This is a genomic window from Rhodocytophaga aerolata (assembly GCF_030503435.1).
GTDB lineage: Bacteria > Bacteroidota > Bacteroidia > Cytophagales > 172606-1 > Rhodocytophaga > Rhodocytophaga aerolata.
The window spans coordinates 57,672-115,342 of record NZ_JAUKPO010000010.1 but is presented as its reverse complement, the minus strand read 5'-3'; the positions used below and the strand labels follow the sequence as shown (position 1 = coordinate 115,342).

Here is a 57,671-nt window from a genome sequence, read left to right as displayed (position 1 = left end):
CGGCAAGGCTACCCAGGTCTGAATCATTTCAAGCTCTCCGCCAGCCAGGGCAGCCGGGTCTTCAAAACGTTCTGAGTGGGCAATGCCCCGCCCGGCCGTCATCCAGTTAACCTCTCCGGGGCGAATAATCTGCTCTACCCCCAGGCTGTCGCGGTGGGTCACTTGCCCGCCAAACAGGTAACTAACCGTAGAAAGCCCAATATGCGGATGCGGGAGCACATCCATCGCAGACATCTGCTGGGGCTGAACTGATACCGGCCCGGCATGATCCATGAAAATAAAAGGGCCCACCATTCGCCGTAACCGGAACGGCAAAATTCGCCGCACTTCCAATCCATTACCCAATGAAGCCTGCCTTGCTTCTATAACTATATCCAGCATACCAATAAGTCTAAAGTATTTGCCTGTTAAAAGATAGCATTTCCTGCAAAAATACCCAATGCGAATCCTGAATTTTTATTGGCTTGCCTTCTTTTTGGAGATCATAACAGAAGTGTAGCTACCCGTCTTCAGCTATTCCGGAAAGTGCAGGTATTTTGTGTAAAACACTCATTCAGCAAATAAATTAGCAACTATACCGAAAATGAAAGTAGGTATATGCTGTAAACTAAGCACTTTTCCTTATTTTTAATGTTCAATCAACCTTCAGTCAGCAGATGATTACTTTCTTTGCCGCTATAGCCTTATTATGTGCCGGGTATTTTGTGTATGCCAAATGGATAGAACGTATTTTTGGTGCCGATGCTTCCAAGCCTACACCTGCCGTTACCATGACCGATGGAGTAGATTATGTACCTATGCCCTGGTGGCGCATTTTTCTGATTCAGTTCTTAAATATTGCCGGCCTGGGGCCGATTTTTGGTGCTGTAGCTGGCGCAATGTGGGGACCGGTAGCTTTTCTATGGATTGTATTAGGCTCTCTGTTTGCCGGCGGTGTACATGATTATTTTTCAGGCATGCTCTCTGTTAAACACAACGGGCAGAGCATTACCGAAATTTCAGGCCACTATCTGGGAAACAGTATTAAACAGTTTATGCGGGGCTTCTCTGTGGTGCTAATGATTATGGTGGGAGCCGTGTTTATTATGGGGCCGGCCAAAATTCTCGATGATCTTACGGGGCAGGCGATGGGCATTACGGTGTGGGTGTGGGCTATTTTTATTTATTATATTTTATCTACGGTTCTGCCGATAGATAAAGTAATTGGCAAAATTTATCCGGTATTTGGCATTGCCTTATTATTTATGGCCTTTGGGATTTCGGTAGCTATGGTCTGGCAGGGCTTACCGGTTCCGGAGTTAACCATAGCATCCTTTCAAAACCTGCACTCCAGTCCGGAGTCGTTTCCGGTGTTTCCGATGTTATTTGTAACCATTGCCTGCGGGGCTATTTCCGGTTTTCATGCCACACAATCTCCGTTGATGGCCAGGTGCCTCACCAATGAGAAACAAGGAAGAAGTATATTTTATGGAGCTATGGTAACCGAAGGCGTGGTGGCCTTGATCTGGGCGGCCATCGGAATGAGTTTTTATAATGGGGTAGATGGCTTAAACGAAGTGATGAATGCCAACCGGGGCAATGCCGCATTTGTTGTCAACGAAATAGCTAACTCGCTACTTGGAAAAATTGGTGGCTTACTGGCCTTGCTGGGGGTGGTAGCTGCACCCATTACCTCTGGTGATACTGCTTTCCGGAGTGCCCGCCTTATTGTGGCCGATTTTCTCAAGGTAAAACAAGGTCCGCTGGTCAACCGCTTGCTGATCTGTGCGCCACTGTTTGTTATCGGGTTTATGCTAACATTGATTGATTTTGCGGTGATCTGGAGGTATTTCGCCTGGACCAATCAGACGCTGGCGACAGTAGTGCTCTGGACCATTACCGCTTATCTGTTGAAAGAGGGTAAACAGTACTGGGTTTCTCTCGTGCCTGCTGTTTTTATGACAGCCGTAGTGACCAGCTACTTATTGGTAGCGCCCGAAGGCTTTAGCCTGCCCAAAGGTATCTCTTATGCAGCAGGCATTATTATGGCGCTGTTGCTGCTGGCGGCTACCCTAGTTACAGCTGCCAGACGGAAAAATGCCGTGATGGAAGTTGTAAATTAACTTATAAACCCGCTCCGCCTGCACCAAATACCTGAATCAACTCTGCTTGGAAACCAGCCGTTTTCAGCAGGTTAATAACTACTTGAGGGTCTGGGTCGTTGGTAGAGATGTTTAAGATATTTTCAGGTGTGCTGGTATCGAGTTTCCATTGATGAAAACTTTCTTCCTTATTTAATAGCGGGGTTATCTTCTGCAGGTCCGCATCCGATTGAATAGTAGTTTTGAATTTGAGTATTTCCATAGTTTTTTGTTTTAATATCAAAGGAGAAGAACCGCTTTTAGCGTTGGCAGCTATGCAATTCATTTAAATCAGTTTATTAGTGTTTACTACCGTTGGACAATAAAGTTGCAAACAGCAGCAGATAATCGGAATGGCAGGCACCTGTATGGCGTACTGAATACTAGATGCAAATGCAGTATGGGTGTGTTTCAGCACAGTTTCAGGCTATATTAGTGCAAGGAGTAAAATACTTACCCCTGCTATAACCTAAACTATTTGATGGCATGTTTTTCATTGGTAGTTTTGCCGGATGCAGCCTCGGTGTTTTGCAGGAGCTGCCTATCAGCAAATCCGTTTAGTAATCCATGTTGGCTATACTTAAAAAAGAGATCCGCAGTTTTCTTAACTCATTAATTGCCTACATCATCATGATCATTTTCTTGACTGGTATGGGCTTATTTATCTGGGTTTTTCCGGATACGAATGTACTGGACAGCGGATTTGCAGATTTATCTACGTTATTTTACCTGGCTCCCTATGTATACATGTTCCTGATTCCGGCCGTAACCATGCGTACCTTTGCCGAAGAAAAGAAAGCAGGCACAATGGAGCTACTGCTAACCAGACCTTTAACCGATTGGGAAATTATACTGGGTAAATATCTGGCCAGCTTCCTGTTAATCTTGTTTACGCTGATACCTACCCTGGTGTACTACTTCAGTATCTACAATCTGGGGAATCCGGCAGGAAATGTTGATTCGGCTGGGGTATTTGGCTCCTATATTGGGCTGGCTTTGCTGGGCGCCGTTTTTACAGCCATCGGCATTTTTGCCTCCAGCATCAGCGACAACCAGATTACCTCTTTTATTATAGCCGCGTTTCTTTGCTTTATTTTATATGCCGGCTTTTCGTCGCTTACTTCGATCAATGCCTGGGGAGAGGCCGCCTATATCATCAACCAGTTAGGTATCGATTATCATTACAATGCCTTAAGCAGGGGCCTGATTGATTCGCGGAATGTAGTGTATTTTCTCAGCATGATCTCCCTGATGCTGATGGCTACTAAACTGGTGCTAAGCAGCCGTAAGTGGTGAGGTAAAATAAGCTCAATAGTTTGTTTCAAACTCCAGAAAAGCTTTATATAAGTTCATGGTTACTTGCCCTGGTTTTCCATTTCCGATCACCTGATCGTCTACCTGCACTACTGGCACTATCTTTTTGTTTGTTCCGGTCAGAAAAGCTTCATCGGCTTCGGCAAGTTCGGATAATTTTATTTCGCGTACTTCTACTTTATACTGCGATTCTGCCAGATTTAATACCGTTTGCCTGGTAACTCCTTTTAATATATGGGTTGCAGCGGTAATCACGGTATTTCCTTTGACAATAAAAAAGTTACTTCTGGTAAGCTCCAATACATGGCCGTTGGAATAATAGAGAATATCATAGGCATTTTGTTGCTGTAATTTTTTCCTCAGCCGCAGGGCAACCGTATAGTTCGTTGTTTTTATTTCCGCCATATCCCGCTGATGTTCATAACTCATCAATTTTACTCCCTTCTCCACTACACCCGCTGGCACCAGGCTTAGCTCTTCAATAGTAATCAGGAAGTTGGGTTTGGCAGGAGTGAAACTATCGGCTGTGTATCCGCCGGTGAGCAGCAAGCGGATTCCAGCAAAGGGTAAGTTGCTTTGTTCCAGAAGCTGATAAATAATTTCTGTTATTTGTTCATCGGAATAGTCCAGGTCAAGTTCCATCAAGCGGGCAGAGTTGCGGAAACGGGTGAGGTACTGGGGAAGTAAAAAAGGCTTTCCATTGGCCGTACGGCAAAAATCAAAAATAGCATAGCCTCTGAGTAAGCCCAGATCATTTATGGCTATGGTAAATTTATCAGCAGGCAGTATCTGGCCGTTCAGGGAGCAGGAAACAATCATTTTCGATGAAATTATAAATAGCCAGCAATATAAAAAATCCTGTAGTTAAAACCGGGAGATTGTGAAATTTAAAAGGAATTCCGTTTAAATATTGCTTGTAATAGGACTAAACAAATATATGTTGACACTATTTGGAAGTATTTCAAAGCTATGGGTAAAGCGTATTGGTAAAGGATGCAAGATACAACCTTTACGCCTTTTGTAGCCACCCGGAATTGACTACCGGAGCAACTGCAGGATTAAACTGGTAGGTAAAAATGTTTCCTTTCTTATCTATTTCAACAATGCGGTAGCCTTTATAATCCACGCCCCAACTGCCTCCAAAATGCCCATCGAAAATATATGGCTTATTCCCGGTTTCTTTAATCATGTCCATGTCATGGTCGTGTCCGTGGAAAATAGCTTTTACATTGGGATGTGCCTCCATTATTTTCCGTAGCTCCGGACAGTCTATGCCATTCTGAGTCCATTTATTGGGAGTAATGTGCATAAAAACAAACACATTCCGCTTATTTCGGTAATGATTCAGCCGCTGCTCCAGCCATTCAAGGTCAACACAAAGGTATTCACCTTTTTCATTGGAAGTATCTGTCAGAATAAAGGCATGTTCTTTTAACACCACATCATGGTTTAATCCATAGCCCCAGGTTTGCTGCCAGGTTTGCCCGTCTACCCGGTCGTGGTTGCCTCGTGTGGTATAATAAGGCATGGTAAGCTTGTCAAAATAGGTTTTTACTTCTGGCAGCAATTCAGGTTTGTCGTGAATCAGGTCGCCATTAATAATACACACATCCAGTCCTTTATCTTGTTTTTCACGGTTTATCCATTGTACCAGGTTAGAATGGTCTTGCTGAAATGGGGTATCGGGCTGCCCAAAATGCCCATCCGAAGCCACAGCAAAGCGGAACTGGATAGCTTTTTTGGGAAGGTAGGCAGGCTGGGCAGCTAAAAGTTGGCTGCCAGAAATAACATAAGCACCGGTAATACCAGCCAGTGTTTTTTTTAGGAATTCTCTCCGAGTATGTGTCATTAAGGTAGGTCAGTTGTTTAAGCCAGTGAGTTACTTACCGAGGTTATGTATTTTTCTTCTTTCTGCTTTAACCATTCGTATACCTGAGTTTGTGCCCGTATGAGGGGTTTATCCAGTTCGGGAAGTACCGGATGATTTTGCTGATTGGAATCCAGCCAGACAGCTTTCATGTTATCTTGCAATTGAAAGTGTATCAATTTCAAAATCTCCGCTTTACCTGCTTCATCATAGATTGGAAACCCTACTTCAATGCGCCGGTAGAGGTTACGTTTCATCCAGTCGGCAGAGGCCAGGTATACTTCTGGGTTATGGTTATTGCCAAATACAAATACCCTGGCATGTTCCAGGTAATGGTCTACCAGGCGGATAACGCGTATATTTTCGCTTAATCCTTTTACACCAGGCACCAGGCAGCAGACACCGCGGATAATCAGGCTTATTTCCACCCCTGCCTGGCTAGCTTCATACAACTGATCAATCATGGTTTCTTCTTCCAGGTTATTGAGTTTAATAATAATGCTGGCAGGAAGCCCTTTTTTAGCATATCCTATTTCCCTATTTATCAGTTCTAGGAAGGTTTCCTGCAAGTTAAACTGTGAAACCAGCAGCCGCTTGAAGTGAAGATCTTTTTTTTGCCCGCATACATAATCAAAAACTTTCGACAGTTCCTTGGTCAGTTTTGGGTGGCAGGTAAGCAGGCTATGGTCGGTGTAAAACCTGGCGGTATTCTCATTGAAATTACCTGTGCCAAAATATGCATACTTTTTTTCTGCGCCCTGCGCATCTTTCCGGATTACCAGGGCCACTTTAGCATGTACCTTCAAGCCTGGCAGGCTGTAAATAATTTCTATGCCAGCTTCTTTCATCTTTTCTGCCCAGCGGAGGTTGTTCTCTTCATCGAAACGGGCTTTTACTTCTACAAATACAGTCACTTTTTTTCCATTACGGGCAGCGCTAATGAGGGCATTCGCAATAAAAGAGTGGGCAGCAATGCGGTATAAGGTTATTTTTATCTCCTGCACCGCAGGGTCTATAGCCGCTTCATTAAAAAAACGCAGAATATAATCATACGATTGATACGGAAAGTGCAGCAGGTGATCTTTTTCTTCCATGGCATCCAATACAGATTCTGTATTTTCCAAGGCCTGTACCAACAGAGGTGTAAGCACAGGGCTTCGCAGGGCTGGCGCACAAGGATTGGGTAATTTTAGCAGGTCATACAGATTGTGGTATTTGCCACCGGGGAAAAAATCATCTTTTTGCAGCTCGAAGGTGTTGGCCAGAAACTGCCGCATAGCTTCCGGCATGCTGGCGTCATAGAGGAACCTGGCGGGCGGCCCTACTTCCCGTTGACGCAGGCTTTTTTTAATTTTTTCCTGCAAATCCCCGGTAAACTCATCGGTAATGTACAACTCGGCATCACGGTTCAGTTTTATGCTATACGCTTCTACTACTTCGTACCCTGGAAATACACTAGCTAAATTGTAGCGGATAATATCGTCAAGGAACATATAGTAATTAATACCTTCTACTTTCTGTAATTCTACAAACCGTGGCAAATGCTCCGACGGAATATTCAGATGGGCATACACAGATTCACTCTCTTCCAAGCGATGTTTGGAACGCAGTTTCACAAACAGATAGAGTGCCCGGTTCTCCAGGAAAGGTTTGTTCGCTGTACTTCCTCCCAGCAATACTGGCTGCAAATAAGACAATACTTTACTTCTGAAAAAATGCCGTATTTCCTGTTCGTGCAATGCATGCAAAGGTTCCTGCTGATAAAGGATAATGTTGTTTTCCCGCAAGCCTGGCAGGATGCTGTTCCTGAGAATATATCCATAATCGGTTTGCTGCCGGTGGACTTCTTCATACATATGTTGCAGCAACACGGTAGGGTCGTAGCTTAATTCGCGTTTAAGTTTGGGTTTATCCAGCCTGATTAAACTCCGAATGAAAGCCACGCGGACTCTGAAAAACTCATCCAGGTTAGAGGAGTAGATGGCCATAAATTGAAGCCTGTCGTAAAGCGGAAGCGTAGCATCTTTTGCCTCCAGCAATACACGGTAATTAAATGAAAGCCAGCTGAGATCCCGGGGAAAATACCTGCTTACTTGCTGCATATACATAGATTGAAACGCTAAAATTATAGATTTTACAGGCAAAACCTATTAATTCTATGTTAAATCAATCTCTGTCATGGGCTACAGTTTGTTTGATGTGGTGTACAATCAATACCTGTCTGTAGAATTTTCCGTGACTCTTGCCAATGTGCAATAGGTTGTGAAATAAAATACCCTCATATCTCTTATGTTATTCTTTCTTTATAAAAAGGGTAGTTCGGGCAATTTCATTATTTTTGCGTCCTTATCCGCAAACCCGGGTGTTGAATACGAGCTAACAACCTAGCGCCAGTTGTACAAAGCTGACCCCGGAAATAGGAAAAGCAGGCGTGAACGAAACTAATTAACTCAATAATTATTAACCTATGACCCAAAAATCACCCAAAAGATATACCATCACCGCTGCGCTGCCCTATGCTAACGGACCAGTACACATTGGGCATTTAGCCGGGGTATATGTGCCTGCCGATATTTATGCCAGGTATCTCCGGTCGCAAGGGAGGGATGTGTTATTTGTGTGTGGCTCCGATGAACATGGGGTGCCTATTACCATCCGGGCACAGAAAGAAGGCATTACTCCCCAGCAAGCAGTAGATAAATACCACCAGATGATTAAAGAATCGTTCAGTGAGTTTGGGGTAGCTTTCGATATGTATGCCCGTACGTCCAACGCCACTCATCACCAGACGGCGAGTGATTTTTTTAAACAGATGTATGAGCAAGGTAACTTTACCGAACAGGTATCTGAGCAGTACTACGACCAGAAAGCCGGGCAATTCCTGGCCGACAGGTACATTCAAGGTACGTGTCCGGTTTGCAGCAATCCCAATGCCTATGGCGACCAGTGCGAAAACTGCGGCTCTACCTTAAGCCCTTCGGAGTTAATTAATCCGGTATCGATGCTAAGCGGAGAGAAACCAGTATTAAAAGAAACCAAACACTGGTATCTTCCGCTGAACCAGTACGAAACCTGGCTGCGGGAGTGGATTCTGCAAGGCCATACCGAATGGAAGCCCAACGTATATGGCCAGTGTAAATCCTGGATAGAAGGTGGCCTGCAGCCGCGCCCCATGACCCGTGACCTGGATTGGGGTATTCCAGTGCCGGTGCCCGGTGCCGAGGGCAAAGTGTTGTATGTGTGGTTTGATGCGCCTATCGGGTATATTTCCTCTACGAAAGATTATTTTAAAGAGAAGGTAGCTAATTCAACAGGTGAGGAGTGGAAGTTGTACTGGCAAAGTGAAGATACCCGGCTGATTCATTTCATTGGCAAAGACAATATTGTATTTCACTGCATTATCTTCCCGGTTATTCTGAAAGCACATGGCGGCTATATTTTGCCAGATAATGTACCAGCCAATGAATTCCTGAACCTGGAAGGAAATAAAATTTCTACGTCCAGAAACTGGGCGGTATGGCTGCACGAATATTTACAGGATTTCCCAGGTAAACAGGATGTACTGCGCTACGTATTATGTGCCAATGCACCGGAAGCGAAAGACAATGACTTTACCTGGAAAGATTACCAAAACCGCAACAATAATGAGCTGGTTGCTAATCTGGGTAATTTTGTAAACCGGACGCTGGTACTTACCAATAAATATTTCAGGAGTAAAGTACCGCCCTGCAACCAGTTGTTTGACCTGGATAAAGAAATTATTGCTGGTATACAGGAATTTCCTGGTAAAATCGCTGCATCCATTGAAGCCTTCCGTTTCCGGGAAGCTTTGGCACATCTGATGGATTTTTCCAGATTAGGCAATAAATACCTGGGAGATACCGAACCCTGGAAAGTAATTAAAGAAAATGAGGCGAGGGTACAAACCATTTTGCATATCAGCTTGCAATTAACCGCTAACCTGGCGATTGTAATGGAACCCTTCCTTCCTTTTTCCGCCGCTAAACTTAATCAGATGCTGGGTATTCAACCTTTCAACTGGTCTTCGGCGGGTAAACTGGATTTGTTACCTATTGGCCATTCCTTAAAAGAAGCGTACTTGTTGTTCGATAAAATAGAAGATGCCGTTGTAGAAGCACAGGTTCAAAAATTGCTCGATACCAAAAAAGCCAATGAAGCTGCCAATAGAAAAGTGCCGCCGGCCAAAGCAGAGGTTTCTTTTGATGATTTCACAAAAATGGATATCCGGGTAGCCACCATCCTAGCTGCCGAAGCGGTGCCCAAAACCAAGAAGTTACTGAAACTTACGCTGGATACTGGCTTAGATAAACGTACGGTAGTTAGCGGAATAGCCGAGCACTTTAAGCCGGAAGAAATTATTGGCAGGCAGGTATGTTTATTAGCTAACCTGGCTCCAAGGGATATAAAAGGTATACAATCGCAGGGGATGATTTTAATGGCAGAAGACCGGGATGGTAGCTTGTCCTTTATTAATCCAGAAAAAGTGATTATTAATGGAGGTACGGTAAGCTAACAACCTGGAGGCGATTTTTCTACGCAGCCTCCTGTACAACAGCCCTGAATTGCTTGAAACTTACTTTCTTACGTATTCTTCAAGTAATTCAGGGTTTTTTTTGCGGAATGTTTGCGCGGCTTTGTTAAATGATTCACACCAGATTTCTCTTGCTTTCCTTATAAAAAATACTAAGATTTGACAAATTTAAAAGCATTCACCTAATCTTATAGTATAGTTATGAAAACCATTAAAGGACCTGCTGTATTTTTAGCACAGTTCATGGGCGACCAGGCGCCATTTAATTCCTTGCCTTCTATTTGTAAATGGATGGCCGATTTGGGATACAAAGGCGTACAGATACCAACTTGGGACAAACGTTGTATAGACCTGGAAAAAGCTGCCACTTCTAAAACGTATGCCGACGAAATTAAAGGGATTGTTAATGAGGCGGGCTTAGAAATTACCGAGCTTTCTACGCACTTACAAGGACAATTAGTAGCCATGCATCCGGCTTATGCGCCTATGTTTGCCGGCTTTGGCCCGTCAGAACTGGCCAATAGTCCGAAAGAATTACAGGAGTGGGGAGCCAAACAAGTAACACTTGCCGCAAAAGCCAGTCAGAACCTGGGATTAACTGGGCACGTCACCTTTTCCGGGTCTTTGCTCTGGTGGTTTGTGTATCCCTGGCCACAACGCCCGGCAGGCATTGTGGATACAGCCTTTGCTGAACTTGCCAAACGCTGGACACCCATTTTAAATGCCTTTGATGAAGCAGGCGTAAACGTAGGCTATGAACTTCATCCAGGCGAAGACCTGTTTGATGGCATTACCTTCGAAATGTTCCTGGAAAAAGTAAATAACCATCCACGTGCCGGCATCAATTATGATCCAAGCCACTTCCTGCTGCAACAGTTAGATTACCTGCAATTCATCGATTTCTATCATGACCGCATTTATGCTTTTCACGTAAAAGATGCTGAATTTAACCCAACAGGTAAACAAGGGGTGTATAGCGGGTATCAAGGCTGGGTAAACCGGGCAGGCCGCTTCCGTTCCCTGGGCGACGGACAAGTAGACTTTGGAACCATTTTCAGCAAACTGTCTCAATATGATTATGATAAATGGGCTGTGCTGGAATGGGAATGTGCCATTAAACATCCGGAACAAGGGGCCGCAGAAGGAGCACCGTTTATTGAAAGCCACATTATCCGGGTAACGGAACGGGCATTCGATGATTTTGCAGGTTCAGGTTCCGACGAAAGTTTTAACCGCCGTGTCATGGGTTTGCAATAATGTATATGGGAATTGTTCAAGTTTTGGTATATTTGTCATAGTCTCTTATGTGTGAGAAGAGGTTAATTGCTTACACACTTTTAAATAACCCAACAAAATCAAACTTATCATGCGTACACAATATTTTTTAAAAGCCGGAACTGTAACTATGGCCGCTCTGTATATGGGAATGGCCAGCCATGCAGCGGTTTTTCCGGTAAACAACTTTTATCTGGCCCAATTTGCACCTACCCATATGACCAATCCAGAGCAGGCAGCTGCCAAAGACAATGAACTGACGGCTGCGGAGAAAAAAGCAGGCTGGAAACTACTGTTTGATGGAAAATCTCTACAAGGCTGGCGGAATTACCTGAAGCAGGATGTTTCTCCGAAATGGAAAGTACAAGAGGGAGCCATTGTGCTAACTGAAGGTGGCGCAGGAGACCTGGTAACTGCAGAAGAATATGGCGATTTTGAACTGGAGCTGGAATGGAAAATAGCGGAAGGTGGCAATAGTGGTATTATGTACCATGTGCACGAAGATCCTAAGTTTAAAGCTACCTATGCTACTGGTCCCGAAGTTCAGGTACTAGACGACGAACGCCACCCAGATGCAAAGCAAGGCAAAAACGGAAACCGGGTTGCCGGCTCCCTGTACGATATGCTGCCTCCTACTAAAAAAGCAACCAAACCCGCCGGACAATGGAATAAAGTGAAGATTGTGATAAAAGATGGCAAAGCGGAACACTATATGAACGGAACCAAAGTAGTAGAATATCCAACTAAAGGGGCAGCGTGGGAAAAAATGGTTGAAGATAGCAAATTTAAAGGATGGGAAGGTTTTGGTAAATATGACAAAGGCCATATTGCCTTACAAGATCATGGGGACAAGGTGATGTATAAAAACATTAAGATCCGCCCGTTGTAATCTGTATGAACAGATGAATCATGAATACGAACCTATATATTCTACATTCGTCTGACTCCGAATAGTTATCTTCCGGAAGTATGAAGCTGGCCCATGCGCCTGGTTTCATACTTCTTTTATTCGTAGCCTGCACATTTTCCACCCTTTATTCCTGCTGCTATGCTATTTTTAAAAACTTTTCGTCTGTGGTTGCTTTGCATATGTTTGTTCAACCTGATGGCTTGTAAGGAAGAAGAACAACCGAAAGCAGAAGAACCTGTAGAAGAACAACCCATAGAAGAGGAGCCGCCGCAAGAAACGAAAATCCTGGTGTTTTCTAAAACCAGTGGTTTCCGGCACGGATCTATTGCAGCTGGCATTGCCGCCATACAGAAACTTGGTGCAGAGAATAGTTTTAAGGTAGACACTACCGAAAATGCTGCCAAGTTTACAGACGAAAATCTAAAGCAATACAAGGCAGTTGTGTTTTTGAGCACAACACAAGATGTACTTAACGAAACGCAGCAGGGGGTATTTGAGCGGTATATACAAGCAGGTGGTGGATTTGTAGGCGTACATGCCGCTACCGATACCGAATATGAATGGCCCTGGTATAATAAATTGGTTGGCGCCTATTTTAATGGGCATCCCAGTGTCCGCAAAGCTACTATCGACGTTACCGACCGTACTCATATTTCTACCAAACACTTACCAGCCCGCTGGGAGCGGAACGACGAATGGTACAACTTTAAATCCATTAACCCGGACATACATGTACTGGCTAATCTGGATGAGACCTCCTACCAGGGAGGCACCAATGGAGCTAATCACCCCATTGCCTGGTACCATGAATTTGATGGCGGACGTGCCTGGTATACGGCAGGAGGGCATACCAATGAAAGCTATACCGAACCAGATTTTGTAGCACATCTGCTGGGGGGTATACTATATGCTATTGGTGATGAAAGCTAGCCGGATTTTTCGAGATCTTTATACGGTCGCTAGGTACTACTTGCTTCACTACACCAGCGGTAGATATCAAAATGAACTAGCCTGGAAGCTAGAACTACAAGACATAGTTTAGCTTGAATTAGATTTGTTAGCAGCATAATAGACAAACTATTTCTGCTTCACATGCTAAAGTATCTGTCCAATAGAAATAATTGTATAAAAAATTGTAAATTAGAAAGTACTTCGTAAAATTTACCGGTAGCATTATGTCTACTCATACAAAACCAATACCTACTATTGATCCCTTATATACAACCTTTAATTCATTTTTATGACTCCGCAATCATCCCGAAGATCAGCCCTGAAGAAAATAGCTGCCAGTACAGCTTTTATCTCGGCGGCAACTTCCTTGTCTAACCGTATAAACGCCTCTGATATGGCTACATCGTCTGTGTTAAAAGGAAAAATTAATCACTCTGTTTGCCGCTGGTGTTACGACAAAGTACCTTTTGAAGACCTATGCAAAGCCTCTAAAGAAATGGGTATCCAGTCTGTAGAGCTAACCGGCCCGGAGGAGTGGCCTATATTGAAAAAGCATGGCTTAACTTCTGCTATGCCCTGGGGAGCAGGCATGGGTATTGAAAAAGGCTTTAACGACCCCAAAAATCACGATGCCCTTGTAGCAAGTTATGAGCAGATTTTCCCGAAACTGGTAAATGCCGGACTAGATAAAATTATTTGTTTTTCAGGTAATCGCAATGGCATGGACAATGAAACAGGGATTAAGAACTGTGCTGCAGGGTTAAAGAAATTGATGAAGTCCGCCGAAAAGCACAAAGTAACAATGGTAATGGAATTGCTTAACAGCAAAGTAAACCATAAAGATTATATGTGCGACCATACGGCCTGGGGGGTGGAATTGTGTAAAGCAGTAGGTTCAGAAAACTTTAAGCTGTTGTATGATATTTACCATATGCAGATTATGGAAGGAGACGTAATTCGCACGATCAAAGAAAGTCATCCGTATATTGCACATTATCATACAGGTGGTGTACCCGGCAGAAACGAGATAGATGAAACGCAGGAACTATACTATCCGGCTATTATGAAAGCCATTGTTGATACTGGCTATAAAGGCTTTGTGGCCCAGGAATTTATTCCGAAACGGGAAGATAAACTTGCTTCCTTAAAACAAGGTGTCATGATTTGTGATATATAAGCACTAAAGTTCCTATACAAAACCTGTTAGCCACCTATCTAACAGGTTTTTTTGTGCCCAACTCATACCACCTAAACAACAAATCAGTAGAAGTTGCAAACATTTTTAAAGATATTGGCCACTTAACCACTAAACATATAGGTATCATGATTGTAAAACTTGCCGAAGGAAATCTAAAAACTAAATTCGGAGAATACCACGAAATACTCTTTTATAACGGGCAGAAAGAGTCGTTTGCTCTGGTGATGGGCGAAGTAGCAGGTGCAGCAGATGTACTATGCCGGGTGCATTCCTCCTGTATTTTTGGTCATCATTTTAACAGCATTGAATGCGATTGCCGGGAACAAATGGAGATTTCCCAGCAACTGATTCAGAAAGAGGGCAGGGGAATTGTTATCTGGCTGGAGCAGGAAGGGAAAGGCAATGGGCATTTTGCTTTATTAAAAAGTGTAGCCTATAAACGAAAAGGCTTGGGCCAGGCGGATGCCTACGAAGCAGTAGGTTTTAAAAAAGATGCCCGCGACTACCGGGAGGCCGCAGATATACTGAAAGAGCTGGGGGTAAAATCTATCCGCATGCTAACAGATAATCCCAACAAGGCCGAAACACTAACAAAGTATGGAATTCATGTAACTGGTATTCAACCTACCAGATTATTGTCTGTATAGAACACCCACAGTAGCCAAAGCCCGGACATTCTTGTGCTGGTGTTTAGTAGTTGTATAAAAGTTACTTTACTTCCCGGAAGGTCTTGTGAAGATGTGTAAACTATCTATAGTATTGGTATAACTCTTTATGAGGAATTATAGTATAAGCACTTAAAAACCACCATCAAACTCATAAGAAGATATGAAAAATAGTTCGTATACATTACACAATGCTGCAAGTTATGCAGGCGATAAATCCAAGGACTGGATAGAGAAATTAGCCAGGTTTGGCTTTGCTGCCAAAGGGGCCATTTATGTATTAATTGGTATACTAGCCGTAATGGCTGCACTGAATATGGGCGGCGGCAAACAAGCCAACCGTGACGGAGCCATGCAATTGATCTTTGAACAACCATTTGGCAAAATTCTTGGCTGGCTGGTGGTCATTGGCCTGATTGGCTATGTGATCTGGCGGTTGTTCCAGGCTATAAAAAACCCCGACCATAAGAAAAACGATGCCAAAGGAATACTTGCCAGAGTCCGGTATGCGTTTAGTGGATTAATTTATGCAGCTTTTACCTATTCTATGATTAAAGCTTTAACTGGCAGTGGTTCAAGTGGCGGAAGTGGAAACTCCAGACAAGGTATGGCGGCACAAGTCATGCAATGGGACGGTGGATCTACGCTTGTGGCTATTGCCGGTATTATTACCATTATTGCCGGGCTGGTGTATCTGTATAGAGCATATACCACAAAATTCAAAGAAAAACTGAATAACAGCCGCATGAGCTATAATGAAGATAAATGGATTACTCGCCTGGGACGTGCCGGTTTTACTGCCCGGGGTATTGTGTGGTTAATCTTGGGTTATTTTATTGTGAAAGCTGGCTTGTCTTCCGATGCCAGCCAGGTAAAAGGTTCGCAAGGTGCATTCAACTTCCTGGAACAGTCAGGGGAGTGGGTATTGTTGCTGGTAGCTATTGGTGTGATTGCCTACGGTGTATTCCAGTTTGCCAAAGCCAAATATTATCAGGTGAATGTAAATATTTAATAAAAATATAGACATATATGCACAAGGGTCTAGCTTTTGCTAGGCCCTTGTGCATTTTTATTTAAGCCTACATAGTAAATGTAAAATGTCTGTAACAAGGAGTAATTATATAAAAAACCTGTGGACGATCAGGCATCCACAGGTTTTTACACCACAACTCAACCTACCTTATTAACTAACAATAAACAAACTTGCAATGGCTAATACTTCATCTTTGGTCAGCGGCTCGTCGAATCCCTCTGTAACGGCAGAAAGCGGAGCCGTAGTAACCGTTTTAACATCCATAATTCCTCCCTGCATCACATTGTCTTCTCCATTGTATACCGCTTGTGTAGCAGCCGGCATATCTCCTCTAGAGTTTCCGGTAATCCATCCTTTCTGGCCTCGTAGCCTCCGTACTTCAGCCGCATGACGGGCTTCTACCGAATGTATTTGTAAGGCAGCCGTTAATACCTCATTGCTGCTAATTAGATTTCCTGCCTGGCCTTTGTAAGCACGTACTCCAGTATCCTCAAAAGCCTGTGCTACCGCCATAAAAGTCATAGGGTTGGTAAATACATCAGCAAAGGCACCCCCGGCAGTAAAGTCAAAGGTAGGTTTGGTAACTGGCGTACCGCCGGCTCCAGAAATTGCCGTTATCAAAAAATTTACATGCGCTGTTTCGTGTTTGCCTATTTGAGTAAACACTGTGCGCAAATCAGCAGGAATAGCCGTTGGAGAAGCTAAGCCATTTTTATAAAACTCATCTTCTAAGTATTCCAGTGTAAGGGCAAAGTTGAGTACATCTAAAACACCACTGGCAGATTGGCCGTAAGCTTTTTTAAACATAGATCCTAAAGCTATAGGCACGGCTGCAATCGCAGCTTTGGTACTAAAACTACTTAGGGAAGAAAACAGGCTTCTTCGGGAATTTAAACGTTCGTATACTTCCGGATCTGTTTTTTCTATATCCTGTATGATTCTTAAAATATTCATCGGTTCCTCCTTTGGTTAGGTTGTAGGTAAATTGTTGGCGTTGATTTTGGTTTTAATAAATGGACTAGCCAGCATTAGCACATCGCCGGGCATACGCTGTACATCCAGGCCGGTGGCTGCATCTACTACATCGTCGCCGGAAAAATCTGCTGAATTTGGGTTAATTAACGACCGGATGGCTGCTGCATGACGGGCTTCTACGGATACAATTTTGCCTGCGATCAGCAACAGGTTTGCATCTGTGAGCAATTTGCCGGCACCGTTATACGCCGACACCCCCAGGTCTTCAAATGTTTTGGCTGTACCCAGCACACTTGTACGGTTGCTGAAATTGATCGCTGAGAAATCTACTTCCAGATCCGGTATAGCGGAAGCGCCTAAGGCTGCTTTGAAAAAATCGCGGTGAGCTACTTCGTGGTCCCGCAGATCGGTCAAGAGTTGCTCTTCTGCCGCTGTCATGCCTGAATATTTAGTCTGGATTACTTGTGTATAAAAAGCGGCTTCCAGTTGTTCAAGTGCGTAAGCATAATTTAATATGCCTGTATCGCCGCTACCCAGGTTTACCCCCGTGTCCGGAAGGCCTATATTTCCCTCATCATCTTTACAGCCAGATAAAATTAGTGCTGAGGTTACCACACTTACGCCAGCATATCCTAAAAAAGAACGGCGGTTGAGCGGTGCATTTGTTTTATGGGTCCCTTTATCTGTTGATAGCGGGAGGTTATTCTTTTTCATGTGTGTTCGTTTGGTTAAAAAAAATAGTGTAAAGCGGCACTCAGACTACATATCTATTTCCGGAAATTGTATAGCTTTTTATGCCCATCTGCCAAAACCTACGCAGGAGCCAGGCAACTGGATTGCGGACAAAAAAAATAATTGAATAAAAAGAGCCGGCTATGCATATATGTTAACTCACGCAGTAGATTTGTAGTAACCTTGCATGAACTCTCAAAGAATTGAATAAGCTACTGAACGGGAGTAGTCCAGAGTTAATTTCTGAACTATATTTGTCTTCTGACAGGAGAAAGTTTTTTATATGAATAAGCGTATGTGGAAGATGGTGGGAATGATTTTTCTACTCTTCAATTGTCAGTTTTTGTTTGCTCAAGCACCAGTAAATTATACCCATTTTACCTATTGGTCCCGTTTAACGGTATCTAAGCTATATGCAAAGAAGTGGGAGTTTGCCGCTGAGTATCAGCACCGGCGGCAAACCTATAGGGAAGATGATCTCAATCTGATGCAGGCACCTTTGCTTCATAGTTTCCGGGTAAGAGCCAGGTATACCGTTAGTGATGCCTTAACTTTTGCTGTTATACCGTTCACCTATTTTTATGCTTCTCCTTTATTAGGCAATGAAAGAGATTACATGCGCAAACCAGATAAAGAATACCGGTTTGCAGGGCAGGCAGAGTTCAGGCAAAAAATAGGCAAGACCGAGGTGCTGAACCGGTATGGCTACGAAAGCCGTTTTATTAAACGTCCGCCAGACAGCCTGTTTAGATATATTGGACGTATCCGGGTCCGGCTGTTGCTGGAGCATCCGTTCTTCTCAAAAACAGATAAAAAGGAAACCTTCCGTCCGTATGCTTCCGGTGAAGTATTTCTCAATACTGGTGCAGCGGTTGAACCTACCCGTATTTTTGAACATACCCGTCTGATGACTGGTATACGTTTTCCCATAAGTGCTTTTCTGCGGGTGGATGCGGGTTATCAGTACGCATTCCGGGTTAGAAGAACTGGGTTTGAAAAAGACCACGAACATACCTTGTTCACCTATTTTGTATTTCAACTATAAGATACTACTTACGGAATTTGCTTATTGTAAAAAATACACTAACTTTGTTGCGTACAGTGTATATGTCTTTAGTTCTATGAAAAATACCCATGCTTTTCTGATTATAGATGCCCAGTATGACTTTTGCCATCCTGCGGGTGCTTTATTTGTTCCCGGTGCACAGGAAGACATGCACCGGTTAAAACAACTGATTCTCTCGAATATTTCTGCTATTCATCATATTTGTGTGACTTTGGATACTCATCCGGTTAATGATATTTCTCACCCGTCTTTCTGGACTAACAGAGAAGGTAGTTTTCCCAGGCCATTCACCCAGATTACTTCAGAAGAGATCAGATCAGGTAAGTGGGCACCCAGGTATTATCAGACAGAGGCCATCCGCTATGTAGAGGCGCTGGAAGCACAAGGAGAGTTTCCACATTTTATCTGGCCGGAGCATTGCCTGGCAGGTTCAAAAGGAGCCGCCCTTCACGATGATGTATTGGAAGCTGTGCATACATGGGCCGTACAAACTGGTAAAAATTATCAGGCGTTAATTAAAGGTACACATCCCTTAACCGAACATTTTGGTATTTTCCAGGCACAGATTCCGATAGAGAATGCTCCGGAAACTCAGTTAAATAAAAGCCTACTGAATACCTTGGCGGCTTATGACTATATTTATCTGGCAGGCGAAGCCCGTTCGCATTGTGTAGCTACCAGTCTCAAACAAATGCTGATGTACGCACCAGATCTGGCAAAAAAAACAGTTATTATAGAAGACTGTATGTCGGATGTAACCGGGCTTGGACATTTAGGTGAACCTATCTATGCTGAGGCACGCAAAAAAGGCCTGCGCTTTGCTAAGGCAACTGATTTGACTTTTGAATAAAGTTAAAACCCTAAAGTGGAGATGCAAGTGAGGTCTTGCCTTCCAGAAATAGTTACGGCAAGGCTTTTACAATTTCTTGCAGGGTAACTCCCAGGGTAGCCTGTGCCAGTTTGTCTAATTCATTTACCGGGCCTTCAAAGTGATACGTGCGGTGAATGTGTATCAGGTTTGCACCAGGATCTAAGGCTGCTGCTGGAGAGGAGGTTTCCAGTTCGTAAAAAGGACCGAGCGGTTTGCCTTCCGGGGATACCGGACCATCGTTATAGGAATTAACTACGTCTCCGGCATAGGGCTGTTTCTGTATTTCCCACATAGAGTTTACGTAATCGCTGGCATTTTCTGGCATACTAAACTGTACTAAAGTCAATATACCTTGCTTGGCATCGTAGCTGCCGAATATGGATTTTGCCCGCTTGGATGATATGCCAATTTTGCTGCGGAACTTACCATCTCCTTTGAAGTAAATCACATCTGGCTGTACATCCAGCCGGTTGTCGGGAATATCACCAAAATATTGATCGTTCACCGGCTGGCCAAGTGTTCTTTCGCTGCCTTCTTTAATGGGTATTACTATGGTGGTCGCCTGAGAGGGATTGAACATACCTAGAATCCATACAGATAACAAACCAGATTGCTTTTTCCAGGCTAGCTTGCCGGTGTTACTAATTTTGTTTTCAGATTCAAAACCTACCATACTCAACGAATCCAGGGTTTTATATGCCAGAAACTGGCCAATTTCGGTTGGGGAAAGTAGGCGTATTTTCCGTTCAACCTTCAGGTAAAAGTCGAAACCGGCATAATTCTGCAGATGCATATCTTTCTGCAAGGTTACCCGGTCTATCATTTTGGATACCACCTGGAACGATTCAGTGTCTAGCGATGGCGGCGTTTGCCAGTGAGCGAAATCAAATGGATTACCTTTCTTAAAAAACACGGAAAACTGCCCCCCTTCCGGACCTAGCCAGAAGCGGTCTTCTCCTCCAAATACATTGATGTGTGGTTCAAACTGGCCCGAGGAAATAAGTTCATGATTAATCCAGCCATAACTTTTTCCATACCTGCCAGTAGAGGTACTCGTCATCACACGCCCCTGTAATTTAGGAGATACAATTACCTGAGATTTGTTTGTGGCATCTGACAGCACTATCAAGCTATCATATTTTTTAAGAAAGGTAAGGTCATAGCCAAATGTCCCTTTATGTAGTTTGTTTGCCCGGAAGGCCTTTTCCGGCGGCTGCTCATCTTTGCGGAGCCGGGAAAGGCAGGAATGCAGAGAAAATACCAATAGAATAAAAAATACCAGTTTGTAATAAAGTGTCATACGGGTGATATAAACAGGCTTCTACATTTGCAAGAGAAATAGTAATAAATCCTTAAAAACACTGGTGTGTTAGTTCTTTACATAGCCTTACAATACAGATACATGTTTAGTCAGAGTTAATTAGTAAAAGCTAAACAAGCAAAATAAACAAGTTATGCGCAAATATGATGCAAAAGATGGTAAATACCATAAGCTGGTGGGTGGCCGGTAAATTTCTGAAGTACTTTATATGGCAGGATAAGCTGGACTCCTGCCGCATTTTACTGGTAATTGGTTAGCTATTTCCGTTTTCCGGCCCCAAAATCTACTGCCTGGCAATTTTAACTGCAATTAGCCGCATAATCTGATCAGATAAGCCAGGTTGCGTTGGCAGCCCGGCTGGGTATGATAAAAGTTTTGCCGGGTAATATACTGTATTATTTCACTTTTTGCTATGGCAGCTATAAAATTCTCCGGTCTTTCTGGCAAGTACCTATAAAGGTGCGAAAAGTGTATGTGTTGAAATGAAACTGTCCCTAGGTTGATTGTTGCTGCAAGTTTCTGCTTATTCCTTTTCTCTATAAGCGGCATAAACAAGCGTTGAGGAACCCGCAGCAAAATTAAAATAAATCGTAAAGTACATTGGATTCGTAAGAGTATCACCATAGCAAAGAAACAGATTGACAAATAGTAGAATAATTTCTCTGTAAAGTACTATTCTGTATAAATAAAAGCAATATTTTTAAACATATCCTATATTTGCGGACACATTTTATTTGAATAAACATCTATTCATGCCCAGGTTCCTGAATGTTTATTGCTGGTATATTGTATTCTTTCTCATTCTTAGTGCGTGTGGCAGCAACTCTCCCGGTGAGCAAACGAAAAAAAAGCAAGCTAAAAAATGGTATACAAGCAACCGGATGCCTTTGGTGCAAACGTCATTAATAAAACTGCCCATCGGCAGTATACAAGCCGAAGGATGGTTGAAAAACCAACTGACCTTACAGATAAGCGGCCTTACCGGAAAATTGGATGAAATTTGGGAAGAGGTAGGCCCTAATAGCGGATGGCTGGGAGGTACAGGCGAAAGTTGGGAAAGAGGCCCGTATTACCTGCGGGGAGCCATTGCATTAGCTTATACAACACGGGATAGTTTAATGCTCAATAAAATAAAGCCCTGGATAGAATGGACACTTGCCAGCCAGCAGGCTAATGGTTTTTTCGGACCCAAAAGCAACAAAGACTGGTGGCCACACATGCTAATGTTGCAAGCCTTACAACTACATTATGAGGCAACGCACGATAAACGGGTTATTCCTTTTATGTCTAAATTTTTTGCCTACCAGATGGCGGCACTCGACAAACAACCATTGAAAGGCTGGGCTTCAGCCAGAGGTGGTGAAAACCTGTTGAGCATACATTGGCTGTATAATCAAACTGGCGATACTTCCCTGCTCAGCCTGGCAACTAAAATAAATAAGCAAACAGTAGACTGGACAAACGTGTTTGAAGAGGATTCTCCTGTGCATACTAATTCAACAATAGATACAACCAAATGGTGGGAAGACAGTCCGCAGCATACCGTCAACTTATCGCATGGCCTAAAGCAGCCAGCTTTGCTTTTTCAACAAACAGGCAATAAGCGGTACTGGGATGCCGTCTATAAATCATTGTCACTGACTGACCGGTATCATAATCAGCTTTTCGGGGTACATGCCGGAGACGAAAGGGTAGGGTTGGCTACCAGTAACCGGAGCTCCGAACTATGCGAAATTGTAGAATATATGCACAGCCTGGAGCAAATGATGCGCATTTTTCAAGATCCTGTAATGGCCGACCGGCTGGAAAAAGTAGCCTATAATGCATTGCCTGCTGCCATTAGCCCGGATTGGAAGTCGCATAGTTATTATATATCTCCCAATGTAGCAACCATCAGCCGGGGCAAGCGAAATTTTACGGTAGACCATGGCGACGACCTAACCTTTGGGGTATTGTCTGGGTTTCCTTGCTGCGCAGCAAATATGCATATGGCGTGGCCTATGTTAACTGAACACCTCTGGATGGCTACCACCAGCAAAGGTCTGGCGGCTATGGTATATGCTCCCAGCCAGGTGCAGGCAAAAGTAGGGAACGGAACCAACATAAGCATCCGCCAGGAAACAGACTATCCCTTCAGTAATAAAATCCTTTTGCACCTGAATCCAGCCAAGAAGGTGTCGTTTCCACTAGGGTTGCGGATACCTCAGTGGTGTAACAATCCTCAGATTCTGCTTAATGGGGATACACTGGCGCAGCCGCAGCCAGGTAAATTTGTAACGCTGGAACGGGAATGGAACAAAGGAGATAAAGTTGAGCTGATTTTTCCTATGGCTATGCGGATGAGCCGCTGGGAAAATAACTCGATTGGGATTGAACGCGGCCCGCTGGTATATGCCCTGGCTATAAAAGAAAAATGGCAGGCAACATCCGACTGGCACAGAAATAATATCCCGGATGAGTTTCCTGCGTATGAAATTTCGCCTGTATCGCCGTGGAATTATGGCCTGGTCGTAGATACTTTGCAAATAGAGAAAACACTCTCTGTCAGTACCCAGTCTCCGGTTGCTCAGCAGCCATGGTCAGCGGAAAATGTGCCTGTCTATATAACAGCTACGGGGAAAATAATTCCTCAGTGGAAATTAAATACATTTCAGCATCCGGCACCTTTACCTGTAAGTCCAGTGGAAAGTGCATCCAAGGAGGAAACAATTAAACTGATTCCCTTTGGTGCTACCAGGTTACGTATGACATATTTGCCTATTGTAAAATAAATAGTTTGATCAACTTCCAGATTAACCGAGATACAATACAGGTATGACAGCAGATTCCCAGTATACAGTAGTAGTGAATCCGGAAGCAACCATACCTATCGGCTTTCAGACCTATCTGTTCAACGAGCCTTTTCACATCAGTAAACAAGCTTGTAAAGAGACCTATACTTTTTATCTGCTTCACCAACAATCAAAACAAGCCCATGCCAGGTTTACCCTATTTGTGGAGAAGAATAAAGGAATTAGTCCTTGCCGGGGTCCGTTTGGCTCTATAGAATTTAGTTTACAACTGCCTGTGCAGCATCTGGATGCGTTCGTGGAATACATTGATGCATTTGCGAGAGGATTAGGTTTACAGCAGCTAGTGGTTAAGTCGTATCCCTTTTGTTATCAGCCAGAAGCATCAGCTATTTTATCTGCGGCTTTACTCAGGCAAAAGTATCAGCTATTGTACACAGACCTTAACTATCATATACCCATTACCCAAAAAGAGTTTACAAAAGGCCTTCATCCTTCTGAAAAAAGACGCCTGCAAAAATCTGTAAACAAAGGTTTTGTATTTACCGAAGAAGCAGACCCTGATTTGCCGCTGATTTACCAGTTACTCGTAGATAGCAGAACTCGCAAGGGGTATCCGGTTACGATGTCCTTTAATGATTTCGGCCGGTTATTCCATGATTTTCCGGGTATTTACAAAGTTTTTACGGTCAGAGATAAGCAAATTATAGCGGCTGTAACCGTGGTTGTACATATTAATCAGAAGATCTTCTATTATTTTTTGCCTGCCCACCACGCTGCTTATGATGCATATAGCCCCATGGTGCTGCTTATCCAAGGATTATACATCTATTGCCAGAAAAATCATGTAGAACTGCTAGATCTGGGGATTTCCACCGATAAAAGTGTGCCTAATTACGGATTAATGCGTTTTAAACAGAATCTGGGTGCATTAGTTTCGCTGAAATTGTCTTTTGTGAAAGATCTGGGACAGGAGTAAAGGAAGCCAGGCAGACAAACCCCAACTACAAAATAAGTAAAAAACGAATAGTTTCCCGCAAACAACTATCTAAGCTGTTTTGAAGTATTAAGTATATAAGCAATACAAGTTTATTGACTATGAGGTAATTACCTTATAGAGCAAATAATGCGGAAATGAGTAACGGCGATAGGTATGTTGCTGAAACAGATTTACTTTTTTGTTGTATGGAAGAGGATTCCGGAGAGTTTTTTGTTATAAATGTATAGATTTATACTATGGCTACTGATAACTCAACTAATAAACATATCCATCTGGCTCCCCTGGAAATTACCTCTCCCCGGACGGCAGAGAAACCTGGACCTGTTACTGCTCCGGCTGATGCTTGCTGCAGTACCCATGCGCCTGTGTCTGCTCAAGCACAACACACCGGACATAACCATGGAGACGTGGAAAATTCCTATATGCTGGCTATCAGCAGCCTGGCGCTACTGGTAATAGGTATAGTGCTTGATTATATGCAGGTTGCCTGGTTTTCCGGGTATGTGCGGATAGCTGTTTTTAGTGTAGCTTATTTGCTGGTAGGTTGGAAAGTTATTTTCCATGCTATCAGAAATATAGCAAAGGGCAATGTGTTTAATGAGTTCTTTTTAATGAGTATTGCCACTATCGGGGCTTTTTCCCTGGGAGAATATGCCGAGGGGGTAGCCGTTATGTTGTTCTATGTTATTGGGGAGCATTTTCAGGAAGCCGCTGTAGCCAGGTCCCGTAAGTCCATTAAAGACCTTATAGATAACCGCCCTCAAACGGTTAGCTTGCTGTATAAGGGGCAAACATCGGATGTAAACCCCCGTCAAGTGCAAATAGGCCAAACTATTCAGGTAAAAGCCGGAGAAAAAGTTGCACTGGATGGTATTTTACTGTCAGATGCTTCAACGTTTAATACATCAGCCCTTACTGGTGAGTCCAGGCCGGAAACAAAAACAAAAGGAGATTCAATTCTGGCCGGCATGATCAGCTTAGACAAGGTTGTACACTTACAGGTATCTGCTGCCTATGAAAACAGTGCCTTATCACGCATACTTAAGATGGTGGAAGAGGCAAGCAGCCGGAAAGCCAGCACCCAACAGTTTATTACCCGTTTTGCCAAAATATATACGCCAGTAGTAGTTTTTCTGGCAATTGGACTTACCTTATTGCCCTTCTTTTTTGTAGAAACCTATGTATTTAAAGAGTGGCTTTACCGGGCTTTGGTTTTTCTGGTGATTTCCTGCCCATGTGCCCTGGTGGTGTCGATTCCGCTAGGGTATTTTGGCGGCATAGGTGCTGCCTCCAGGAATGGCATTCTTTTTAAAGGATCTAATTTCCTGGATGTAATTACCAAAGTTGATACCGTGGTAATGGATAAAACCGGTACACTCACTAAAGGAGAGTTTGCCTTACAAGAGGTGGTAGTAAACAACCCTACGATTGACAAACAAACATTTATTGACTTGGCTGCCGCCCTCGAAAGTCAATCTACCCATCCGGTGGCCAGAGCTATTGTAAACGTTGCGGGAGATGCCTACAAAACGTACCGGGTTTCCGCTGTGCAAGAAATACCCGGCAATGGCCTGAAAGGAACAATAGCTGGAAAAGAAGTGCTTGCCGGGAATAGCAGGTTACTGAAAAAATTTAACATACCCTATGACACATCGCTGGATGAACAAATGGACACCTTAGTGCTAGTGGCTATTGACCGGCAATTGGCTGGCTATTTTATCTTGGCTGATCCGGTAAAAGCAGATGCCGCCCAGGCTATAGCCAACTTGCATAAGGTAGGTATAAACACTATTGTTATGCTCTCCGGGGATAAAACCTCCATTGTAAACAAGGTTGCTTCACAACTAACCATTGATGAGGCATATGGAGATTTATTGCCAGAAGACAAAGTAGCTCATGTGGAGGTATTGAAAAAGCAGGGCCGTACCGTAGCTTTTGTTGGCGACGGAATTAACGATGCTCCGGTAATTGCATTGGCAGATGTAGGGATGGCAATGGGTGGATTGGGCTCAGATGCAGCTATTGAAACTGCCGATGTCGTTATCCAGACAGATCAACCTTCCAAACTTGCAACTGCCATTACGATAGGCAAAAAAACCAGAGAAATTGTGTGGCAAAATATAAGTCTGGCATTTGGCGTGAAAGCATTAGTCCTTATTCTGGGTGCTGGTGGTGTAGCTACTTTATGGGAGGCAGTATTTGCTGATGTTGGGGTAGCTTTTCTAGCCATTTTAAATGCCATCCGGATTCAGCGCATGAAATTTGGTAATAAGTAACTGTATATAGTATAGAACTTATTGTGTTTTTCTTATTTTATTTCCCTTTTGTTCAGGTTTTCCGGTAATTTTAAATCTAGTAAGCCTGATAAGTGAATACCTTCATGAGCCCAGTAAAATTTCTTGTATTTGTCTGCCTGTTAATTTTTCCTTCCGTATTATTTGCCTGGAATATTCCCGGACATATGGTTAGTGGAGCTATTGCCTACCGTGAATTAAAAGCAAAAGATCCCAAAGCCTTAGCTAAGGTACTTGCTCTGTTAAAAAAACACCCACAATATACCCAGATGTTTGCTCCTAAACTGGCGAGCGAAACTCTATCAGCGGACGAAAAAGAGTTATACTTATTCATGCTGGCTGCCCGGTGGCCCGACGATATCAAGAGTACCGACTATGAGCCCAAGCACCATAACTGGCACTATATCAACTATCCGCACATTAGCAACAATGGCGCTGCCATTACTATTCCTGAAGCCGATTCAGTAAATATTGTGTCGGCTTACAAGCAAAACCTGCAAGTACTAAAAAGCAAAGCCTCCGACGAAGAAAAAGCCATTGCTTTGTGCTGGGTATTCCACCTGTTGGGCGATATTCATCAGCCTCTTCATGCAACGGCCCTTTTTTCCGCAGAATTACCTAAAGGCGACCAGGGCGGTAACTTACTCTATGTACGGGCGGAAGAAGAGGGAAAGGCCTTTACGCTGCATAGTTTCTGGGATTGGCTAGTGATCGGTTCACAAAACTTCCGGGAGGCCGATAACCGGGCTGTACTGCTAAAAAATCAGAAAGAGTTGAGCAGGAAAAACCTGAAAGAATTGAAAAATAAAAAGTTTGAAGGCTGGGCTGAAAAAGAAAGCTTTGAACTGGCGAAAAAACATGCGTATACACAAGAAGGATTGCAATCGAGTACTAACCGCGAGCAGGCACTACTTTTAAACCAGGAGTATATTGATACAGCCAAAGCAGTAGCTGAAAAACGGATTGTCCTGGCAGGTTACCGGCTTGCCGATCTGCTTTGTAAAGTATATTAACGCTTGGTTTACGTCTGGGCAATCGTAGCCTTTTCTACTTTTTCCAGCTCAATAGCTGGCAAGTCAACATACCAATCTACGTGTGGCGACCATTTTGCGCATTCCGGACATTGCGTATCTCTCCATATTTTTCCGCATCCGGGGCATTTGCCATACGTTTCAAAGGTATTCCAGCTTATTCCACAGCTGCATGTCCAGTAGGCATGTCCATCGGGTTCCCAGGAACACTTCGGACAAGCTATTTTTTCTTCATTTACTGACATTGTCTCTTTACCATTAGTGTCTGTAGATAGTTAGGAATTTAAATGCATATTGTCAATAGCGAAATCTTAGTAACGAACCCACATACGAACTGCTAGCATTCCCTAGAAGAGAAAATTTGCAGGCATAAGCAACCAATCCGAAAATTTTTACGTGCAGGGAGCAATCTGGCGGCAGCGCTGCTTACGTATGTATAGCCAAAGCCAGCTTGCGGCTAAATAAAAATAGTTTAGACGATGGTTTATAGGGAACAATGTAGTAAGTTGAGTATAATCCATTGCAAAGGATAATCCATAGCCTTAACGAATCTTTTCTAACCAACCTCCTAAACATATGAAAAAATACCTCATTACCACACTCGTCTTTTGTTTAACTGTTTTGCTTAGCAGTTGCGAATACCTGGAAGATATTATAGCTAAACCTCCTGCCGGTAAAACGCAAACCTATACTGCTTTTCTTTCTGGCGATCAGGAAGTAGCCGATACGCCTGTGCAAGCCAGCGGTGCCGGACAGGGAATTTTTACGTTAAATGCCGCCGGAACAGAAATTTCATACAAATTGATTGTTAGCAATACAGAAAAAATAAAGTTTGCTCACATCCATCTGGCACCAAGAGGAGAAAATGGTCCCGTAGTAGCATTCCTTCTGCAGGAACAAGTACCTTCCACAGGCTTGGTAAATGGGCTGTTGGCAGAAGGAAAAATACGGCAAGCAGACTTAGTAGGTCCATTAGCCGGCAAACCATTAGCCGATCTGGTAAAAGCCCTCAGTGATGGAACTGCCTATGCAAACATTCATACAGATAAGTATCCGGCAGGGGAGTTACGCGGCCAGATTGGCAAACAGGTAGAACAGCCTTCCACTGAATTTACCGCTGTACTTACCGGAAGTCAGGAAGTGCCTCCGGTGGCTACTGATGCAAGTGGTGTTGCTCTCTTGTATTTTGATCATCATGCCAAGGAATTACGTTTCCGGGTAGATGTAGCTAAGCTGAAAGATCCGTTGTTTTCCCATATTCACCTGGCACCTATCGGCGTAAACGGCGGTGTAATAGCTAACCTGCGGCTGGATAAAGTAGAGGGTGAAGTAAATGGAAAATACGCAGAAGGCACAATTAAAGAAACAGACCTGGTTGGAAACTTAAAAGGCGGCCCACTTTCTATTTTAAAAGAAGCTATGGAAAGAGGGTATACCTATGTTAATATACATACAGATAAAAACCGGCCAGGCGAAATAAGAGGCCAGATACGCTAGTCCGTTCCAATACTCAAACAAAGTAGTGATTATTTATTAAAAAACCAGCTTGCATTACAGGCTGGTTTTTTTGCTAAAAAGATTTATTTACTCAAACTAATCAGTTTTGATTAGTTATCCAGGTCATTTAATTGAATAAATGGATATGGCTGCTTAATTTTAACATTATTTATCATATTCATGCTGGAAGCAAAAGGGATTACCAAAAAGTACGGGAGTTTACAAGTATTAAAAGGTATAGATTTATCTATTCAAAAGAAGGAAGTAGTATCCATTGTAGGGGCTTCCGGAGCCGGTAAAAGCACTTTGTTACATATTATTGGAACACTGGATAAACCAGACACTGGTACTGTTTCGCTAAATGGGCAGAATCTGGTGCAACTCCAGGGAAATTCACTAGCTCAGTTCCGGAATAAGCACATTGGGTTTATTTTTCAGTTTCACAACCTGTTGCCTGAGTTTACAGCTCTCGAAAATGTCTGTATTCCGGGTTATTTGGGCAAATATGATCCGAAAAAAGTAGAGGCCAGAGCTAAAGAATTACTCAATTTGCTAGGTCTGAAAGACAGGTATGATCATCAGCCGGCCAGGATGTCAGGTGGGGAGCAACAACGTACAGCGGTTGCCAGAGCCTTAATAAATTCACCTACCATTATTTTTGCTGACGAACCCAGCGGCAATCTGGACTCCAGAAATGCAGAAGAGTTGCACCATTTATTTTTCAGGCTGCGTGATGAGCTGGATCAAACTTTTGTGATAGTTACCCATAATGAGGAACTAGCCACCATGGCCGACCGTAAAGTAGAAATGAAAGACGGCCGAATTAGTTTATAATGAAAATGCCTGTTAAAGGTTTGATTTCATAGTGATTACTCTAGCCATAATACAAAAAGCCTGCTTTTTAACAGCAGGCTTTTTGTATTCGTTGACGAATGGTTAAGATTCACTTAATCATTCGTCAATATTCATCCGTCATTATTTTATTGGCGGGCAATTTCAATATTTACTTTTTGGCCCTTTATTGAATTATTATCCATCCCTTTTAACACACGTTGTACATCATTTTTGGGCACTTCAACAAAAGTAAATTTGTCATAAATATCAATGCTGCCAATTGCATTTCCAGCAATACCTGTTTCACCGGCAATAGCGCCTACAATATCTCCAGGACGCACTTTTTGGTCGCGTCCAATATTTATGAAAAGGCGCACCATTGACGCATTAGTTGAGCGGTTGTTGTCACGGCTGCGTCCAGTGCTTTTGCTATCCCGGCTATCGCGGTCCCGTCTAGGACCTCTGTCGCGGTCACGCTCGCGATCGCCGCTGCGTCTCTCACGCCCAGCACCACGATCGTCGCCTCCGCTGAGGTCCATGTCTGCAAATTCATTTTTATGTACGCCCATATTCATCTTAATAAGGGCAGTAATAATTTGTTCGCTGCGAAGACCTGCATGGTGCAATTGCTCGATCATATCTTCAAATACTTCCAGACCTCCTTCTTGTATAGCTTCCTGAATTTGAGCGATGAATTTGGCTTTTTTTACACCAACAATATCTTCATAAGAAGGAATAACCCCCCGTTGTATTTTTACTTTGGTATATTGTTGAATATCGCGTAAACGTTGAACCTCACGGCCTACCACAAAAGTAAACGCTTTACCAGCCTTACCTGCCCGGCCGGTACGTCCTATCCGGTGTACATAATATTCTTCGTCTAATGGAATATCGAAATTAAATACAGCGTCCACATCTTCTACATCTATCCCGCGGGCCGCTACGTCGGTGGCTACCAGGATAGTAGTGGTGCCAGCACGGAATTTAGCCATTACATTGTTACGTTGCTGCTGACGCAAATCGCCATGCAGGCCCTCTGCCTGATAGCCGCGTATCTGTAACTCTTCCACTACTTCATCTACCCGTAGCTTTGTGTTGCAAAATACAAGCATCAGTTGCAGGTTATATAAGTCAATCAAGCGGGTCATTACTTCCACTTTGGCTCTAGGTTTTACCTCAAAAAACAACTGTTCTATATTTTGTGCAGTCAGTTCGTTCTTTACTACCTTTACCAGTTGCGGATCGTCCTGGTATTTTTTTGTCAGCTGCATAATAGGCTTCGACATGGTAGCAGAAAAGAAAATAGTTTGCCGTTCGTCAGGCATTTGTTCCAAAATGCTTTCTATATCTTCGCGGAAACCCATATCCAGCATCTCATCCGCTTCGTCAAGAACCACCATCTTCACCCGGTCTAAACGCAAGGTTTTGCGCTCCATATGGTCCATTACCCGGCCTGGGGTGCCAATTACTACGTGAACACCTCTTCTAAGCGCCAGAATTTGTTTCTCAATGCTGTCGCCACCATAGATCGCTACGGAAGTAACTTGTTTTTTGTATTTTCCCAGTTTTTTAAATTCTTCGGCTACCTGTACGGCTAGTTCGCGAGTAGGGCAAAGCACGAGCGTTTGTACACTTTTATCATCTACATCTATCATTTCCAGGGCTGGAATGGCAAAAGCGGCTGTTTTTCCGGTTCCGGTTTGTGCTTGTCCGATTACATCTCTGCCTTCCATAATGTAGGGAATGGCTTCCGACTGAATAGGAGAGGCTTCTACAAAGCCCATATCCGTTACTGCCTGTAGTATTTCGTCGGATAGAGATAATTCGTCAAATTTTAATTTTTTCATTTGTAAAAAAGTTTTTAATAGTAAAGGTTAACGGCCATTTCGTTGCCTTAACCTTGACATAAAAGGCGTATGAATGTCCATCAACAAAATTTGGTAAATAGTACAACTTACTTAGTCAACATACTCCAACCACCCTAGCAAAAATGTTAGCCATTACAATGTATTGGGGTAACCATTTACCTGGGCTTACTTCCCTACGTACGTTTACATAGGGTAAGGGTTGTTTATCAAGGCTGTATGCAAAAATGTGAACAATACTGAAAAATACACTAACCGGCAGTAGAAAAGCCAGCGGGTGAACAGTATATTAGGAGAAACCTGCGAGCTTAAAGAAATGCCTGAATAAAATCAGTTTACAACAAAATTTTGCAATTTTTTTGCAAATATACACTTTTTTTGAGAATAGTAAAATTATATTTTATTATTATTTATTTTGCATAAATCTGCAATTTACAGGGTTTAACTTGTATTATTTATATATGAGTAAAGTAGATGCTAGGCAAAACTGCGTACATATATAGTTGTTTATCAACAGAAAAATATAGTGTACAACTAGCCTGTATAGCGGTTTTACAAATAGACTTGAGGAAAGATTAAAAGCACGTAAAAGAACTATTACACGGAAAAGGTATTCCAACTGAAAATACCTGATCTTTAGCTGTCTACCTTCTGCTAGGGTAGCACTTTGCTATTGGTGCAACCCCATTCAAATCTAACATCGTGTCTGGCATGTAGCTTTGGGAGGTAGGTTACCTTTCTTTGAGGTTTTGCTGCTTAGAAAACAGCATTGCTTTCTTTTGAAACTCTACTCATCCAGCAAATTGATAGTAAATCCTACATATGTAAGTAGGTGAGGATATGCATTAACAGATATCGGCGAAAGCAGCGTTCTTTACATGTATTAATCCTATTGACAATGTTTGTTAACGCTTTACGCCCCAGGTTGTCTACGCTATCCAAACTCATTATTGGGCTAAGCGCTTCTATGGTGTTATTGCTGCTATCCATCGGCTATTCTTTTCGGGTATCCAGAAGCTTGTACGAGAGTGAAGCCTACATCGAACGGCACGATTCGCTGGTAAATCAACTGGTGTTATTAAATCATAAGCTGGCCTATTGTGAATCAAATTTGAAGGGCTATATCTTATCTGGTGAGAAAGACTTCCATTACAGGTATGATGACGCAAAAAAAGTAATAAACCTGTATAAGAATTATCTTACTAATTTGTCGGAGGAGTATCCGGAGAAAAAGGCGAATATTGGTGAGCTCCAGGATATGCTTAGCGAACGTATTCTGTTGATGGATAATGCCATCAGAATATATGAAGGCAAGATGCCGGATAAAACAGGGCTGAAAAAAAGATATGCCCGGGCTCAGCATTTAAATAATGAGATAGAAAATACGGCACAGGATCTTATAAAACTTATTCAAGACGATCTTGTTGAACACCGGAGAGCAGAAGAGGAGTTGTTTAATAAAAATGAAATTTCTACTTCCATAACTATTATGTTAGGTGTGCTCCTAGCCGTGATGATTGGCCTAATGGTGAAGAAAGACCTGACAGAACGGGAAAAGGCTGAAGAACAACTGCGTTTGCTGAACAATCAGAAAAGCCAGTTCTTCTCCATTATCAGTCATGACTTGCGGGGCCCAACCAGAAATACGGTGATGTTGCTGGAGATGCTTGGCAATCCAGTATATGCCACAGATTCTGATGAATCTAGTAAAATGGCTGGCATGGCTCTGGAATCTGCCAGACAAACACAGAAGCTAGTAGAAGACCTGCTTGCCTGGGGGCGTTTGCAAATGAATGAGATTGCCTTACGTACAGGCCCGTTGAAGCCTTATGATTTATCTGAAAAAGTATGCAAAGCCTTAGCGCCGGCGGCCGTAATGAAGGATATAACCCTGGAGAATTCCATTCCTACAGATTTGTGGGTACAGGCAGATAGTAACATGGTAGAGACTGTGATCCGGAACCTAATATCCAATGCTATTAAATTTACTCCACAGTCGGGGCAGATACAGCTTAGAGCCCAACAATCCGGCGATTTTGTAGAATTAAGTGTAAAAGATTCCGGAGTAGGAATGCCGCAGGAGGCTATTAAAAAGATTTTTGCCTTCCATGCCAAACATAGTACCAAAGGAACTGCCGGAGAAACTGGGAGTGGGTTTGGTCTGGCCGTATGCCGGGAGTTTGTAGAGCGGAATGGCGGCTCCATCTATGTAGAAAGTAAGGTAGGCAAAGGGAGTACATTTAACGTACGTTTGCCAGTTGCCCAACTTGAACCAGTAGAGGCATAATATCACTGCTGACAATGGCTATTCAGGTAAAAATACTGGATGCTCAGGCGTGAAAAATTACCATTAAAACATCAGTTATCGTTTTAACCCCTATTGGGGGCATAGATTTGACAAAAAACAAGTCAACTATGCGCCTTATCCATTTATTCTTTTATTGTATTCTACTTCTTAGCTGTCAAACAGCTGCATGGGCTCAAGAAGGAGCACCTATCCAAAGGAATTTTCCGGTACCTGTAACCCTCTCTGTTTTTTCACAAGCCATTAGCCTGCCTAACTTTAAAGGCTTTTTTACTGACCCACAGCTAGGTATCAGACTTGGCACAGAACTAAATTACCGGAAAAAGCAACATTCTCAGGTATTCCAAACCATAAATTTGGCATATTATTCACACAAAAGCCTGCATCGTGGTTTCTATTTGAGTAGTGAAGTAGGCTATCGAAAACATTTTGGGTCGTTTTTCTTGGATGCTACAATAGGAGGAGGATATTTACACTTGATTTCTACAGTTCCTGTATACAAGGCCACCGCCAATGGCGATTTTGTTAAAGCTTCTGCTCACTTCCATAAGTTTATGCCGACACTAGGTGTAGGCACTGGTTACCGTATTACTAATGCTACCTCTCTGTTTGCCCGTTACGAAGTGTTTGGCGAAATGCCCATCCAGCAGTCAGTACCTATATTACCACACAAAGCATTGCATGTAGGTATGCGCATACATCTTCCAACCAAAAATTAAACTTATTTCCCTATGAAAACTATTGAAAACGTTCTATTCCTTCTTCTATTGGTTTTTTCTTTGGTGGCTTGTCAACCGGAGGAACCTGTTAAGCCCGCAAACATGGATGCATTGCCAGATTTTAGTACTCATCCGAAAAATGAGTTTTATACACATGAATTAGAACAATTCCGGCAATTGAATAAAGCCCCAGGAGCCATTATGCTTGTGAAAACCGCACAAGATGGTGTATGGATTGGAGGCTCGGGTAAATCTAACCTGGAATACCAAACACCTATGACCGGCGCTGAACGTATCCGGGTAGGTAGTATTACCAAAACGTTTACTTCCACCATAATTCTTCAGTTAGTTGAACAAGGAGTGCTTCAATTAGAGGATAACCTAGCCTACTGGCTTCCACAAACAAAAGGAAAAATTCCGCAGGCAGATAAAATTTCCATAAAGCAGTTGTTGACCCATACCAGTGGTATTCGTAATCTGGGTTCGGATAACATACCTTTCCAGTTGGCCCTTATTAACCGGCCAATAGATACGGATCTAACTCAGCCTGAAAAGATTCTCGAGAAGTTTATATATAATAAACCATTACGTTTCGAACCGGGAGCAGATTACAACTATAGCAATACTGGGTACATCCTGCTAGGTATGATTGCCGAACAAGCAGCCCAAAAGCCTTTAAAAAATTTAATGCAAGACAGAATATTTACTCCTTTACAAATGACCAATACGTACCTGGAAAAACGGGCAGATCCCAGTGTAGTACGCAGCTATATGGATCTGTATGGCGATGGTAAATTATTAGATGTAAGCGAATGGGAGAAAGTATATGAAGATGGGAGTGCAGCCGGGGGTATAATTACTACCGTGCTAGATTTATTAAAATTCTCAGAAGCCCTGTTTGGTGGAAGATTGTTAAAACAACAAACGGTACAGGAAATGCAACTATCTGTTAAGTTACCCTCTTGCCCAGAAGGTGATTGTGAATATGGATATGGTCTGGAAACCTGGAAAGTTGCTCGTACAATTGGTTATGGACACAATGGCGGCGTAATTGGCCTCGATGCTACCTGGCTGTATTTTCCGGATAAACAGATGACTATTATTTCTTTTCTCAATTTAGGTACGCCTGTCAAAAAAGACTATTTAGATCGTATTATTCCTTAATTTTTGCTGATTATGTTTATCACCTATTCCACAACCTATAAGTCCAGAGCTATTTATCTATTGCTAATATGTATATGCCTTGTCACATATGTGGCAGGTATATATATGCAGGAGAGGGGAGTGGCGGTACGGGTATTTGGGATAGATAAAATTGCCCTCGTGGCTTTAGGGCTAGTAGGAGTTAATTTAGCTACTAAAACTGGCTTTCCTGATCTGCTAGCTCAAGGCATCTCCCATAAACAGCAGTACTGGAATCCTTCACTTATAGGTATTTTATTTGGAGTTGTAGATGTGGCAGTGTTCAAGTTAATCATTCATCCAGAACCGCTTAACTCTCTCACTCCCTTTATGCAACCTTTTCCCTATTCTGTGTTGCTCTATACAGCCGGCGCTGTAGAAACTGAAGTAATTCACCGCTTATTACCCATTCCTATACTGATGTGGTCTATCGGTGGATTGATAGTAAAAGATTCAACTTCTCAAAAGGTATTCTGGGTGCTTGCCATAGTAAGCTCTATCATCGAACCATATTATCAATTAATTACCAATTCTATTGGACTTTTAATTTTTAGTTTTATTAATGGGTTTATTTTTAATTTTATACAAGTTGTCTATTTTAGGTGGTATGGATTTCTGGCAAGTTTATTTGTTCGGCTGGGCCACTATCTAATCTGGCATATACTTTTTGGAGTAATAACAGAGTATGCAAGCTAATCTATGCAGGAGAAACTGAATGACCGGAAATTGTTGTTATACGGGCCACCTATACATTTTGTAGCCATAACTATCTTTTTTAATATAGCTCCACTTCTTGAAAAGGATATTCAGCCGCTAAGGTTTATCATTTTCGGATATGGTACCATTTTAATAACATGGCTAGTGGCACGTTTGATGGTCAGGAAAACCAGAAAATATTATTCAGGAATAGAAACATATAAAAAGCGTATTGTTGCCCTGATTATCTTATCCATACCAGCTGTTCTGCTGTTATTAGCGCTCCGGGTGGTTTTATTAATATACTGGGTTTACTCAGATGTAGAAGGCTTCGAAATGCTAGCGAAAGATGTCTATTTCATGTTGGGTATAAACTTGTTTCATTTGGTAGTTATAATTTCCATTTATGAGAGCCGCTATTTTTTCTCTCAATGGCTGATTGCCAAAAGCCAAACTGAAGAATTGCTACGGATAAACCTGGAAGCCCAACTGGATTCACTGAAAACCCAGGTACAGCCTCACTTTCTATTCAATAGCCTGAATACATTGCAAGCACTGGTTAAAACGGAGGAAAATAAAAAAGCTATTCAGTTTATCAATGATCTATCTCAAGTGTACCGCTACCTGCTTCAAAGCAACGAGAGTCAATTAACTTCATTGGAGAAAGAGTTGGCATTTACGCATGCTTATTTCAATCTGCTTAAAACACGGTTTGGTAATGGATTACAAATGGAGATACAAGTAAACCCTGAGTACCGGCAGTACCTGCTGCCTCCAGTTACGTTGCAGTTACTTGTAGAGAATGCCGTAAAGCATAACATAGCTTCTGCAAGCAAACCTCTTACTATACAAGTAGTTAGCAATCATGAGTCAATTGTGGTAAAAAACAATCTTCAACGTAAACAGAGGCATACCATACCCTCAAGTAAGAAAGGGTTATTAAATATAACTTCCAAATACCGTTTATTAAAAGCACCAGAAGTACAAATTAATGAACGACAAGACACCTTTGAAGTAGTTATTCCTTTACTTAAACCTGTAATCCGTGAAAGTATTAATCATTGAAGATGAATTTCTAGCGGCCAAGCAATTGCAGGCCATGATGCTGGAATGTGATCCGGCTATTGAAATAGTAGGTGTCCTGGATAGTGTGGAGAGTACTATCCAGTGGTTTAATACCCATCCCTCTCCTGACCTCTTACTGGCAGATATTGAGCTAGCGGATGGACAAAGTTTTTCGGTGTTTGAGCAGATAGAGATTAAGTGTCCGGTGATTTTTACAACAGCTTATGATGAGTTTGCTTTACAGGCTTTTAAAGTGCACAGTGTAGATTATTTATTGAAGCCCATAAACGAAGAGGCTTTGCGGAAAAGCCTGTTGAAATTTTATGAGTTGAAAAAATTATACGGTACTAGCACGGCAAGCATAGATATTAAAATGTTAGCAACCTTGCTACGAGATTCAACTGTTCCTTCAGACACATACCGTGACCGATTTTTACTCCGGCAAGGGTCCAGACTACTGCCTGTTGAAGTAAATGAAATTGCTTATTTCTATACCAAAGACCGGGTAACTTTTGTAAAAACCTGGGATAAACGAATACTGAGCATCGACTATCATCTGGATGAATTAGAAAAGATTCTTCATCCCAAACAGTTTTACCGTGCCAACCGTCAGTTTATTGTTTCCCCAAAGTCGGTCAACAAAATCCACATCCATTTTCATAACCGCCTTAAGTTAGAGCTATCTCCGGTAAATGAAGAAGAAGTCTATATTAGCCGGGAGAAATCCACAGATTTTAAAACCTGGATGGGGGAGTAGATTTACTTACATTGTTGCTACAGCGATATTACCTTATAATCTATTTTTTTGTACCTCCCAAAGACATTATCTTACATCAATGGCGGGAAACTATACAGGCTAAAGCACCTTTATTACAGTAAAATTCACAAAAGTTTCTAAGGTCCTGCTTTTGATAAAAAGTGCTTATTTTAAGCAAAAACGGCCATTTTTAATATAGTAAACTCATAGGTTTGAAATTAAAAGACTGATAATAAAGTAGTTATGTAAATTAATAAAAAATCTCAAGTATTTTTTATTTGCAAAATAGCTATCGTAGGTTAACTGATTGTTAGGAAGTTATGAATATTTTTTCCTAAATTATATTCCTGTTTTTTCGCCTAAATACATCAAATCTTACACAGTCCAGGGTTACGAAAAGAGTGCAATTCCAATAAATAGCATACATAAGAGTTTAGCAAAGGTTAAAAAGTTATGTATGCCTGGTACTTGTTTGTCACTATAAACCTACAACGTAAATGATTGCACAAGTAAAACGTATCGGATTAAAGGTTACTTTAGCTTACTGTTTTCTCTTGTTGAGTCAGTCTGCTGCTACAAGTCAGAGCCTGGCATCTGCCAGCCAAGGAGAGGAAGATGAAGGGTTGAACAAGGAAATATCAACAAGTAAAGTTGCAGATACCACACTTATTCCTTCTATATCATCTGCATTACTGGTTACTAATGCTAATAATGTGATTACGAGTTTACCTGAAAAACTGGTTAAAGATCAGTTTAATCGCATGGGAACTACAATCGCCATGCCTTATAACGGTAAAGTAAAAACATTTATAAGTTATTATACGGTGAAAAACCGTCGGTTTGTCAGCCTGATGCTGGAACGTAAACACCGGTTCTTTCCTATCTACGAAGAAGCATTAAGTAGACATGGGTTGCCAGACGAGTTGAAATATTTATCTATGGTAGAGTCCAGCTTGAATCCCAGAGCCATGTCTCCGGTAAAAGCAGCAGGATTGTGGCAATTTATGTCAGTTACAGGCAGATACTATGATCTTCGTCAGGATGCGTATATTGACGAAAGACTTGACCCTTATAAATCAACAGATGCTGCCTGCCGGTATTTAAAAGAATTACACGATATGTTCGGCGACTGGCATTTAGCCCTGGCCGCCTATAACTGTGGACCTGGCAATGTCCGGAAAGCAATGCGTTATGCAGGAAATAAGAAAAGTTTCTGGCAGATATATGATTTTTTGCCTGCTGAAACCCGGGCATATGTGCCTAAGTTTATTGCCTTAAATTATGTAATGAAGTATGCGGAAGATTATAACCTTACAACGAATTTACCTGTAAGCGTAGTAACTTCGGATACTATAATGGTTAATCAGTATTTAAATATGAGTCTGTTTGCTAAACAGCTGAATATTACCTTAGAAGAGTTAACCGAACTGAATCCTCAATACAAACGTAGTTTTGTACCAGCTTACGGAGGATATTATAGCTTAAGCATTCCGGCAAACAAAAAACAGATATTTTCTTATAACCGGTATGCTATACTAAGTTCATCTGTAAACAACTTAAAAAAGATAACCCATGAAACAGCTGCCGGCGAAACTATTACAAAAATTGCCCAGCAACACAATATCCGTGTAGAAGATTTGAAACGGTGGAACCGGTTAAAAAGTAATTATGTAGCAGCCGGTCAGCAACTTACTATCTGGGTAGATACAACCAGTCAGCTTAAAGTCTATACAATTGCAACATTGGTAGATCTGAAAGCTACTCAGCAAGTAGTCGTCAACATAAAAACGCTGGCTACTCCAAAGCTAAGTATAGAAGATCTACAACCATCTGGTAATGTATGGAGGGTTTCTCAAGCAGTAGGTAACATACCAGCCGAACGAATCACGAGATTGTACCTCCCTTCTACTAGTAATCTGCAGCTAGCCAAAAAATAGAATTTTTAAGTACATTTTATATTTATTTTGTTCATAATCGAAAAGACAAACTTTACAGAGGTTTGTCTTTTTTCTGTATGAATGTTTTCGCATCTATTAAGCCAGTGCACTTGAGGGGAGTACATATAAGCTATCCAGGGTAACTAAACCGCCACCTAACCAACTATTGTTTTACCGTGGGTTACTAATCAGTATAATTTCCATCAAGAGCATCCAATTTTTAATTCCTCTTTAAATTATCTGAGACAATGAACAACAGAATACTTGGCCTTTTAGCCATAGTAGGTGCTCCCTTTTTGCTTATAGATTATTGTATCCATGGCCAGAATGGCGGTGGCGAACAGTTTGAACATACTTCCCTGAGTGGAATATTTTCAATAATTTATATCAGTGCCTGGATGTGCAGCATGGTTGGATTGAAAAATATGTATGCCGCCGGAGACACGAAGAATAACAATCTATGGATACTTATTCCCATAGTCACTCTTTCTATGGCAAATATCTGGAATGTGTGGGAAACCATTCAGCCGGGAGCTAATACTTTACTTTATCATTTGTTAGATGCTTTCTGGCCTATTAGTAATATAGTCATGTTCTTTTTTGGCATCCGGGTGATATGGGTAAAAAAACTACAGGGCTGGAAAAGGTTTGTGCCTCTACTGGTAGGACTGTGGTTGCCTTTAAGTATAGTATTGAGCCTTGTTGCCGGACTTACGGTAAGCAGCATGTTAATTAGCGGATTATATTCAGCTTTTGCTTGGGCTATCTTAGGGTATGTAGTATTTACCAGCAAGCCAGATAATAGACTTGCGTACATACCGATTCGGGTGAGGCGTTAATTCAGCAATTAACAATCTATTCAATTAAATCACTACATACTTTAGAGTCTACTATCATGTTCTTACGTACGCTTATCTTGGGTGTAACGCTGCTTTCACTAATGCTTACCGGATGTGTAAACAGCAAAATAAATAATGCTCAACCTCTACGTAGTTTCTCTTCAAAATCAGTAACTTTTAATATTTATACAGAGAATGATTTCAGTGATGCCCGATGGAGTGATGCCAAAGTACAAATTAAACTAGCAGTGTCCCGTATCAATAAGCAACCTTATGCGCAAACAACAGAATTTGATACGACACTGGCCTGGATAGAATTTAAAGATTTACCTGAAGCCATGAAAAAAATCCAGGTGGAGAAAAAGATACCGCATGTAAATGAAAACCAGGAAGCTATCTCTGTGAGCTATGCTTACACAACATCTATTGATGGCTATGTGAAATATAGCCTAAAAAATGATATCATTGATAAATGGGAAGCTAAAAAGGAAATAAATATACAGTTATGATATATACACTGAACCACCTTCCAGATTTAGTTGCTTCCTAATTCTGGAAGTGGTTCAGTGTAAAATTATTTTTGAAAGGTATTACTTAATAATTACCACCGGCACCGCCGCCGCCAAATTTCCCCCCACCAAAATCGAAGCCCTTATCTGGAGCAGTGGGCGAACCGGCAGTCTGGGCAATTAAAATTGCTTCTGTCTGTTCTAAACTTATTTCTTCCTCTGAGCGGTCTTCTGTGTATGTATACCTTCCGGGCTTTTTCTTGAGGTAATTAATAGCAAAATAGGCAACAGCCAGTAAAATCCCTCCACCTATCGTGAGCGTAACCTCGTAATGCCCAAGGCTGAAATAATACTTAAAAGTGATTACAGAAATTGCCAGAAGTAGTAGACCTATTCTTAGCAGCAATCTATCCTTTTTTTCAAGTCCAAAATAGATATATGCAAAAGGAACGACGGCTGTAAATACCCAGAAAATAAAGGAAAACGGAATGCTGAATCCAGGAAACAACTGTTCTCCTAAGCCTTCTACAACAAAATAGTTTCCACTTATGTAAAACAGAATAAGGCAACAAGCTTCTAAAACTGTCAGGCAGTTGGCCCAGAAACGCAACACCTCGTTTTGTTTTTGAGTGCGGACCAAATAATATGTGCCTGCTGTAAATACCATACATGCAAAAGGAATAAACCTGGCGGCTACAGTGCTTTCCTTAAAAAGGTAAAAGATAATAGCTGTACTACAAGCAAAACTAAAAGCTGTACCTACCGTGTCAGTGTAACGTACGGCAGCAACCAGCAGTAAAGGGAGTGCTGCCAGAAAGTATAATGCCTCGTATTTCTCAAATAGCGGAGCAAATAGTAGACTGATACCCACAATCGCCAGGATAACTGCCATATACAGAAGCGCATCGTCAATCCCAGCCTGATAGAATTTTTTTTCTTTAATAACAAACTCCAGTGTTGCAAATAACCCTACACTAAAGAAGACGCAGACGATGCCTGTGCAGGTTTCATTCCGGAAGTTTTCTATCAGTGTTACGCCAAGAAGGCCAAAAATGCTGCTCACCAATATCCAGCAGAAAATACCCAGCCCAATGCGTATAAACAGATTAGGTGTGTAAAAATGGGATTCAAACTTCTGTTGGATTTCCTGTAATTGTATGGAAGAAAGAAGCCCCTTCCTGTACCAATTTCTGGATTGTCTTTGTATAGCTAAGGCATCCAGCCACTGTGTATTATACGCTATCATTGCTTTGAACTTTTAAAATTTTCTTATACTGTGCCAGAAAAATAAGAATAGCAGCACAGGAAACTATGAAGTACCAGAAAATGGCATTGGAATGGAGAGCTTCAATCTGGAACATCAGGTAACTTATTCCCCAATAGGCATAGAGTACAGCCATTACCAGAAAATAAAAAGAATTTTCCTTTTTCGCATAGAATATGGCCGATAGAGTTGCCAAAGCCAGTAAAGCAGAAAAGAGCATGGTATGATCCAGGGCCATTAATCCGGCCAGGCAGGAAATAAATAAAATATTTGCCCCAAAATTCAGATAGATAGAACTAAAGTGTTTTTTTATATGCTGCTGTGCCAGCAAGAAAGAAGCCCCACATAGCACAATACCCAGAATAATGCCTGTGTAAATAATACGGGCACTGGCAAAGTTGTTGTTATCAAATATATCTAAGGGAGTTACAGCTATTCCCAGCCAGGAGGCCAGAGCAGTAATAGCCATTGCTAGTATACCTTTGTGGTCGAAATAATAGGCCACAAAAAAGAACAGTACCATTGGTATAAAAGTAGCCAGCCCGTATTTCTGACCAAACACCTGATATTGATATTGAAGATAGCCTTCTAATATCAAAAAGGTAAAACAACCCAGCAAAACAATGTAATCAAAATAAGGAGAAGGACTTTCAGCACGGGAAAGACTAAAAGCTGCTTTGTGTTTTTCGGCGTACCAGAAACAGGCAAGGCAAACAGCAGCAATTAAAGCAATAACTGCCTGATGGCCAATTGTGTCAATGTTCAGATAAATAAGCAAACCTAAACCGGTGTTCAGCAAGATTACACCCAGATATAAAATAGTCTTCAGTTCCCAATGTAGCGAAAATGGATGCTCACGTTCATACTCCTTAATCTGCTGAACCTGTTCCCGGCTTATAAGTTGCTCATCTGCTAATGTTCTTAAAATCGTTTCATTCATATAAATTTAACTAAGTGATAGTAAATCAGCCTACTTATGATTGTATTATAGACAATATAACAAATTACCAGCCAGCTATAAAAATATCCGGACAAATACGTACATTTTGGAATGTAATTTCTTTGCCCGGTAATTAGGCTTTCATTGAAACTCCATAGGGGTAGTAAATAATTAAAACCAGGCTGTATCTATCTTGTCAGTTCAGCTATAAATCAAGGATAGAAAACAGGAACAGGCATTTACATTGTTACCAAAGCGGTATAATCTAGTATTCAATAGTACAACAGGTGTAAAAGAGTTTTCCAGACTCTATTCATACAATTTCCACAAGATCAATTGCTGCCTTTTATGATGAAGCCTGTTTTACTGGCCATATTTTTATGGCTAACTTTCTATCCGTTAGCTGCTCAGCAAGGCTGTACCGATCCTCAGGCTACCAATTATAATCCGAATGCTACACATAACAATGGAAGTTGTAGCTATGCAACTACTAATTATACGTTACCTCAAGGGGTTTTATTGAATACCAACCTAAATGAGAACTCTGGTTTAGCGTATGTAAATGGTGATTTGTGGACGTTTAACGATGGAGGTAATGCAGCTTCATTATATAAAATTAATCCGGCTACCGGACAGATTCTGCGGACCGTACCTGTCACTAATGCAACGAATGTAGATTGGGAAGATATTACCGCCGATGATCAATACTTATACATTGGCGACTTCGGGAACAATGCAAATGGCAACAGACAAGATTTAAAAATATATAAAATAACACTAACTGACTTATACAATGATCCGGTATTGGGCGTAAATGCCGAAGTAATTAATTTCGCATATAGTGACCAAACCGATTTTACTCCAAAGGGAGAAAACAGAACTGAATTTGATTGTGAAGCTTTTTTTGTGAGAAACAACCAGCTGCACTTATTTTCCAAAGATTGGATCGGCCCTTTGTATCAAACCAAACACTATATAGTACCTACTGCTCCTGGTTCATATGTCGCTACGCTTGAAGAAACATTTAACGTAAACGGAGCAATTACCGGAGCGGACATAGCCAGGGATAATACCAATGAAATTGTACTTATTGGTTATCATCCAAATCCTTTTGATTCAAAATTATTTATGTGGCTCTTATTTGATTACCATGATGATTCATTTTTTAGCGGAAACAAGCGGCGCATAGAATTGGGTTTTGCTTTTGTGAAAGGCCAAATTGAAGGAGTAACATATATTGGGGAAGGAATTGGTTATATGGCATCTGAACGCGTAGATATTTTGAACCTTCCTGCTAACCTCTATACTTTCACTTCGGTAAATTGGGTGCCCTTGCCAGTAAACCTGCTCAACTTTAACGTGACCTATACTTCACCTGATATACAAATTTCCTGGCAAACAGCTACTGAAACAGAAAGCGGCTATTTTGCCCTGGAACGGTCTGTAGATGCAATTTTATTCGAAGAAATACATCGGCAAGCAGCAGCAGGTACCTCAAATTCTATACAAAGTTACCGGTATACAGATAGGAAAGAAGGGAGCCATACCTATTACTACCGCTTAAAAATGGTGGACAAGAATGGGAAATTTACCTATTCCTCTATTCAAACTATTGATGTTACCGATAAGCGTATTTTGCAGATCAACCCGGTGCCAGCCAGACGAGGAGAGTATCTAGAAGTTACCTATTCGCCTGGTAATACCCCTAGCCCTATACAGATCAGCCTGTGGGATACAAAGGGGTATACTTGGCTACAAGGAAATTACCTATCATATCCTGCTAGTGGAATTAAGTTAGACACCACTCATCTGCCGCCAGGAATATATATTCTACAGGTGGCAGATACGCAGGAAGTAATTACACAAAAAATTCTGATCTTGTAACATATACAACAAGCTTTTACCAAGCCTTATGGGTATGGGAACTGGGCAGCAATCAAAAGTAACCGTTTTATTAGCAAATTATGCCTTACAATCCGTAATTTCGCCGGATATTGCAAACCAGGCCATTCATGAAACACATACTCTTCTATTGTATATTCCTGCTTTTTGTTCCTTCTTCCATCTTTGCTCAAACCTCTCAACTTGCACCACTCACCGTAGAGAAAATTATGCGTGACCCCAAATGGATGGGAACTTCACCCAGTGATATTTTCTGGTCCGAGGATAGCAAGCAACTCTTTTTCAAATGGAATCCGGATAAAAATGCTGCCGATTCATTGTATACAGTTTCTGTGAGCAATCTCACGCCGGCAAAAGTTTCCCCAACTAAACGGGTAAGCCTGCCGGCAGAAGGAACTTATAACCGCACACGTTCCGAAAAAGTGTATGAAAAGAATGGAGATATCTACTGGATGGATACAAAAAAGGGTACAACCAGGCAGATAACAAGCACTCAGGCAGCAGAGGTAAATCCGGTATTCAGTTTTGATGAGAAAAAAGTACTATTTACCAGAGAAGACAACCTGTTTGCCTGGTATCTGGCCGATGGAAGCACAGTTCAGTTAACAAATTTTAAGAAAGGAAAGGCCAAAGAAGAGGAGAAAAAAACGGAGGCCGATAAGTGGCTGAATAAAGATCAACTAACCTTTTTTGAGGTAGTAAAAGAGAGAAAAGAGAAGAAGGAACTGACGGAAAAAATTACAAAAGCAGAAAAGCCTAAAGCGCCTAAAGAGATATATCTGGATGACCGTACTGTTTCAGCTATTGGTTTAAGTCCCGACGAAAAGTACATTACTTACCGGTTAGCCAAATCGCCAAAAACCATTAAGGCAACAAAAGTACCTAGTTACGTTACCGAAAGCGGCTACACGGAAGATTTACCTGCCAGGGTTAAAGTGGCTAATTATCAGACTACTTATGAATTTTTTGTGTATGATATTGCCAAAGACACCATGCTTGCAGTTTCTACAAAAGAGATACCCGGCATATCCGATAAACCAGATTATGTAAAAGAGTATCCACAGAAAGCCGCATCTACAAACGATACTACGGCAGCTAAGAAAGCTGAACAACGGCAGATAGTATTGCATGGGCCGTACTGGTCTCCGGATGGCCGCTTCTCAGTAATGGTTGCCAGATCAGCAGATAATAAAGACCGCTGGCTCTTAAATTTCGACATAGCCACTCGAAAAATAAACGTTCTGGATCGTCAGCGGGATGAGGCTTGGGTAGCAGGTCCGGGTATTAACGGCGGCTGGACTAACCCTGGCGATCTGGGCTGGCTTGGCGATAACCATACCATATGGTATCATAGCGAGGCAGATGGCTACTCACACCTCTATACTATAGATGTGGTTACTGGCAATAAGAAGCAGTTAACTAAAGGAAACTATGAAGTGTCGAATGTGGTGCTCTCTAAAGATAAAAAGCATTTCTTTTATCTGTCTAATGAAGTACATCCAGGTGAAAAACATGTATATAAATTACCGGTGGCCGGAGGTAAAGCTGTACAATTAACTTCCGGTACAGGTGCCTATGAACCGTATCTTTCGCCGGACGAGAAATACATTGCTCTGCGTTACTCTTCGGCTACCAAACCCTGGGAGTTGTTTTTGATGGAAAACAAGGCAGGTGCAAAACCCAGACAAATAACGCAATCGCTCAGCGATGAATTTAAATCGTATACCTGGCGGGAGCCTGAGGTGCTTAGCTTTCCTGCCAGAGATGGAGCAAACGTGTATGCCCGGTTATATAAACCTGCAAAGGTAGTACCCAACGGGCCGGCAGTTATATTTGTGCATGGAGCCGGATATCTTCAAAATGCCCATAAATTCTGGAGCCAGTATTTCCGCGAATATATGTTTCATAATCTGCTGGTTGATAATGGGTATACGGTGTTAGATATTGATTATCGTGGCAGCGCAGGCTACGGACGCGACTGGCGGACCGGCATTTACCGTCATATGGGCGGAAAAGATTTAACTGATCATGTAGATGGTGCGAAGTTTTTAGTCGAGAAACAGGGGGTAGACCCAAAAAGAATCGGTATTTATGGTGGATCATATGGGGGCTTCATTACACTGATGGCCATGTTTACACAGCCTGATGTATTCAAAGCTGGCGGTGCGCTGCGGTCCGTTACAGATTGGGCACATTATAACCATCCTTATACTTCTAATATTCTCAACGAACCGCATACAGACAGCCTGGCCTACGCGAGAAGTTCGCCTATTTATTATGCCGAAGGTTTGAAAGGCCACCTGCTGATGTGCCATGGTATGCTGGATGTTAATGTACACTTTCAGGATATTGTTCGCTTAACCCAGCGCCTGATTGAACTTAAAAAAGATAACTGGGAGCTGGCGGTTTATCCTATGGAAGACCATGCCTTTGTAGAGCCCAGCAGCTGGACAGATGAATATAAACGTATTTTTAAATTATTTGAAGAACAATTAAAAGCAGAAGGGGACGGAAAGTAAATGCTGCCTTTCCTGCTCACGTAGGAGACTATTGTAAGCTTTCTTCATAGCCTCAAATATTATGCGGATTAAAATATACCTGGTACTTGCAAAGAAATTACCTCTGTATCTTTGCATGTGTATACAAAATAGTGGTGTATTATAATTTGATTTTCAATGGTTTAGCCTGTGTTTGTTAGAGTAAATTAGTGCTAGGATATTTTATGCTTCTCGGGGTAATTACCCAGCGAATCCGGTAATAAGGTATGAAGAGAAAGGCTATAAACTATCAGCCAATCTGGTAGCTAGCAGAAATATTCCAGGGTACTATAGCAGATAAAACGATTTCTATATTTTGCATATAAACTTATGCTAATTTTATCCACCACCTATTTATATAAGTATGTACTACCACCTTCCAAAATTGCCAATGCCAGGTTTTCTGGTACTTCTTTTTCTGTTTATTCATACTGGTTCAATGGTTCCTGTTTTTGCGCAGGATAGCCAGGATAGTATTGTTGTGAAAAGAAATATTTTTAAGAGAGTAGCCATAGATGGAAAAAATACCATTTTAACAGTAGTACAAACCTATGCCAGGCCATTTCACTGGCAAAAAAGGGATTTCGCCCGGTTAGGAGGGGCTTTTCTGATTTCTGGCGCAGCCATGTTCATAGATGAACCGGTGTATAAAATGATGCAACGGAACCAAAGGCCAGTATTTGATGAATTAGAAAAAGTTGGTAATTTTTTAGGTCAGCCAGAATACAATTATCCTTTTATGGTTGCTTTGTGGGCAAGCGGCGTACTGGTAAACAACGATTGGTTACGCGATACTGGTATTATGGTTATAGCCTCTGTTACAACCTCTGGTTTATTGCAAACCATCGCCAAAGAGGCTGTTGGAAGATCGCGGCCTGAATTTGAAAGAGGTGCCTTTAGCTTCAAGCCTTTTGGAGGGGCCGATTATCACTCATTTCCTTCTGGCCATACTATGTTATCGGTAGCAACAGCCTGGATTCTGGCCCGGCAAATAGATTTTGTCCCTTTAAAAGTAGTATTTTATGCGCTTCCTGTCATTACTGGCGCTTCCAGAGTATATGTAGGTGCCCACTGGCTTTCAGATATATTGCTCGGCTCAGCCTTAGGAATTGCCTGTGCCGAAAGTGTATTAAAACTATACCCCATGATAAAAGAAAAAAATAAGCATTCTTTTACGGTTGTTCCTACGCCACAGGGGGTAAGTATGGTAATGAAATTTTAACCGGACATAGCAATCAGCCTACAGAGGTAGTAGAATCGTTCAGTCCATCAGTCAATAGGAATAGTGCAGGTAGTTTGCTATAAAATTTACAGATACATCCATCCGAAACAATCAGCTACAGGAAATGGCTTTATCCTATGCTGGCATTTAGTATCCTAAATACTTGACCGGTAGGTATGTAAAAGTAATGTGGCAATGCTTTGGATTGAGTAAATTATCGCTTACTTTTGTGCTCTGAAAAAAAAGCCTTTCTTTTTAAAATAAAATCATAGAAAATGTTAAATAACGATTCAACGAATTCAAACGGTAATCTGACTAAAGGGGATGGTGCTGTTAAACGTAACGTTGGCAAAGTTACCCAGGTAATTGGGCCAGTAGTAGACGTAAGCTTCGAAGGAGAGAATGCCCGGCTTCCCAGAATATTGGATGCTTTGGAAGTAACGAAGGCAAATGGACAGAAAATTATACTGGAATGTCAGCAACATTTGGGAGAAGACCGGGTAAGAACCATTGCGATGGATAGTACAGAAGGGCTGCAACGTGGTATTGATGTAATTGATATGGGTAGCCCGATTAAGATGCCTACCGGTGAAGGAATCAAAGGCAGATTATTTAATGTAGTAGGAGAGGCGATAGATGGTATTCCTCAGCCTGCCTCTGGTCCGGGTTTACCTATCCACCGTTCTGCCCCCCGTTTTGAAGACCTTTCTACTTCTACAGAGGTACTTTATACTGGGATTAAAGTGATTGATTTGATTGAGCCGTATGCCAAAGGGGGTAAAATTGGATTGTTTGGTGGTGCTGGTGTAGGAAAAACCGTTTTGATTCAGGAGTTAATTAACAATATTGCCAAAGCTTACTCAGGCTTATCAGTGTTTGCTGGTGTTGGCGAGCGTACCCGTGAAGGAAATGACCTGCTGCGCGAAATGATTGAAGCAGGCATTGTTACCTATGGTGATAAATTTATGCATTCCCTGGAAAATGGTGGATGGGATTTAAGCCAGGTAGATCCTGAAACATTGAAAGATTCCAAAGCAACCTTTGTGTTCGGGCAAATGAACGAGCCGCCTGGAGCACGTGCCCGTGTGGCGCTTTCCGGATTAACGATTGCCGAACACTACCGGGATGGCGATGGTACCGGCAAAGGCCGCGACATTCTGTTTTTCATCGATAATATCTTCCGCTTTACGCAGGCTGGTTCTGAGGTATCTGCTTTGTTAGGCCGTATGCCTTCTGCCGTAGGTTACCAGCCTACACTAGCCACCGAAATGGGCGCCATGCAGGAACGTATTACGTCTACTAAGCGGGGTTCTATTACTTCTGTACAAGCAGTATATGTACCTGCCGATGACTTAACTGACCCGGCTCCTGCTACAACGTTTGCCCACTTGGATGCTACTACCGTATTGTCCCGTAAAATTTCTGAGTTAGGTATTTACCCTGCGGTAGACCCACTAGATTCTACATCCCGTATTTTAACAGCAGACATTGTAGGAGAGAAGCACTACCGTACAGCACAGCGGGTAAAAGAGATACTGCAACGCTACAAAGAATTACAGGATATTATTGCTATCCTGGGTATGGACGAACTGTCTGAAGAAGATAAACTCGTAGTATCGCGTGCACGCCGGGTACAACGGTTCTTATCACAGCCATTCCACGTAGCCGAACAATTTACCGGATTAAAAGGCGTGTTGGTGCCCATTGAAGAAACTATCAAAGGCTTCAATATGATTATGGATGGAGAACTAGACCATTTGCCTGAAGCTGCATTTAACCTGGTGGGTAATATAGAACAAGCCATAGCCAAAGGAGAAAAACTTCTGGCAGAAGCAAAATAGTGATTATTGATGAATGATTATTAGGTATATACTTAGTAATCATTCGTCATTTACCATTAATCAGTACACACATGTATTTAGAAATTATTACGCCTGATCAGAGAGTTTTTGCAGGAGAAGTGATCTCTGCCCAGTTTCCTGGAGTGAAAGGATCTTTCCAAGTGTTGAATAACCATGCTCCACTGATTAGTTTGTTAGAGAGAGGAAAAGTTACGATCCGGACTACACAAGGTGAACAGGCAGTAACTGTAGATGGGGGAGTAGTAGAGGTGTTGGATAATAAAATAACTGTTTTAGCAGAAGCGGTTCTCTCCTGAAGCATAAACTAATGTACTAGCAAAGCCTTTCAATAGAGAAAGGCTTTTCCTTTTTGTTATTTTTTAAGCCAACTATATATTGTTCAGGCCATAAAAATCTTCAAACAATAATAGATTTGGTTTGTTTATCTGGTAATTAATCTTTTCGTTTCGCTCGAGCAGGCTTTGTACAAAACGCTGTCTACCATTACTGAAAAAGAACTTGTTGGTTTGTTAAAAAACAAAGACAAGAAGGGGTTTGAATTGTTGTATGACAACTATTCCAGGGTGCTGTATGGTATTGTGCTCAAAATTGTCCATTCAGAATCATTAGCAGAAGACGTATTACAAGATGCATTTGTCAAGATCTGGAAAAATATTGATGCCTATGATGCTTCCAAAGGCACTTTGTTTACATGGTTATTGAACGTATGCCGCAACACCGCCATTGACAGATTACGGTCACAAAGTTATAAGCATACAAACAAAATCCAGTCATTGGATAATCACGTAAGTATGATGGATGGCCAGTCACAAACACAATCAGCCGTAGATCATATAGGGTTAGATAAGGTCGTAGACACCCTGAAGCCGGAACAAAAGATTATTATAGATTATATATATTTCAAAGGATTTACCCAGGCAGAAGTCGCCGAAGAGTTAAATATTCCATTGGGAACGGTAAAAACCAGGGTCAAATCTGCCATCAATCATTTAAGAGAATTCTTCAAATAAATTGGATATACAAGCTTACATAGCATCGGGAGTTCTGGAGAGTTATGTGCTTGGCATTGCTTCTCCTGAAGAAACAGCTGAAGTAGAACGCCTGGCCAAACAATATCCCCAGATAAAGGCTGAAATTGAAGCCATACGTGCATCGTTGGAAGCCTATATTATGCAACATGAACAGGTGCCTCCAGCATCATTAAAGAAGAAAATCTGGTATAAGCTGGAACAACTGGATACTGACGAGGTAAGTATGCCAGAAGAGATAAGCCTGAACAGTTCAAGGGAAACAAAAACTGGTAGAAACTTTACGATGTACTGGCTTGCGGCAGCCGTTACCGGATTTATTTTAAGTATTGGCCTGAACGCTTATTTATATAACCAGCTAACAGATACGAAGCAACAATTAGCAGCGGCAACTACCAGAAATCAAAGCCTAAGCGCCAGCCTGCAAGTACGCCAGACGGATTATACACAGGCCCTGGCAGAACTGGAAATTTTACGTAATCCGGATAACAGGCCCATCTTCTTAGGGGGGCAGGAACCTGCTCCAGGTGCAGCCGTTATGGTTTATTGGAATAAAGATAAGCAACAAGTACACCTGGCCGTACACAACTTACCGGCGCCAAGCCCTGATAAACAGTATCAGTTATGGGCCATTGTAGATGGTAAGCCGGTAGATGCAGGCATGTTGGAATTAAAAGAACAAGGCCCTCAACTACAAAAAATGAAGAATATTGGTAAAGCAGAAGCTTTTGCTATTACACTTGAGAAAAAAGGGGGCAACCCAACACCCGAAGGCCAAATTTATGTGTTAGGTAAGGTATAAGTACATAAGATCACTGATAGATTCTACATTAATACTACTTCATATACAAAAAGGACAGAGCCAACGCTGTCCTTTTTGTTTGTATGTTCTGAAGATTACAACGGTTGAACGGATCTTATACGCCACCTTTCTGATAATATTTCATGGCTTTCGGGATGAGTTTCTCCAAATCTTTGATACGGGTTTCCGGAGAAGGGTGGGTGGATAAGAATTCAGGTGGTGAAGCACCGCCTGCTTTTGACATCCGTTGCCAGAAAGGAACAGCTGCATTTGGATCGTAGCCAGCCATAGCCATAAAGATCAGTCCAATATGATCAGCTTCCGATTCCTGGTTACGCCCATAGGCCAACAACCCTAATTGTGTACCAACGCCAGCTGCCTGCATAATAATTTGCTTGGTTAGCGTAGGATTCTGTCCGGCTAAAATGGAGCCACCTTGTAATAAACCATTGGATAATAAACCCTGGCTAGCTCTTTCATTGCCATGCGCAGCAATGGCATGGGCAATTTCATGGCCCATTACTACTGCAAGACCTGCTTCATCCTGTGCTACTGGCAAAATGCCGGAATAAACCACTACTTTTCCGCCAGGCATACACCAGGCATTCACATTTTGGTCTTGCACCAGATTAAATTCCCATTTATAGCCTGCAATTTGTTCTGTCAGGTTATTTTGCCGCATATACATTTCCACCGCTCTTTGTATCCTGGTTCCAACTTCCTTCACCATATTAGCTTCCCGGGAGCTTTGTACCACTTTATTTTCTTGTAAAAATTGCTTGTAAGCAGCAAAAGATTGTGCATTTAATTCTGAATCGCTTACCAGTTTTAATTGACGGCGTCCAGTGACCGGCACTTCTGCACAGCTTACCATCAGCCATAGTACGGAAAAAGCTACTATTATCTTTCTCATATAAATCAAATTGTGTTAATTAATTTTATAACTAATACGAACAAGTTCTATTTTTGTATGCATTACCAACCTGAATAAATAAACCACATACCTACAAATGAGCCTTGCAATCATCAGACCAATTTCAACGATACTTACATTCCTGTAAATTTTTGATCAGTAAAATAAAACACCCAACTACCTAAATAAATACTAACCGAAATTACGTACATACATAACTAAACATAATAAACCGAAGTAACGTCCGGAAGGAAAGTCAATAGTACATTCCTTCTTAAACTTTAAAAGGATATAAAAACAAATCATTTATGAAAATATTCGCAATTGGCAGAAACTACGCAGAACACATTAAAGAACTAAACAACGAACGTCCGGAGGAACCTGTTATCTTTACAAAACCTGATACAGCCATTCTGAAAAACAATGCTCCTTTCTATTATCCGGATTTTTCCAAAGATATACATCACGAAGTGGAAATCTTGCTAAAGATAGATAAAGAAGGAAAAAATATAGAAGAGAAATTTGCACATAAATATTACCAGGAAATTGGCATAGGGATAGACTTTACAGCCAGAGATCTGCAGCAGAAAGCTAAAGAAAAGGGCCTTCCCTGGGATATTGCCAAAGGTTTTAACGGCTCTGCCCCCATATCCGATTTTATTCCGCTGAGCAGTATAGCCGATTTACAAAATCTTAATTTTAGCCTTAAAGTAAACGGAGAAGTAAAGCAGCAAGGCAATACCAGCTTGATGTTGTTCAATTTTAATTATATTATCTCCTATTTATCTAAGTTTTTTACCTTAAAAAAAGGCGATATTATTTTTACAGGTACACCCAAAGGAGTTGGGCCGGTAAAAATTGGTGATAAGCTGGAGTGCTTTATCGAAGATAAAAATATGTTGTCGTTTGAGGTGAAATAAAACAGATAAACAGAACAGACGTTAAAATACTGGATGCTATTAAATACATCCGGTATTTTTCCATTTTCTTACATGTAGTGGGTAAATATAATTTTCGGATTTTGCCAGCGAGCAGAAGAATTCTGTTAATTTTATTTGTCCAACACGCTGTACTTCCTGTATTAATGAGTTTATTGAATAACTGCCGCTTTTTAATAAGCAGCCGCGCCTGTTTATTGTTTCTGTGCTGTACTGGTCTGTTCTTTAGTCTGCAGGTATTGAATGCGCCAGGTGCTTTTGCACAAAAACCTGCTACGTATCCCAAAGGGTATTTTATGTTTCCTATCAAACCTGGCCAGACTAACTTTCTGACAGGGAATATGGGAGAGCTTCGCAGCAATCATTTTCATGGAGGCCTGGATATCCGCACAGAGGGCAGGGAAGGCTTACCTATTTATGCAGCTGCCGATGGGTATGTTTCGCGGATCAAAGTAACGACGGCAGGTTATGGCAATGCCCTGTATATCACACATCCCAATGGGTTTGTTACTGTTTACGGCCATATCCGCAATTATAACAAAACCATAGGTGGGTTTCTGCGCAGGCAGCAATATAATGGTAAAACATTTGAGATAGATGTACTGCCCAATAAAGAACTGTTACAAGTAAAAAAAGGAGATATTGTAGCCTATTCCGGAAATACTGGTGGTTCTGGCGGGCCGCATCTGCATTTCGAAATCCGCGATACCTTAGATAATTTATTCAACCCTTTGTATTTCGGCTTCAATGAAATAAAAGACCATATTCCTCCAACTGTTTCAAAACTGGCCATCAAGCCATTGGATATTCAAGCTAGAGTAGAAGGAGAATTCAGCCGGGCTGAGTTTATTCCTCAGAAAAATAGCTCATCTAGTTACTCTATTGTAAAGCCCATTCCGGTATGGGGACAGATTGGCCTGGAAATTCTGGCTTTTGATATGTCGGATGGTACACACAATAAAAATGGGGTTACCTGTATGGAAGTGAAGCTGGACGATAAGGAAATATACACACACCATCTGGAAATGCTTTCATTCGATGTAGGCCGGCATATTAATATACATATTGATTATGAAACAGCTTACCAGACCAACAACCGCTTTCAACGCTTATATATAGCCGATGGCAACAAATTAGCTATTTATAAAACAGACGACAAAAAAGGTAAAATCACTATCAAAGACGAAAAGCCACATAAAGTAACCATTACTATGTGGGATGCACATCAGAATAAATCTACTTTTTCTTTTACTGTAAAGGGAGAATTGCCCAGCAGTGACAACACGCCCTTTAAACCAGTATCGCAGGCAACTATCGTACACACAAGAGTACTGGATAATGTTTTGAAAATTACTGCTAAAAACCCGCAATACCCGGATGGCGCGGCTGTGGTACATGTAGGCAAAAAAGCCGTTACACTGCCAGTAAGCTATCTAGTAAACAATCAGGCTGTTTACCTGTGGGACATGCGCAAAGCCTTGCCCGATTCTGTTCATGTACAGGAGACAACCCAGGTATTTAGCTTTAAAAAAATGGTGCCTGCTGCTCAGGATGTGCAATTTACGATGGATTCATTAAATATACTTTTTCCGGCCAGGTCATTATTTGATACCCTTTACCTGGAAGCTAACCGGGTTGGAGATATCTTTACGATAGGAAAGCCAGTAGTGCCCATGCAAGAAAGCATAGATTTGAGGATAACCCCTGGAAAAATAGTGGCTCCGGAATACAAAACACGTACAGGTGTATATGCCGTTAGCGGAAAAACTTTATCGTATAGAGGGGGAATATGGGTAAATGAGCAATTAAGCTTTAAAATACGGGAGTTTGGAAGGTTTACCGTTGCCGCAGATACCATAGCCCCAGTAATTAAGCTAGAGTCGAAAACGCCCGATAGAATAGCCTGTAAAATTACCGATAACCTCTCCGGAATTTATAGCTTTACTGCCAGCATAAATGGAGAATGGCTGTTGATGCAGTATGATTACAAGAAAAACCTGGTGTGGTCTGATCCGCTCGACGATGAAAAACCGTTGAAGGGAAAGTTTGTAATGGAAGTGGTAGATAATGCCGGCAATAGCACTACCTTTGAAA

47 protein-coding genes and 1 pseudogene (2 of these 48 cut by a window edge) are annotated in these 57,671 nt (G+C 41.8%); 35 read left to right on the top strand and 13 right to left on the bottom strand.

Annotation, left to right across the window (positions count from 1 at the left end; translation table 11 throughout):
- Nucleotides 1-381, bottom strand: the 5' end (the start) of a protein-coding gene (locus Q0590_RS17960) for a pirin family protein (RefSeq protein WP_302038964.1). Its footprint begins 534 nt before the window's first position; only the first 381 of its 915 coding nucleotides appear in the window; it begins with the start codon at nucleotides 379-381; its stop codon lies beyond the left edge, outside the window.
- Nucleotides 382-656: 275 nt separating this feature from the next.
- Between Q0590_RS17960 and Q0590_RS17955 the strand changes: the two genes are divergently transcribed.
- A complete protein-coding gene (locus Q0590_RS17955; RefSeq protein ID WP_302038963.1) occupies nucleotides 657-2,102 on the top strand; it encodes a carbon starvation CstA family protein in 1,446 nt (481 codons plus the stop codon).
- Nucleotide 2,103: 1 nt separating this feature from the next.
- Here the strand turns inward: Q0590_RS17955 and Q0590_RS17950 are convergent, their stop codons facing one another.
- Complete coding sequence (locus Q0590_RS17950) at nucleotides 2,104-2,343, bottom strand: copper chaperone (RefSeq protein WP_302038962.1); 240 nt, start codon at nucleotides 2,341-2,343, stop codon at nucleotides 2,104-2,106.
- 344 nt (nucleotides 2,344-2,687) lie between these two features.
- Between Q0590_RS17950 and gldF the strand changes: the two genes are divergently transcribed.
- The gene (gene gldF, locus Q0590_RS17945; RefSeq protein WP_302038961.1) at nucleotides 2,688-3,416 is read left to right on the top strand and encodes a gliding motility-associated ABC transporter permease subunit GldF; all 729 of its coding nucleotides are present in this window, start codon (nucleotides 2,688-2,690) and stop codon (nucleotides 3,414-3,416) included.
- A 12-nt stretch (nucleotides 3,417-3,428) separates the two neighbouring features.
- On the opposite strand, the gene Q0590_RS17940 is transcribed toward gldF, so the two are convergent.
- The 3 genes from Q0590_RS17940 to ppk1 form a co-directional block, all read right to left on the bottom strand.
- Nucleotides 3,429-4,253: an aminotransferase class IV gene (locus tag Q0590_RS17940; RefSeq protein WP_302038960.1), complete on the bottom strand. Its 825-nt coding sequence runs from the start codon at nucleotides 4,251-4,253 to the stop codon at nucleotides 3,429-3,431.
- Between the two features lie 190 nt (nucleotides 4,254-4,443).
- Nucleotides 4,444-5,283 carry a metallophosphoesterase family protein gene (locus tag Q0590_RS17935; RefSeq protein ID WP_302038959.1) on the bottom strand — a complete coding sequence of 280 codons (840 nt, stop codon included), beginning with the start codon at nucleotides 5,281-5,283 and terminating at the stop codon, nucleotides 4,444-4,446.
- 17 nt (nucleotides 5,284-5,300) lie between these two features.
- A complete protein-coding gene (gene ppk1, locus Q0590_RS17930) occupies nucleotides 5,301-7,403 on the bottom strand; it encodes a polyphosphate kinase 1 (RefSeq protein WP_302038958.1) in 2,103 nt (700 codons plus the stop codon).
- A 365-nt stretch (nucleotides 7,404-7,768) separates the two neighbouring features.
- On the opposite strand from ppk1, the gene metG reads away from it, so the two are divergent.
- From metG to Q0590_RS17895, 7 genes and pseudogenes are all read left to right on the top strand, one after another.
- Entirely contained in the window at nucleotides 7,769-9,835 is a 2,067-nt protein-coding gene (gene metG / locus Q0590_RS17925) for a methionine--tRNA ligase (RefSeq protein ID WP_302038957.1), read from the top strand.
- Between the two features lie 219 nt (nucleotides 9,836-10,054).
- Entirely contained in the window at nucleotides 10,055-11,110 is a 1,056-nt protein-coding gene (locus Q0590_RS17920) for a sugar phosphate isomerase/epimerase family protein (RefSeq protein ID WP_302038956.1), read from the top strand.
- Between the two features lie 235 nt (nucleotides 11,111-11,345).
- Nucleotides 11,346-12,017, top strand: coding sequence for a 3-keto-disaccharide hydrolase (locus Q0590_RS17915; protein WP_302039066.1), 672 nt, complete (start codon nucleotides 11,346-11,348; stop codon nucleotides 12,015-12,017).
- Nucleotides 12,018-12,233: 216 nt separating this feature from the next.
- Nucleotides 12,234-12,956 (top strand): annotated as a pseudogene (locus tag Q0590_RS17910) (ThuA domain-containing protein); the annotation flags it as partial.
- 322 nt (nucleotides 12,957-13,278) lie between these two features.
- Nucleotides 13,279-14,166, top strand: a complete 888-nt coding sequence (locus tag Q0590_RS17905; RefSeq protein ID WP_302038955.1) for a hydroxypyruvate isomerase family protein — start codon at nucleotides 13,279-13,281, stop codon at nucleotides 14,164-14,166.
- Between the two features lie 146 nt (nucleotides 14,167-14,312).
- Complete coding sequence (locus tag Q0590_RS17900) at nucleotides 14,313-14,834, top strand: GTP cyclohydrolase II (protein ID WP_302038954.1); 522 nt, start codon at nucleotides 14,313-14,315, stop codon at nucleotides 14,832-14,834.
- A gap of 181 nt (nucleotides 14,835-15,015) precedes the next feature.
- Nucleotides 15,016-15,864, top strand: a complete 849-nt coding sequence (locus Q0590_RS17895) for a DUF1206 domain-containing protein (protein WP_302038953.1) — start codon at nucleotides 15,016-15,018, stop codon at nucleotides 15,862-15,864.
- A gap of 171 nt (nucleotides 15,865-16,035) precedes the next feature.
- Here Q0590_RS17895 and Q0590_RS17890 read toward each other — a convergent pair whose 3' ends face one another.
- Nucleotides 16,036-16,839, bottom strand: a complete 804-nt coding sequence (locus Q0590_RS17890; protein WP_302038952.1) for a ferritin-like domain-containing protein — start codon at nucleotides 16,837-16,839, stop codon at nucleotides 16,036-16,038.
- 15 nt (nucleotides 16,840-16,854) lie between these two features.
- A complete protein-coding gene (locus Q0590_RS17885; RefSeq protein ID WP_302038951.1) occupies nucleotides 16,855-17,574 on the bottom strand; it encodes a ferritin-like domain-containing protein in 720 nt (239 codons plus the stop codon).
- Between the two features lie 301 nt (nucleotides 17,575-17,875).
- Between Q0590_RS17885 and Q0590_RS17880 the strand changes: the two genes are divergently transcribed.
- Together Q0590_RS17880 and Q0590_RS17875 are read left to right on the top strand one after the other, a co-directional pair.
- Nucleotides 17,876-18,637 carry a DUF2490 domain-containing protein gene (locus Q0590_RS17880; protein ID WP_302038950.1) on the top strand — a complete coding sequence of 254 codons (762 nt, stop codon included), beginning with the start codon at nucleotides 17,876-17,878 and terminating at the stop codon, nucleotides 18,635-18,637.
- Between the two features lie 76 nt (nucleotides 18,638-18,713).
- On the top strand, nucleotides 18,714-19,508 hold the full coding sequence (locus Q0590_RS17875; RefSeq protein WP_302038949.1) for a cysteine hydrolase family protein: 795 nt from the start codon (nucleotides 18,714-18,716) through the stop codon (nucleotides 19,506-19,508).
- Nucleotides 19,509-19,560: 52 nt separating this feature from the next.
- Here Q0590_RS17875 and Q0590_RS17870 read toward each other — a convergent pair whose 3' ends face one another.
- Entirely contained in the window at nucleotides 19,561-20,829 is a 1,269-nt protein-coding gene (locus Q0590_RS17870) for a DUF6786 family protein (RefSeq protein ID WP_302038948.1), read from the bottom strand.
- A gap of 773 nt (nucleotides 20,830-21,602) precedes the next feature.
- On the opposite strand from Q0590_RS17870, the gene Q0590_RS17865 reads away from it, so the two are divergent.
- The 4 genes from Q0590_RS17865 to Q0590_RS17850 all read left to right on the top strand — a co-directional run bounded on the left by Q0590_RS17865 (nucleotide 21,603) and on the right by Q0590_RS17850 (nucleotide 27,946).
- On the top strand, nucleotides 21,603-23,621 hold the full coding sequence (locus tag Q0590_RS17865) for a beta-L-arabinofuranosidase domain-containing protein (RefSeq protein WP_302038947.1): 2,019 nt from the start codon (nucleotides 21,603-21,605) through the stop codon (nucleotides 23,619-23,621).
- A 43-nt stretch (nucleotides 23,622-23,664) separates the two neighbouring features.
- A complete protein-coding gene (locus tag Q0590_RS17860; protein ID WP_302038946.1) occupies nucleotides 23,665-24,618 on the top strand; it encodes a GNAT family N-acetyltransferase in 954 nt (317 codons plus the stop codon).
- A 257-nt stretch (nucleotides 24,619-24,875) separates the two neighbouring features.
- A complete protein-coding gene (locus Q0590_RS17855; RefSeq protein WP_302038945.1) occupies nucleotides 24,876-26,915 on the top strand; it encodes a heavy metal translocating P-type ATPase in 2,040 nt (679 codons plus the stop codon).
- Nucleotides 26,916-27,019: 104 nt separating this feature from the next.
- Nucleotides 27,020-27,946, top strand: a complete 927-nt coding sequence (locus Q0590_RS17850) for a S1/P1 nuclease (RefSeq protein WP_302038944.1) — start codon at nucleotides 27,020-27,022, stop codon at nucleotides 27,944-27,946.
- Between the two features lie 8 nt (nucleotides 27,947-27,954).
- On the opposite strand, the gene Q0590_RS17845 is transcribed toward Q0590_RS17850, so the two are convergent.
- Nucleotides 27,955-28,209, bottom strand: a complete 255-nt coding sequence (locus tag Q0590_RS17845; protein WP_302038943.1) for a hypothetical protein — start codon at nucleotides 28,207-28,209, stop codon at nucleotides 27,955-27,957.
- Nucleotides 28,210-28,540: 331 nt separating this feature from the next.
- Between Q0590_RS17845 and Q0590_RS17840 the strand changes: the two genes are divergently transcribed.
- Together Q0590_RS17840 and Q0590_RS17835 are read left to right on the top strand one after the other, a co-directional pair.
- Nucleotides 28,541-29,461, top strand: coding sequence for a CHRD domain-containing protein (locus Q0590_RS17840; protein ID WP_302038942.1), 921 nt, complete (start codon nucleotides 28,541-28,543; stop codon nucleotides 29,459-29,461).
- A gap of 180 nt (nucleotides 29,462-29,641) precedes the next feature.
- Nucleotides 29,642-30,295, top strand: coding sequence for an ABC transporter ATP-binding protein (locus tag Q0590_RS17835; protein ID WP_302038941.1), 654 nt, complete (start codon nucleotides 29,642-29,644; stop codon nucleotides 30,293-30,295).
- A gap of 146 nt (nucleotides 30,296-30,441) precedes the next feature.
- On the opposite strand, the gene Q0590_RS17830 is transcribed toward Q0590_RS17835, so the two are convergent.
- Nucleotides 30,442-32,142, bottom strand: a complete 1,701-nt coding sequence (locus tag Q0590_RS17830; RefSeq protein ID WP_302038940.1) for a DEAD/DEAH box helicase — start codon at nucleotides 32,140-32,142, stop codon at nucleotides 30,442-30,444.
- 916 nt (nucleotides 32,143-33,058) lie between these two features.
- On the opposite strand from Q0590_RS17830, the gene Q0590_RS17825 reads away from it, so the two are divergent.
- From Q0590_RS17825 to Q0590_RS17785, 9 genes are all read left to right on the top strand, one after another.
- Nucleotides 33,059-34,447: an ATP-binding protein gene (locus tag Q0590_RS17825; protein WP_302038939.1), complete on the top strand. Its 1,389-nt coding sequence runs from the start codon at nucleotides 33,059-33,061 to the stop codon at nucleotides 34,445-34,447.
- 128 nt (nucleotides 34,448-34,575) lie between these two features.
- Nucleotides 34,576-35,184, top strand: a complete 609-nt coding sequence (locus Q0590_RS17820; protein ID WP_302038938.1) for a hypothetical protein — start codon at nucleotides 34,576-34,578, stop codon at nucleotides 35,182-35,184.
- A 12-nt stretch (nucleotides 35,185-35,196) separates the two neighbouring features.
- Nucleotides 35,197-36,348, top strand: a complete 1,152-nt coding sequence (locus Q0590_RS17815) for a serine hydrolase domain-containing protein (protein WP_302038937.1) — start codon at nucleotides 35,197-35,199, stop codon at nucleotides 36,346-36,348.
- Nucleotides 36,349-36,438: 90 nt separating this feature from the next.
- Nucleotides 36,439-37,062 carry a hypothetical protein gene (locus Q0590_RS17810; RefSeq protein WP_302038936.1) on the top strand — a complete coding sequence of 208 codons (624 nt, stop codon included), beginning with the start codon at nucleotides 36,439-36,441 and terminating at the stop codon, nucleotides 37,060-37,062.
- Between the two features lie 3 nt (nucleotides 37,063-37,065).
- A complete protein-coding gene (locus tag Q0590_RS17805) occupies nucleotides 37,066-38,127 on the top strand; it encodes a sensor histidine kinase (protein ID WP_302038935.1) in 1,062 nt (353 codons plus the stop codon).
- The gene (locus Q0590_RS17800) at nucleotides 38,108-38,884 is read left to right on the top strand and encodes a LytR/AlgR family response regulator transcription factor (protein ID WP_302038934.1); all 777 of its coding nucleotides are present in this window, start codon (nucleotides 38,108-38,110) and stop codon (nucleotides 38,882-38,884) included. Before Q0590_RS17805 ends, Q0590_RS17800 begins: the two co-directional genes overlap by 20 nt.
- 497 nt (nucleotides 38,885-39,381) lie before the next feature.
- Nucleotides 39,382-40,821 (top strand): lytic transglycosylase domain-containing protein, encoded by a 1,440-nt coding sequence (locus Q0590_RS17795; RefSeq protein WP_302038933.1) that lies wholly within the window; start codon nucleotides 39,382-39,384, stop codon nucleotides 40,819-40,821.
- Nucleotides 40,822-41,069: 248 nt separating this feature from the next.
- A complete protein-coding gene (locus Q0590_RS17790) occupies nucleotides 41,070-41,660 on the top strand; it encodes a hypothetical protein (protein WP_302038932.1) in 591 nt (196 codons plus the stop codon).
- 56 nt (nucleotides 41,661-41,716) lie between these two features.
- The gene (locus Q0590_RS17785) at nucleotides 41,717-42,169 is read left to right on the top strand and encodes a hypothetical protein (RefSeq protein ID WP_302038931.1); all 453 of its coding nucleotides are present in this window, start codon (nucleotides 41,717-41,719) and stop codon (nucleotides 42,167-42,169) included.
- Between the two features lie 85 nt (nucleotides 42,170-42,254).
- On the opposite strand, the gene Q0590_RS17780 is transcribed toward Q0590_RS17785, so the two are convergent.
- Nucleotides 42,255-43,415, bottom strand: coding sequence for a hypothetical protein (locus tag Q0590_RS17780; RefSeq protein WP_302038930.1), 1,161 nt, complete (start codon nucleotides 43,413-43,415; stop codon nucleotides 42,255-42,257).
- On the bottom strand, nucleotides 43,402-44,373 hold the full coding sequence (locus Q0590_RS17775; RefSeq protein WP_302038929.1) for a DUF2157 domain-containing protein: 972 nt from the start codon (nucleotides 44,371-44,373) through the stop codon (nucleotides 43,402-43,404). The genes Q0590_RS17780 and Q0590_RS17775 overlap by 14 nt, the downstream gene beginning before the upstream one ends.
- A 348-nt stretch (nucleotides 44,374-44,721) precedes the next feature.
- Between Q0590_RS17775 and Q0590_RS17770 the strand changes: the two genes are divergently transcribed.
- The 7 genes from Q0590_RS17770 (at nucleotide 44,722) to Q0590_RS17740 (ending at nucleotide 53,726) form a co-directional block, all read left to right on the top strand.
- Nucleotides 44,722-46,257, top strand: a complete 1,536-nt coding sequence (locus Q0590_RS17770) for a T9SS type A sorting domain-containing protein (protein ID WP_302038928.1) — start codon at nucleotides 44,722-44,724, stop codon at nucleotides 46,255-46,257.
- Between the two features lie 128 nt (nucleotides 46,258-46,385).
- Complete coding sequence (locus Q0590_RS17765; RefSeq protein WP_302038927.1) at nucleotides 46,386-48,794, top strand: prolyl oligopeptidase family serine peptidase; 2,409 nt, start codon at nucleotides 46,386-46,388, stop codon at nucleotides 48,792-48,794.
- A gap of 382 nt (nucleotides 48,795-49,176) precedes the next feature.
- Nucleotides 49,177-50,034 carry a phosphatase PAP2 family protein gene (locus Q0590_RS17760; protein WP_302038926.1) on the top strand — a complete coding sequence of 286 codons (858 nt, stop codon included), beginning with the start codon at nucleotides 49,177-49,179 and terminating at the stop codon, nucleotides 50,032-50,034.
- 275 nt (nucleotides 50,035-50,309) lie between these two features.
- On the top strand, nucleotides 50,310-51,875 hold the full coding sequence (gene atpD / locus Q0590_RS17755; protein ID WP_302038925.1) for a F0F1 ATP synthase subunit beta: 1,566 nt from the start codon (nucleotides 50,310-50,312) through the stop codon (nucleotides 51,873-51,875).
- Nucleotides 51,876-51,946: 71 nt separating this feature from the next.
- Nucleotides 51,947-52,192, top strand: a complete 246-nt coding sequence (gene atpC / locus Q0590_RS17750) for an ATP synthase F1 subunit epsilon (RefSeq protein WP_302038924.1) — start codon at nucleotides 51,947-51,949, stop codon at nucleotides 52,190-52,192.
- A gap of 165 nt (nucleotides 52,193-52,357) precedes the next feature.
- Nucleotides 52,358-52,906 (top strand): RNA polymerase sigma factor, encoded by a 549-nt coding sequence (locus Q0590_RS17745; protein ID WP_302038923.1) that lies wholly within the window; start codon nucleotides 52,358-52,360, stop codon nucleotides 52,904-52,906.
- Between the two features lies 1 nt (nucleotide 52,907).
- Entirely contained in the window at nucleotides 52,908-53,726 is an 819-nt protein-coding gene (locus Q0590_RS17740) for an anti-sigma factor (RefSeq protein WP_302038922.1), read from the top strand.
- A gap of 115 nt (nucleotides 53,727-53,841) precedes the next feature.
- Here Q0590_RS17740 and Q0590_RS17735 read toward each other — a convergent pair whose 3' ends face one another.
- A complete protein-coding gene (locus tag Q0590_RS17735) occupies nucleotides 53,842-54,639 on the bottom strand; it encodes a M48 family metallopeptidase (protein WP_302038921.1) in 798 nt (265 codons plus the stop codon).
- Between the two features lie 308 nt (nucleotides 54,640-54,947).
- Here Q0590_RS17735 and Q0590_RS17730 point away from each other — a divergent pair, with 308 nt between their 5' ends.
- Together Q0590_RS17730 and Q0590_RS17725 are read left to right on the top strand one after the other, a co-directional pair.
- Nucleotides 54,948-55,559, top strand: a complete 612-nt coding sequence (locus tag Q0590_RS17730) for a fumarylacetoacetate hydrolase family protein (protein WP_302038920.1) — start codon at nucleotides 54,948-54,950, stop codon at nucleotides 55,557-55,559.
- Between the two features lie 164 nt (nucleotides 55,560-55,723).
- Nucleotides 55,724-57,671, top strand: partial view of a M23 family metallopeptidase gene (locus tag Q0590_RS17725; protein WP_302038919.1) — the 5' portion only. Its footprint extends 11 nt past the window's final position; the window shows 1,948 of its 1,959 coding nt (coding positions 1-1,948); the start codon lies at nucleotides 55,724-55,726; its stop codon lies off the right edge, out of view.

Coding starts and splice junctions, on each gene's coding strand:
- Q0590_RS17955 (WP_302038963.1), top strand. CDS start 657: ATGATTACTTTCTTTGCCGCTATAGCCTTATTATGTGCCGGGTATTTT.
- Q0590_RS17950 (WP_302038962.1), bottom strand. CDS start 2,343: ATGGAAATACTCAAATTCAAAACTACTATTCAATCGGATGCGGACCTG.
- gldF (WP_302038961.1), top strand. CDS start 2,688: ATGTTGGCTATACTTAAAAAAGAGATCCGCAGTTTTCTTAACTCATTA.
- Q0590_RS17940 (WP_302038960.1), bottom strand. CDS start 4,253: ATGATTGTTTCCTGCTCCCTGAACGGCCAGATACTGCCTGCTGATAAA.
- Q0590_RS17935 (WP_302038959.1), bottom strand. CDS start 5,283: ATGACACATACTCGGAGAGAATTCCTAAAAAAAACACTGGCTGGTATT.
- ppk1 (WP_302038958.1), bottom strand. CDS start 7,403: ATGCAGCAAGTAAGCAGGTATTTTCCCCGGGATCTCAGCTGGCTTTCA.
- metG (WP_302038957.1), top strand. CDS start 7,769: ATGACCCAAAAATCACCCAAAAGATATACCATCACCGCTGCGCTGCCC.
- Q0590_RS17920 (WP_302038956.1), top strand. CDS start 10,055: ATGAAAACCATTAAAGGACCTGCTGTATTTTTAGCACAGTTCATGGGC.
- Q0590_RS17915 (WP_302039066.1), top strand. CDS start 11,346: ATGACCAATCCAGAGCAGGCAGCTGCCAAAGACAATGAACTGACGGCT.
- Q0590_RS17905 (WP_302038955.1), top strand. CDS start 13,279: ATGACTCCGCAATCATCCCGAAGATCAGCCCTGAAGAAAATAGCTGCC.
- Q0590_RS17900 (WP_302038954.1), top strand. CDS start 14,313: ATGATTGTAAAACTTGCCGAAGGAAATCTAAAAACTAAATTCGGAGAA.
- Q0590_RS17895 (WP_302038953.1), top strand. CDS start 15,016: ATGAAAAATAGTTCGTATACATTACACAATGCTGCAAGTTATGCAGGC.
- Q0590_RS17890 (WP_302038952.1), bottom strand. CDS start 16,839: ATGAATATTTTAAGAATCATACAGGATATAGAAAAAACAGATCCGGAA.
- Q0590_RS17885 (WP_302038951.1), bottom strand. CDS start 17,574: ATGAAAAAGAATAACCTCCCGCTATCAACAGATAAAGGGACCCATAAA.
- Q0590_RS17880 (WP_302038950.1), top strand. CDS start 17,876: ATGAATAAGCGTATGTGGAAGATGGTGGGAATGATTTTTCTACTCTTC.
- Q0590_RS17875 (WP_302038949.1), top strand. CDS start 18,714: ATGAAAAATACCCATGCTTTTCTGATTATAGATGCCCAGTATGACTTT.
- Q0590_RS17870 (WP_302038948.1), bottom strand. CDS start 20,829: ATGACACTTTATTACAAACTGGTATTTTTTATTCTATTGGTATTTTCT.
- Q0590_RS17865 (WP_302038947.1), top strand. CDS start 21,603: ATGCCCAGGTTCCTGAATGTTTATTGCTGGTATATTGTATTCTTTCTC.
- Q0590_RS17860 (WP_302038946.1), top strand. CDS start 23,665: ATGACAGCAGATTCCCAGTATACAGTAGTAGTGAATCCGGAAGCAACC.
- Q0590_RS17855 (WP_302038945.1), top strand. CDS start 24,876: ATGGCTACTGATAACTCAACTAATAAACATATCCATCTGGCTCCCCTG.
- Q0590_RS17850 (WP_302038944.1), top strand. CDS start 27,020: ATGAGCCCAGTAAAATTTCTTGTATTTGTCTGCCTGTTAATTTTTCCT.
- Q0590_RS17845 (WP_302038943.1), bottom strand. CDS start 28,209: ATGTCAGTAAATGAAGAAAAAATAGCTTGTCCGAAGTGTTCCTGGGAA.
- Q0590_RS17840 (WP_302038942.1), top strand. CDS start 28,541: ATGAAAAAATACCTCATTACCACACTCGTCTTTTGTTTAACTGTTTTG.
- Q0590_RS17835 (WP_302038941.1), top strand. CDS start 29,642: ATGCTGGAAGCAAAAGGGATTACCAAAAAGTACGGGAGTTTACAAGTA.
- Q0590_RS17830 (WP_302038940.1), bottom strand. CDS start 32,142: ATGAAAAAATTAAAATTTGACGAATTATCTCTATCCGACGAAATACTA.
- Q0590_RS17825 (WP_302038939.1), top strand. CDS start 33,059: ATGTTTGTTAACGCTTTACGCCCCAGGTTGTCTACGCTATCCAAACTC.
- Q0590_RS17820 (WP_302038938.1), top strand. CDS start 34,576: ATGCGCCTTATCCATTTATTCTTTTATTGTATTCTACTTCTTAGCTGT.
- Q0590_RS17815 (WP_302038937.1), top strand. CDS start 35,197: ATGAAAACTATTGAAAACGTTCTATTCCTTCTTCTATTGGTTTTTTCT.
- Q0590_RS17805 (WP_302038935.1), top strand. CDS start 37,066: ATGCAGGAGAAACTGAATGACCGGAAATTGTTGTTATACGGGCCACCT.
- Q0590_RS17795 (WP_302038933.1), top strand. CDS start 39,382: ATGATTGCACAAGTAAAACGTATCGGATTAAAGGTTACTTTAGCTTAC.
- Q0590_RS17790 (WP_302038932.1), top strand. CDS start 41,070: ATGAACAACAGAATACTTGGCCTTTTAGCCATAGTAGGTGCTCCCTTT.
- Q0590_RS17785 (WP_302038931.1), top strand. CDS start 41,717: ATGTTCTTACGTACGCTTATCTTGGGTGTAACGCTGCTTTCACTAATG.
- Q0590_RS17780 (WP_302038930.1), bottom strand. CDS start 43,415: ATGATAGCGTATAATACACAGTGGCTGGATGCCTTAGCTATACAAAGA.
- Q0590_RS17775 (WP_302038929.1), bottom strand. CDS start 44,373: ATGAATGAAACGATTTTAAGAACATTAGCAGATGAGCAACTTATAAGC.
- Q0590_RS17770 (WP_302038928.1), top strand. CDS start 44,722: ATGATGAAGCCTGTTTTACTGGCCATATTTTTATGGCTAACTTTCTAT.
- Q0590_RS17765 (WP_302038927.1), top strand. CDS start 46,386: ATGAAACACATACTCTTCTATTGTATATTCCTGCTTTTTGTTCCTTCT.
- Q0590_RS17760 (WP_302038926.1), top strand. CDS start 49,177: ATGTACTACCACCTTCCAAAATTGCCAATGCCAGGTTTTCTGGTACTT.
- atpD (WP_302038925.1), top strand. CDS start 50,310: ATGTTAAATAACGATTCAACGAATTCAAACGGTAATCTGACTAAAGGG.
- atpC (WP_302038924.1), top strand. CDS start 51,947: ATGTATTTAGAAATTATTACGCCTGATCAGAGAGTTTTTGCAGGAGAA.
- Q0590_RS17735 (WP_302038921.1), bottom strand. CDS start 54,639: ATGAGAAAGATAATAGTAGCTTTTTCCGTACTATGGCTGATGGTAAGC.
- Q0590_RS17730 (WP_302038920.1), top strand. CDS start 54,948: ATGAAAATATTCGCAATTGGCAGAAACTACGCAGAACACATTAAAGAA.